The sequence below is a fragment of the Stenotrophomonas sp. Ker107b genome (genome assembly GCF_053847245.1).
Genome location: NZ_JBSPHX010000002.1, coordinates 760,399 through 818,069, shown reverse-complemented (window position 1 = coordinate 818,069; position 57,671 = coordinate 760,399). Strand labels below are relative to the sequence as shown.

At 63.8% G+C, this 57,671-nt stretch carries 35 protein-coding genes (2 of these 35 only partly in view); 19 read left to right on the top strand and 16 right to left on the bottom strand.

Annotated elements, in window-relative coordinates:
* Positions 1-452, top strand: partial view of a putative quinol monooxygenase gene (locus ACWV8V_RS13485; protein WP_455899960.1) — the 3' portion only. The gene continues 280 nt to the left of window position 1, outside the view; only the last 452 of its 732 coding nucleotides appear in the window; the start codon falls outside the window, past its left edge; its stop codon occupies positions 450-452.
* 51 nt (positions 453-503) lie between these two features.
* On the opposite strand, the gene ACWV8V_RS13480 is transcribed toward ACWV8V_RS13485, so the two are convergent.
* Positions 504-6,299 (bottom strand): autotransporter domain-containing protein, encoded by a 5,796-nt coding sequence (locus ACWV8V_RS13480; RefSeq protein ID WP_455899959.1) that lies wholly within the window; start codon positions 6,297-6,299, stop codon positions 504-506.
* A 1,155-nt stretch (positions 6,300-7,454) separates the two neighbouring features.
* Between ACWV8V_RS13480 and ACWV8V_RS13475 the strand changes: the two genes are divergently transcribed.
* From ACWV8V_RS13475 to ACWV8V_RS13465, 3 genes are read left to right on the top strand one after another with little or no spacing between them, the layout of a single operon-like run.
* The gene (locus ACWV8V_RS13475) at positions 7,455-9,842 is read left to right on the top strand and encodes a TnsA endonuclease N-terminal domain-containing protein (protein ID WP_455899958.1); all 2,388 of its coding nucleotides are present in this window, start codon (positions 7,455-7,457) and stop codon (positions 9,840-9,842) included.
* A complete protein-coding gene (locus ACWV8V_RS13470) occupies positions 9,842-10,882 on the top strand; it encodes an ATP-binding protein (RefSeq protein ID WP_455899957.1) in 1,041 nt (346 codons plus the stop codon). The genes ACWV8V_RS13475 and ACWV8V_RS13470 overlap by 1 nt, the downstream gene beginning before the upstream one ends.
* Entirely contained in the window at positions 10,872-11,789 is a 918-nt protein-coding gene (locus tag ACWV8V_RS13465; protein ID WP_455899956.1) for a TniQ family protein, read from the top strand. The genes ACWV8V_RS13470 and ACWV8V_RS13465 overlap by 11 nt, the downstream gene beginning before the upstream one ends.
* A gap of 985 nt (positions 11,790-12,774) precedes the next feature.
* On the opposite strand, the gene ACWV8V_RS13460 is transcribed toward ACWV8V_RS13465, so the two are convergent.
* From ACWV8V_RS13460 to ACWV8V_RS13450, 3 genes are all read right to left on the bottom strand, one after another.
* The gene (locus ACWV8V_RS13460) at positions 12,775-12,894 is read right to left on the bottom strand and encodes a TetR family transcriptional regulator (RefSeq protein WP_455900125.1); all 120 of its coding nucleotides are present in this window, start codon (positions 12,892-12,894) and stop codon (positions 12,775-12,777) included.
* Positions 12,895-13,301: 407 nt separating this feature from the next.
* The gene (locus ACWV8V_RS13455; protein ID WP_455899955.1) at positions 13,302-13,829 is read right to left on the bottom strand and encodes a hypothetical protein; all 528 of its coding nucleotides are present in this window, start codon (positions 13,827-13,829) and stop codon (positions 13,302-13,304) included.
* 49 nt (positions 13,830-13,878) lie between these two features.
* Positions 13,879-14,547, bottom strand: coding sequence for a helix-turn-helix domain-containing protein (locus ACWV8V_RS13450; protein WP_455899954.1), 669 nt, complete (start codon positions 14,545-14,547; stop codon positions 13,879-13,881).
* A 701-nt stretch (positions 14,548-15,248) separates the two neighbouring features.
* Here ACWV8V_RS13450 and ACWV8V_RS13445 point away from each other — a divergent pair.
* Positions 15,249-17,597, top strand: coding sequence for a hypothetical protein (locus ACWV8V_RS13445; RefSeq protein WP_455899953.1), 2,349 nt, complete (start codon positions 15,249-15,251; stop codon positions 17,595-17,597).
* Positions 17,598-17,610: 13 nt separating this feature from the next.
* Here ACWV8V_RS13445 and ACWV8V_RS13440 read toward each other — a convergent pair whose 3' ends face one another.
* Positions 17,611-18,627, bottom strand: coding sequence for an IS30 family transposase (locus ACWV8V_RS13440; protein WP_455899952.1), 1,017 nt, complete (start codon positions 18,625-18,627; stop codon positions 17,611-17,613).
* A 280-nt stretch (positions 18,628-18,907) separates the two neighbouring features.
* Between ACWV8V_RS13440 and ACWV8V_RS13435 the strand changes: the two genes are divergently transcribed.
* Entirely contained in the window at positions 18,908-20,023 is a 1,116-nt protein-coding gene (locus ACWV8V_RS13435) for a hypothetical protein (protein WP_455899951.1), read from the top strand.
* A 590-nt stretch (positions 20,024-20,613) separates the two neighbouring features.
* Here ACWV8V_RS13435 and ACWV8V_RS13430 read toward each other — a convergent pair.
* Entirely contained in the window at positions 20,614-21,720 is a 1,107-nt protein-coding gene (locus ACWV8V_RS13430) for an SAVED domain-containing protein (protein WP_455899950.1), read from the bottom strand.
* A gap of 193 nt (positions 21,721-21,913) precedes the next feature.
* On the opposite strand from ACWV8V_RS13430, the gene ACWV8V_RS13425 reads away from it, so the two are divergent.
* A complete protein-coding gene (locus ACWV8V_RS13425) occupies positions 21,914-22,126 on the top strand; it encodes a hypothetical protein (RefSeq protein WP_455899949.1) in 213 nt (70 codons plus the stop codon).
* A gap of 371 nt (positions 22,127-22,497) precedes the next feature.
* On the opposite strand, the gene ACWV8V_RS13420 is transcribed toward ACWV8V_RS13425, so the two are convergent.
* Positions 22,498-23,661, bottom strand: a complete 1,164-nt coding sequence (locus tag ACWV8V_RS13420) for a nucleotidyltransferase domain-containing protein (RefSeq protein WP_455899948.1) — start codon at positions 23,659-23,661, stop codon at positions 22,498-22,500.
* An 885-nt stretch (positions 23,662-24,546) separates the two neighbouring features.
* Here ACWV8V_RS13420 and aroQ point away from each other — a divergent pair.
* From aroQ to accC, 4 genes are read left to right on the top strand one after another with little or no spacing between them, the layout of a single operon-like run.
* Positions 24,547-24,996: a type II 3-dehydroquinate dehydratase gene (aroQ, locus tag ACWV8V_RS13415; protein WP_346467727.1), complete on the top strand. Its 450-nt coding sequence runs from the start codon at positions 24,547-24,549 to the stop codon at positions 24,994-24,996.
* Positions 24,996-25,418 (top strand): lysozyme inhibitor LprI family protein, encoded by a 423-nt coding sequence (locus ACWV8V_RS13410; RefSeq protein ID WP_455899947.1) that lies wholly within the window; start codon positions 24,996-24,998, stop codon positions 25,416-25,418. Before aroQ ends, ACWV8V_RS13410 begins: the two co-directional genes overlap by 1 nt.
* A 54-nt stretch (positions 25,419-25,472) precedes the next feature.
* A complete protein-coding gene (gene accB / locus ACWV8V_RS13405; protein ID WP_455899946.1) occupies positions 25,473-25,961 on the top strand; it encodes an acetyl-CoA carboxylase biotin carboxyl carrier protein in 489 nt (162 codons plus the stop codon).
* Positions 25,962-25,971: 10 nt separating this feature from the next.
* On the top strand, positions 25,972-27,339 hold the full coding sequence (accC, locus tag ACWV8V_RS13400; RefSeq protein WP_455899945.1) for an acetyl-CoA carboxylase biotin carboxylase subunit: 1,368 nt from the start codon (positions 25,972-25,974) through the stop codon (positions 27,337-27,339).
* A gap of 179 nt (positions 27,340-27,518) precedes the next feature.
* Here the strand turns inward: accC and ACWV8V_RS13395 are convergent, their stop codons facing one another.
* Together ACWV8V_RS13395 and ACWV8V_RS13390 are read right to left on the bottom strand one after the other, a co-directional pair.
* A complete protein-coding gene (locus ACWV8V_RS13395) occupies positions 27,519-27,893 on the bottom strand; it encodes a hypothetical protein (RefSeq protein ID WP_259258890.1) in 375 nt (124 codons plus the stop codon).
* Positions 27,890-28,852 carry a hypothetical protein gene (locus tag ACWV8V_RS13390; protein ID WP_455899944.1) on the bottom strand — a complete coding sequence of 321 codons (963 nt, stop codon included), beginning with the start codon at positions 28,850-28,852 and terminating at the stop codon, positions 27,890-27,892. Before ACWV8V_RS13390 ends, ACWV8V_RS13395 begins: the two co-directional genes overlap by 4 nt.
* A 187-nt stretch (positions 28,853-29,039) precedes the next feature.
* Here ACWV8V_RS13390 and prmA point away from each other — a divergent pair, with 187 nt between their 5' ends.
* The 7 genes from prmA to purD all read left to right on the top strand — a co-directional run bounded on the left by prmA (position 29,040) and on the right by purD (position 36,169).
* Entirely contained in the window at positions 29,040-29,960 is a 921-nt protein-coding gene (gene prmA, locus ACWV8V_RS13385; RefSeq protein ID WP_455899943.1) for a 50S ribosomal protein L11 methyltransferase, read from the top strand.
* A gap of 30 nt (positions 29,961-29,990) precedes the next feature.
* Complete coding sequence (locus tag ACWV8V_RS13380) at positions 29,991-30,890, top strand: DUF3426 domain-containing protein (RefSeq protein WP_455899942.1); 900 nt, start codon at positions 29,991-29,993, stop codon at positions 30,888-30,890.
* 114 nt (positions 30,891-31,004) lie between these two features.
* Positions 31,005-31,280, top strand: coding sequence for a DNA-binding transcriptional regulator Fis (fis, locus tag ACWV8V_RS13375; protein WP_038685853.1), 276 nt, complete (start codon positions 31,005-31,007; stop codon positions 31,278-31,280).
* A 140-nt stretch (positions 31,281-31,420) separates the two neighbouring features.
* Complete coding sequence (gene purH, locus ACWV8V_RS13370; RefSeq protein ID WP_455899941.1) at positions 31,421-33,004, top strand: bifunctional phosphoribosylaminoimidazolecarboxamide formyltransferase/IMP cyclohydrolase; 1,584 nt, start codon at positions 31,421-31,423, stop codon at positions 33,002-33,004.
* 17 nt (positions 33,005-33,021) lie between these two features.
* Complete coding sequence (locus ACWV8V_RS13365) at positions 33,022-33,882, top strand: hypothetical protein (protein ID WP_455899940.1); 861 nt, start codon at positions 33,022-33,024, stop codon at positions 33,880-33,882.
* A complete protein-coding gene (locus ACWV8V_RS13360) occupies positions 33,879-34,790 on the top strand; it encodes a hypothetical protein (protein ID WP_455899939.1) in 912 nt (303 codons plus the stop codon). Before ACWV8V_RS13365 ends, ACWV8V_RS13360 begins: the two co-directional genes overlap by 4 nt.
* 92 nt (positions 34,791-34,882) lie before the next feature.
* Complete coding sequence (gene purD / locus ACWV8V_RS13355; protein WP_455899938.1) at positions 34,883-36,169, top strand: phosphoribosylamine--glycine ligase; 1,287 nt, start codon at positions 34,883-34,885, stop codon at positions 36,167-36,169.
* Positions 36,170-36,233: 64 nt separating this feature from the next.
* Here the strand turns inward: purD and ACWV8V_RS13350 are convergent, their stop codons facing one another.
* The 6 genes from ACWV8V_RS13350 to ACWV8V_RS13325 form a co-directional block, all read right to left on the bottom strand.
* A complete protein-coding gene (locus tag ACWV8V_RS13350) occupies positions 36,234-36,566 on the bottom strand; it encodes a helix-turn-helix domain-containing protein (protein WP_123729996.1) in 333 nt (110 codons plus the stop codon).
* Positions 36,550-36,933 (bottom strand): type II toxin-antitoxin system RelE/ParE family toxin, encoded by a 384-nt coding sequence (locus tag ACWV8V_RS13345; RefSeq protein ID WP_310443172.1) that lies wholly within the window; start codon positions 36,931-36,933, stop codon positions 36,550-36,552. The genes ACWV8V_RS13350 and ACWV8V_RS13345 overlap by 17 nt, the downstream gene beginning before the upstream one ends.
* A gap of 155 nt (positions 36,934-37,088) precedes the next feature.
* Positions 37,089-37,964: an RNA polymerase sigma factor RpoH gene (rpoH, locus tag ACWV8V_RS13340; protein WP_019183519.1), complete on the bottom strand. Its 876-nt coding sequence runs from the start codon at positions 37,962-37,964 to the stop codon at positions 37,089-37,091.
* Between the two features lie 402 nt (positions 37,965-38,366).
* Positions 38,367-42,047 (bottom strand): hypothetical protein, encoded by a 3,681-nt coding sequence (locus ACWV8V_RS13335; RefSeq protein ID WP_455899937.1) that lies wholly within the window; start codon positions 42,045-42,047, stop codon positions 38,367-38,369.
* Position 42,048: 1 nt separating this feature from the next.
* Complete coding sequence (locus ACWV8V_RS13330; RefSeq protein ID WP_455899936.1) at positions 42,049-54,384, bottom strand: Ig-like domain-containing protein; 12,336 nt, start codon at positions 54,382-54,384, stop codon at positions 42,049-42,051.
* 113 nt (positions 54,385-54,497) lie between these two features.
* The gene (locus tag ACWV8V_RS13325) at positions 54,498-56,477 is read right to left on the bottom strand and encodes a hypothetical protein (protein WP_455899935.1); all 1,980 of its coding nucleotides are present in this window, start codon (positions 56,475-56,477) and stop codon (positions 54,498-54,500) included.
* Positions 56,478-56,993: 516 nt separating this feature from the next.
* Between ACWV8V_RS13325 and ACWV8V_RS13320 the strand changes: the two genes are divergently transcribed.
* The gene (locus ACWV8V_RS13320) at positions 56,994-57,353 is read left to right on the top strand and encodes a helix-turn-helix domain-containing protein (protein ID WP_259258876.1); all 360 of its coding nucleotides are present in this window, start codon (positions 56,994-56,996) and stop codon (positions 57,351-57,353) included.
* 17 nt (positions 57,354-57,370) lie between these two features.
* On the opposite strand, the gene ung is transcribed toward ACWV8V_RS13320, so the two are convergent.
* A protein-coding gene (gene ung / locus ACWV8V_RS13315; RefSeq protein WP_455899934.1) for a uracil-DNA glycosylase crosses the window boundary here: on the bottom strand, positions 57,371-57,671 show its 3' end. 419 nt of this gene lie beyond the right edge of the window; 301 of the gene's 720 nt are visible here — the last part of the coding sequence; its start codon lies beyond the right edge, outside the window; it ends in the stop codon at positions 57,371-57,373.

The window sequence follows — 57,671 nt, the reverse complement described above, 5'->3', positions numbered from 1 at the left end:
ACGCCGATTTTCTGCGCGCCACGCAGCCGCTCGTTGCCGACAAGAAGCTGACCGAAACAACACCGGTGTTTCTTGCCGAAAAGCCGGACCGTCTCTCGGTCATGCAGCGCGGCAACACGCCGGAAGTCCGGATGGTCGATGTGACGGTCAAACCCGCGGATATACCGGCATTCACCCGGATCGTCACGGCGGAGATGCGCGAGTCCATGCGGATCGAACCCGGCGTCCTGGCGATGTATGCCGTTACACGACGGGATCACCCGGAGCAGTGGATCTTCTTTGAGATCTACGCCGATGCCGCTGCCTATGACACCCACCGGCAAACGCCCCACTTCAAGGACTATCTGCAGCGGACCGCGCAGATGCTGGTGGACAAGGGGCACAGCGAGGTGAGCACCATCGCACTGAAAAGCCGTGGTGGCATGTTGTTCGATGCGACCGACATGCCCTGAAGCGGGCACGCTGTCATACGTGCCCGGAAACTCAATGGCCCGCCGGAAGGATCAACGCTCTCCGCGCACCCCAGCCAGGGGATCGCCACAATGCGAGGTGGCGTCGCGATGACGCTGCTGCGCGCACTCACGCGCCCCCCTGCCATCGGCATCCACCTGCGACACTCCGCCGCCGCCTTGCCCGCCAAACCGCACCTGCACGCCGATGCTGTTGCTGCGCAGGCTGTTGCGACCCTGCTCGTGACCGAGCAGCAGCGAGAACATCCAGCCGCTGTCCAGCTGCAGATCCACGCCAGCACCGATCGACAAGGCATCGTCGTTGTAGCTGCGCATCGCCAGGACGTAATCGCTCGCGTTCGGGCGCTGCACATAGTTCATCGTGGCTTCGCTGCGGTTCTCCAGCGCCTTGCGATACTCCACGTTCCAATGCGGACGCCAGCTGACGCGCTTGCCCTGGAAGGCATGGTTGCCCTCGATGCCCAGCGCGACACTGCTGTTGTCGATGTCCTGACGACCGTAGCTCAGATCGAACGCATCCAGACCATGCTCGCGATAGCCATCCAGTCTCGCGCGGTGCCCATCGTAGCGGCCATAGCTGGTCAGCGTGGTGCCGCGGGCACTGCGATGTTCGTAACCAAACGTAAGTGAGCCGAACCACTGGTCGCCCTGGCGTGAGCCATGCGCCGACGCGCCGACCAACTCATTCCAGCGATTGACATCGAAATCCAGCCGACCGCTGGCCAGCATGCCGTCGAAGAACACGTGTTGGCCCGCGCGCCACAGGCCGTAGACGGCCAGCGAACGCTGGTCCGCATCGGTGCTGGACGGACTCTTGTTGAAGTCGGTGTCCTGTCGCCCCCAGCTGCCTGCAAGTCCCAGCAGCACGTTCTCGCCGATGGCCCGATCCGCACCAACCGTGATTCCGCCGGTGTTGAAGTCGAATCCACCGCTGCCGCGCCCGGCCTTGCCGAAGGTCGCCGTACCGGCTGCCCATGCACCCCAGCCCTCGGGCAGGCGCGGAAGACCGTTGACCATGCTGTCGGCTGCTCGGTTCAGCGGTACCGAGATACCCGGCACACCAAGGCCGCCTGCGTAGGCCAGGGCGATGTTGAAGCTGGAGGCATTGCTGCCGACCCGCACCTGGCGCAGGCGGTCGCGGATGTTGCCCTGCTGCACCTGGGCAAAGCGGATGCTGGCATCGGCCTGCGCCTGCAGGGTGCCGACAACCTGCGCATCGGCAGTCGGATCAGGACGCGCCGCCACGACCAGCCGGAGCTCGATCGACGCCGCTGCGTAACTGCCGCTTGCCGCCTGTGTCGCGGTCAGCACTGTACTGCCCTCACCCATCACGGTCACCCTGCGGCCGTTGACCGTGGCGACGGCGGTGTTGGAGCTGCTGAAGGTGAACACACCGGGGCTGGTGCTCTGCGGCGCGGCCAGCTCGAAGTCCGATTCGCCATACACCTTGTTCAGATCGTCCTGCCAGGTGATCACCGGGGTGGCCATGCTGATGTTCACCTCCAGCTGCAGCTGGGTTGCGGCGGCACGCAATGCGTCGCCGGCCTGATTGGCGGTCAGCACGCAGCGACCGGCCGATACCATCGTCACCGTGTCGCTCTGCACAGCGCACACCGAAGGGGTCGTGCTGGCAAACACGATGGGATTGCCGGAGTCACCGCCGGTGGCGGCGACACGGAAGCTGCCGCCCACGCTATAGACGGGATCTGCCGGTGTTGCGGTGAAGCCGGTGATGGTCTGTACGGCCGCCGCCACCACGAACCGGTAACTCCGCTGACCGCTGAAGCCATTGGCGTCGGTCACTTCCACGTCGAAATCGAAGGTACCGGCGGACGTAGCTTCACCGGAGATGTCCCCGGATTCGGCGAGCAGCAGCCCTGGCGGCAGGCTGCCAGACCGCAGCGCAAAGCGGTAGGGTGCTGTCCCGCCACTGGCGGTCAGGCGCTGCCGATAGTCCTGCCCGCCATCGGCGGGCGGCAGCTGCGGCTGGTCCAGCATCAGGGTCGGCGCATCCACCACTAGGGTATAGCTGCGGCTCGCGGTGAACGGACCCGTGCCGGTGCTGCTGTCCGTCACCAACACCGTAAAGCTGAAGGAGCCTGCTCCGTTGGGGGTACCGAACAGCTCGCCGCCGGGCGACAACTGCACGCCGGCCGGCAACGCGCCACCGGAAACCGCATAAACGTACGGACCGGTACCGCCGCTGGCCGACAGGACGTGACGGTAGGCATTGCTGGCCGTGATGGACGCCAGCGAAGCAGGGTCCAGCGACAGCGTCGGTGCGGACACCGTGATATCTACCGCAGCCGCTGCGGAGGTGGTGTAGGCATCGCTGGCGCGGTAGGTGAAGCTGTCCGGACCTGCATAGCCCATGGCCGGCACGTACTCGATATCCATGCCGTTGACCGTCGCCGTGCCATGGCTGGGGGCGGTGACCACCGCGACAGCGGTCGGTGTACCTGTGATCGGCAGCGTGATCGTGGTTGCCACCGCACCGTAGGCAACGGTGGCCGTGGCAGGACCTGCAACCAGGGCCGGGGCCGGTGTAACTGCATTGGAGGCCGCTGAAGCCGAACCCGTACCGGTGCTGTTGGTGGCGGTCACGGTGAAGGTGTAAGTGACACCCGGCGTCAGGCCGTTGAAACTCAGCGGCGAGCCGCTCCCCGCGACGGTGGCACCGCCAGGCATCGCGGTGGCGGTGTATCCACTGACCGGCGCGCCTCCAGTGTTGCCGGGTGCGGTGAATGTCACGCTTACCTGGCCGGCGCCGATGACCGTCGCGGTGCCGATGTCCGGCGCGGAGGGGACAACTGCATTGACCGTAAACGTTCGGGTGACCTGGGCCGCCGGCAGATAGCTGCCATTGCCGGCCTGGTCGGCATGCAGGGTGCAGGTACCTGCACCCACGAAGGTCAGCATGCCGCCGGTAGTAATCGTGCACACCCCGGTCGTGGACGAAGTGAACGTCGGGGTCAGTCCGGAATCCGCCGTGGCGGTCAAGGTCGGCGTTGTGCCGAAGTTCTGCGTTCCCGGGTTGTTGAACGTGATGAGCTGCGCGGCCTTGGGGGTTAGCGCGCTGGACGCCGTCGAGGACGGACCCGCGCCGGCGGCATTGTCTGCCGTGACCGTAAAGGTATACGCGACCCCGTTGGTCAACCCGGTAACCACCATTGGCGAGCTCGCTCCATTCACAGGGGCGACATCGGCCGGACTGACGGTGACCGTGTAGCCGGTGATGCTGGCGCCGCCGGTGAACACAGGCGGCACGAACGCGATGCTGACCTGGGTATCACCGGCAGTGGCCGACGGAGCGGGAGGGGCGCCCGGCACAACCGGAGCGACAGTGAATGACTGACCTGCCTGGGGCGCAGCCAGATAGCGGCCATCGCCGCCTTGGTCGGCGTTGATGGTGCAGGTGCCTGCGGAAAGGAACGTCAGCGCGCCGCCGGACGTGATCGTACAAACTCCGGTGGTGGCGGATACGAAGCTGACCGGATAGCCGGCGCCAGCGCTGGAGGTGGCGGTCAGCGTCGGCGTGGTGCCGAAGTTCTGCGTGCCGGGGTTGTTGAAGGTGATGGTCTGCGGCGATGCAGGCATCACACTGTTGGACGCCGCCGATGCGTCACCTGTTCCCGCTGCGTTGCTCGCGGTGACGGTGAAGGTGTACGCCACGCCGTTGGTCAAGCCGGTCAAGGTGACTGGTGAGCCGGCGCCGGTCGCAGTGACCCCGCCCGGGTTGGCTGTCACCGTGTACACGGTGATGGCGCTGCCACCCGTAAAGGACGGTGACGTGAACGTGACCGTGGCCTGGGTGTTGCCGGCGGTGGCCGTGCCGATGGTCGGCGCACCTGGCACCACCGCATTGACGGTGAAGGTCTGCGTCACCGTGGTAGCCGCATTCCATGCGGGACTACCCGCCTGATCGGCATCGATCGTGCACACGCCGGCACTGACGAAGGTCAGCGTGCCCCCCGAGCTGACCGTGCACACCCCGCCAGTGGACGAACTGAACACAGGAACGAGTCCCGAAGTTGCCGTCGCCGAGAGCGATGGCGAGGTGCCCATGGTCTGAGTGCCCGGATTGCCGAACGTGATGGACTGGTTGCCCTTCGGTGTCACCGCGTTGGTCGCGCCGGAGGCTGCGCCAGTGCCAGTTGCGTTGATCGCCTTCACGTCGAACGTGTAGGTGGTGCCGTTGGTGAGGCCTGTGACCACGATCGGTGACGTGGTGGATCCGTTGCCACCGGCGGTGGTACCGCCCGGGCTCGCGGTCACCAGATAGCCGGTGATCGCCGAGCCGCCATCATCGGCCGGCGCGGTGAATGCCACGGATACCTGGGCATCGCCAGGCGTTGCTGCGCCGATGACCGGAGCACCGGGTGCGGCAGGCATTGCCACGGTGTGGGTCACACCCGAAGAATAAGCAGCAACACCGGTGTTGCCCGCTGCATCGGCAATGTCCGTCGCGCCGTTGAGATTCACCTTGAGCGTGCCCGAGCCGGTGATGCTGCCAACATTGACGTTGACCGATGTTCCGGAACTTGCCGACACACTCACGATAGTGCCGCTGGCACTGCCCGTGCCGACGAGTGTGAAATCGTCCGTGGACACATTCGATACCGTTTCATCGAAGGTCACCGTGAATGCCATCGCCGCGTCGCTTGCGGCAGGGGAACCCATCGGTGCGCTGCTGTTGACCGAAGCAATGCGGTTGTCGACCGTCGCGTTGCTGGTATCGGCCGTGGTAGTGGTGTTGCCGGCATTGTCCGTCGCGGTTACGGTGACATTCCGGTTGATCACACCATTGATGGCGCCACCGACGATCGTATAGGTTGCCATCCAGACGCCGCTGCTGTTGACGGCGGTGACAGCGGCGCCGCCACCGAACTGGCTGAAGTTCACGCTGACCGTGCTGATCGTATCGCTGTTGTTATCCCCGCCCGCCATGTTGTTCCAGACGGCAGTGACGGTGTCGCCGAGTTTGTAGGCACCACCAGTTCCCGACGCACCGCTGATGTTGATGTTCGCATTGGTCAACGTCGGGGCGATGGTGTCCACCGTGGCATTGGTGGTGTCGGCACGGGTGGTGCTGCCACCGCCATTGGTCGCGGTCACGCTGACGTTGCGGTTGGCGGCATCGATGAAACCGGCCGTGAGGGTGTACGTCGCCGTCCAGATGCCGGCGCTGTTGATGGCTACGATGGCCGAACCACCGCCGAACTGGCTGAAGTCGACGGTCACCGCGCTCACGCCGGCATTGTTGTCGCCGCTCGCGCTGTTGTTCCACGTCGCGGTGAGGATATCGCCGATCTTGTATGCGCCGCCGGTACCGGTCCCGCCACTGATGCTGATGCGTGCGTCGCTGATGGTCGGGGGTGCCGGCGCCTGGCAGGTCACCGTTGCGGTGAAAGTGCCGCCGCCCGTGCCCGACCACAGGTACACCTGGTAGTCGCTGAAATCGGCTGGCACGGTGTGCGTGGCGTTGAGATTCAACTCATTGTTCTGCGCCGCGTAGTTTTCACCCACGTCGGTAACATTGTTTCCCTGCCATAGGGTGAAGCCACCGCCTCCCGCTCCAGCGGTCGCATTGGTACTGCCCGAGGACGTCACTGTGTAGTGGATTCGCTCGCCTTGGGCGACCTGATAGTCCGCTTGATAATCGTCAATACCGCCGCTGACCGTGATGCCGTTCCCCCAGTAGTTTTGAATCGCCTGGCAGCCACTGGACAGCGCCGCCATCGCAGGCGCGGTTGCAGCAAAGCCGCAGAACGCTGCGGCGAACAGGGTGAGGCGACGCAGAGTGCGACGCTGTTGGGATTTGGGACACACACCAGCGGCCCGGCAGGCAGACACGATCAACGACACACGACACCCCTTGTTGCCTTGTAGTGCCTTTCCGCGGAAAGGCCGAAAACAGCACAACCGCCCCGGGAGTCCCCCAAGAGCGATTGCCCGCCTGGATAGTTGTGATCCTTCCCCTACCGCTGCCCGGTTCCTTCCAGGCAGGTCACGCGCTGCAATCTTTGTTCCACCCGTGACCGCCACGAACTACACAGCGGTCGCCGAGCCGGCCATCCCACCGGCCGATCGGGCACGCGCTTTGCGCGCCATGCGGAGATATCGGCCACGTTGCCTGAACCTGTAGCGTCGTGCCGATGCTGTCTGGGGGAATGCGTGGCTAACCAGCCCCACGTGTCTGCGCAGCGGCGCCCGAGGCCGCGCAGGCTGCTGTGCGGCTCAGCATAGTTGGTGGCAGACCGGCCATCATAGATGGTGGCCGGTCTTTACCTAGGACCAACTCGAAGGGCCTCGAAGGTGCCGGGCGCCTAAGTCAGAGCGCCTGTGAGCATCCCAACCGAATCAATTAAACCGGATCGTGCATCAAAACCAACCAGCTGCAATCCTTCCAATTTGCCCGGACAATTGATTATTTTTTTTCTTTAATATCAGCTGCTTGCGAACAGAAAGCGCGCGCCTTACTGTAGGCCTACCTGACCCAAGCCCTACGCCTCCCATGGCCGCTATTTCGGCGCTACGACAAGACCTTCTCACACGCTACGGCGCTCTTCTTACCTCAGAAGAAGTCGCGCGCGTGCTCAGGTTTAAGAGCAAAGATGCGCTGATGAAGGCACGCAGAAGGGATGCGTTACCAATAGCACTCTTCAGCATTCCGGGTCGAAAGGGTCTCTTCGCCACCTCGGCTGACGTTGCGTCATGGGTGGAGAGTCTTGGCGCCAGTCATCCCGCAGCAGAGGAGACAGCGACCGAGGAGACCAAGCAATGACATAGCCACTGAAAAATCATTGGCTAAAAAAGGAAATGCCCCGGCAGCAACCGAGGCATTTCTGGGAACAGCACTTCTCGCGAAGCTGGTCCAACTTTAGCCCCCAACGCATCAGGCCGCAAGTCTCGTCTCCCACGGGCCTGCTTCACCGTGCCTGATCCCAAGAACCCTTACAGCTAGCTGCTGTGGGCGGGGGTGTTATGAAGTTCACTGAAGAAGACCGGAAGGCTTATGCAGCTAATCATCAGCTGACATCTGCCGCGGCCGAGTATGTCGAGAGATCGAGCATCGGAGTAGGCCGGAACATTGGTACCGCCCCGAATCGGCCATCCTTTCTCGTGGAGTTTCCGTCGTTCAAGATGGGCTGCACGATGAATCTGGAGAGTGGCCATGAATACGGTTACGCCGTAGAGCTAGAGCGCGACAAAGACGTCATAGCCTATTACGAGCAGCCTCCAAGGGTGGAGCTCCTGCGTGATACCCCGAAGGGGAAACGCCCGTATCCCTACACGCCTGACTTCATTGTGCTGGGCAAGACAGGGCTACTCATCGTACAGGTCAAGGAAAGCTCCAAGCTGGAAGAGTTGGTGAAGACCAGCCTTTCCTGGACGAAATGTGACAACAACTATGTTGACCTGGCCGCTCGAGACCTCTTCGCGTCGATCGGCATCCGCCATGTAGTCATCCCATCCAGCAGGATTTGCAAGCAATTTACCCAGAATCTTCTCACGCTCCGTATGGTCGAGTTGGCAGAGGCAGATCCCGCAACAGAGCGGGCTGCCCTCGCCCACGTTCTTCAGAGAAGAGTGGTGACGATGTCCGAGGTCTTGCAGAAGATGAACACTCAAGATTGCACATCACTATTGCGACTTGTTGCGGATGGAAGGATCTTTGCCGATCTCTCCAAACACTCGCTAAGCAGTCCCTCCACTTGTTTGCTCGCAGCGTCACCAGAGCTTTTGAGCACTGAGCTAGTCGAGGAGATCGAGCGCTCAAGGCACGTAGTTCCTTCTAGCGAAGATACGGTGAGCAGAGACCTTGTACCAAGCAGCTCGCACCTAGTGAGGGGACTCGCAAATCTGAACTTCCTTAAGGGCGAGATCCGCACACGAAGTGAGAAGGAGCACGCAAGACGGCTCCGACTTCGACGTGCAGATGGCGAATCACAGGGAAAATCTGCAATCGCGGCGTTGACACCCCGTTACGCATCAAGCGGAAACAGGACACTCAAGCGGCCAGCGTCAGTTCTGCAGTTTGCTCGCGAGGAACTCAAGCGTTGCCTAGAAGGAGATAGTAACCCTGGTCCGCTTTCGGTGTACCGCCGCTACCAGGTTCACGCGGAACTTCACCATCCGGCTTACCGTCCTGTCGGAAAGACAACGGCCCGGAAGATCATTGCCGAGCTTGAACAGGAAACGGCTGAATCCAGAGGTGGCAAACGCCTAGCGAATTCAACGTCATCGCCATCCTCGGTAGAAGTGAGAGCGCTGAAAGCCATGCGCCCCTTCGAGCTCGCTCAATGTGACCACTATCTAGCAGACATCGAAGTGGTAGTCGGGAGAGCCAACGGCAAGACTTACACCGCGCGTCCGTGGATCACGGTCCTCATCGACTGCCACACCCAATGTGTCCTCGCATTCGGGATGTCACTACGAGCACCCAATAAAGGCACTAGCTCACAAGTGCTGCGCGACTGTGCACGCAGGCACGGACGTCTTCCCGAAACCATCATCAGCGACAACGGATCAGACTTCACATCTGTTCACTACTCGATAATGGCGGCGCAGCTGAACATCACGATCATGTTTCGGCCACCTGGAAACGGAAGGTACGGGGGTGAGGTCGAGCGGTTCTTCGGCAAAGCGAAAACGTTCTGGCTAGACCTCCTTCCAGGAAGCATCAAGACGATACGCTTCTCTCGATCCATATCCTCACACCAACAACCGTCGGCCAAGGCAGAGCTTAGTTTGGTAGATCTTTGGCACGAGATGGAAGCATTCAGTGAGTGGGTCGGGAGGCGTCCAGCAGGCGACAGCAGCGAATGCCCTGAGGCAAAGATGCTAAGTGGGCTACGACAATTTCCGTTTAGCGGGATAAAAGCTCAGGTCGATCTCACTTTCTTGGTAAAGACTGCATTGAATCAGAAGCCCTTGAAGGTCTCGGGAAACACCGGAATCCATGCTGGCGACCTTCACATGTGGCACGACGCCCTCGCAGCTTTTGCGGGGAGAAGCGTGCCTACTCGGATCGACGGCCAGGACCCACGAATCCTCTATGCACTGCTCGACAATCAGTGGGTTGTTTGCAAAGCATACGCTGCGCTCCAAGCAGGGCAGCAATCACATGCCGAAGCGATGGCGTATGCGGTGTGGGCGAGAGATGGTTCATCACTGAGAGAGTTGATGAAGGCTGACTCCGATAGGCAGCTCATTACCGAGATTGAAAGACGCGAGATGTCTCGTAAAGCACCCCCTGCGAGAGAGCCCAAAGAACCTCAACTGGCGACAGATCGTCCGACTAGCTGTCCCCCACCTCTTGGAAGCTTCAAGGCGATTAGCACTGAGCCAATGTCCGTCGAGGATTGGTAGTGGCTGAGCAAGAGAAATCTCTGGCCGAGCAGATTGACCTCGTCATCGCGAAGCGTCTTGGACACAGAATCTACGATGAGACACGACGCTATCTGGAAGCAGCTCGGACCGCAGTGTTGACCGAGGAGGTAGTGATTCTTGTCGGACCGCCCAGGGTTGGCAAGTCTAGTGTTAGCCGACAAGTCTTTGGAGCCCACTCCAAGCAGACCCCTGATGAGCAGGATCATATGCACTCTGTTTACGTCCCGGCTGGAAACGATTCAACAGCAGGGGCCTTCTCAACGAAGGCTTTCCTAAGCGCTTGCCTGAACTCGATCCGCCATCCGCTGTTGAGCACCGACGTCGCTGCACGTGAGGGTCGACTCGGCGACTCTTTTCTTAGCCGAACCACAGAGGGTGCGATGCGTTCGGCGTTCGAGAGATGCCTCGTGGCGAGGCGTACGCAGTTCCTGGTCATAGACGAAGCCCACCATGTGATGAACGCGAAAGGTGGGGAGAGGTCCGCCGGTGCCATCTTGGATTCATTCAAGGTGCTGGCCGCCAGGACAGGAGTTCGCCTTGTTCTCGTGGGTTCCTACGATCTTCTGACCGCGGTCAACTTGGCTCCTCATCTGATCGGCCGATCTCAAACCATCGAATTCCCCCGCTACCGGGAGTCAGAGAGGGACATGGTCGAATGGTCAAGGATAGTGCGCCACTACTCGAGCCTCATCCATGAAGACGCGCATGCAATGGACGAGTACATCGAGGAACTTCATGACGGCTCATGGGGCTGCATAGGTGCGCTTTCACGATGGATCCGGAATGCCCTAGCTTCCTGCCGATCTGAAGGCCGCTCGATACCCGGACAGGGTGATTGGGCTCGGACCAGGCAGCTTAGCTCAGCGCTTGCCGCCGTTAACTCTGAGATTCGGCGTGGCGAACTCCACTTTTCAACAAATAGGGAGATCGCCATGCCCGAAGCAGCGCCGACATTAGCAGTGCGAGCGAGCAAGAAACCAGCTCCATTCAAGAGGAAAACACGCCGCAATGAGATCTGATGACGAGACCACTCCACGCCTACTTCCTTTGGAAATCATCGGAAAGAACACTGGCGATGTCGAGGCACTGCACTCATACGTGCTCCGGCTTGCACGTCTACACAGTGTCACTCCTTCCTACCTCTTCGAGGTGATTGCAAGAAGGGCAGGCCGACACTCGGAGCTTCGTCCTGGAGACAGGATAACGGCAGTGGTAGGCCCGCAGCTGGACAGACCGCGCCCAGTGGAACACTCGGTCGTTCCGCTTCTCACAACAATGGCATCGGAGTGCGAGATTTCTCTGAAGAACTCAACCTTCATGTTCCTATCCAAAGCGCTAAGTCGGACCGTGAATTGCTATTCCCGGTTCAGCAAATGGTGTCCTGGGTGCGTCGCCGATCAGTCTTTAGAGGGCGTCCCGGTTCACCACAAGCTTGTGTGGTCCTTCTCAGCCGTCAAAGCCTGCCACGTCCACCGAATGGGGCTCACCAGTCGGTGCTTAGAGTGCAGCGCGAGGCCGCTTGGGGGCCCAGCGTATGCTGATTCATGTCGCGCCTGCGGGACACGCTTTGATCAGGTTCATCCTTCTGCGCGCGTAGCAGTTGCCCATGAGGAGTACGCGCTGGATCTAGTCGAACTAGTCGATAGCTCAATGTTCCGGACTGGTGACTATCAAGTGGGAGCGATCAAGAGCTTCATCCATCGACTCGTCTGCTACGTCTGGCTTGAGAAAAGAGAGCGCTACCGGTTCGAAGGGCTGCCACGTCATGAGTTCATGACATACCTACGTCGAGAGCAGCCGCCAACCCTCTCCATGGTCAGACGAACGTCAGCTCGCCTCGGACTCCCGATCGATAGCCTCCTACATCCATGGAGTCCTCACACGAGAGACTTCTTTCTCCCCGAGCGTGCTCTGCCTTCGTTCTGATTCAACCTCATGCTCAACCTGGGTGAGTGACCCAAGGTTGTGTAGGCAATCATCTTCGCGTGCTCGCAGTAGTCTTCCCAGAACTCACGCGACAGATAGCACCCTGGCAATGCAGCCATGCGGCCCGCAACTTGCAGCCACACCAGCTGCAACGTTGCGTCTTTGAGACGTCCAACGGTAGACTTTCAACTAAGGAAAATACGTGATTTTCGCGCTAGTAACATCCCTTAGAGCAGTGTCAATCGCTGCCTCACTCCGACATCGCGTCATGTTTCCCACTACCCATTCAGGCGACCAGATGATGAACAACCTGACGCTCTTTCAACAGATGAGCATCGTTGCCGGCGTAATCGTGCTCTTAATTGTCTCGCTTACGGCGGCAGCGGTTTGGCTTGCTCATCGCCAGAACAACAGGGACTGATGCTCTCTCCAGACATCATGGGTGTAGCACCCTTCGCATAGCAGCCGCTCCCCCGCCACTCAGCCACTCACTGACTGCTTCGCGCCAAGGGCTGCTTTCGGCCAAGAGCTGATATCTGGCCGACCGATCATTAGAAGCCGTTACATGGAATGCTTCATTGGCCTGCGATTGCCCCCAGTAGCTGGTGCCTTCAACCCTACGGTGGTGGTCAGATAAGACTACCTTTTGACTGAGTGATACTCGTCCCCATCCGGCTGCCCCGATCAGGGCTCGCTTAGTGCGACAAGCTTGCGGAAGCGGTCCTACAGGAACTCGATGAACTGCGGGGTCTCCGCCAGTAGCAGGCGTGTTTCGGTCATCGCATAGATTGTGATGAGCCAGGTCAGTCCCTCAGTACTGGCACCAACGTTCCATCGTTGACCTCTGCCTCCACGATCAGAGGCGGGACCAGAAGCAGGCGCGCGCCCAGTGTTGCCATCCGACGAATCTTACTCACGCTGTTCATCGCGAACCTGCTGCATACGGTCTGGAGCCGCGCTCCTGCCGGTGCAGCTCAAAGGAGGCTTAGAACAACTCGCGCTTGCCGCCAAAGGTGTCATACAGGCTGCTCGTGCTCAGCCCGATAGCAAGCAGCGGATCCGCCATGGAGCTGGGCTCATACCCCTTGCTCCAGAAGGCCTGCATAGCCTGCGGAAGCGCTAGTTGGGCACGAAACTCCCGGGGGCGGGTCATTGGCAGCCAGGCAGTGGAGACAGACCGTCCGAGTGCCTATTCTGGTCCATTCGGTCCAGAGCAGTCCAAGCCTCCCTTCGGGCGGGCCCTTGGTCGCAATGCCTTGCTGGCCGGTAATTTTGCTATAATCGGCCCCAATGAGAGGCTTGGCAGCCATTTACCACCACTGGTGGAACAATGTGTTGATGATGAATTAACACATGCCACCTTCATGGGGATTAGGATATGCCTCACGGATGTCCCGAACCGGTTAGAGGGGCATTGGCCGCCACGAAAGTGGTCCCACCCAGAGTGGTTAAGAGATTCCGGCCCGCTTCATCGCTCTGACAAATGCCCGCCTCAAGCGGGCATTTTGTTTTCTAGGACTTGATCAGGATGTCGATGATGCTGGTCTTCTCTGCCTTGGCGATGGTCGCGTCCAGATCCTCGCGGTGATAAGCGCTCTCGACGAAGAGTCTCACATCGGCACCGCCAGTGAATCGCCGCTCTGCCCGGAAGTACATCACGTAGTGCCCAGACGGATAATCCCGTTTGACGGCAAAGTAGTTCTCCCTGCGCGTCGGGTAGCAGTTGCGCTCGTCCAAGTGTTGGATCAGCCGCGGCAGCTCCTTGCTGGCCTGCCAGCGTAACGGACAGAACACGCGAGGATCTTTGGGCCGAGCCGCCCAGTGATAAAGGTGCTGTGGATCGAAACCCTCCACCTTATCGGGGTCTTGGGAAAAGCAATGATGGGAGTACTCCACCCGGACCACGATGCTTAGCGCCGGCCGATCCTCACGGGCGTCGGCCTTGAAAGTGGTGTAAGCGGGGTGCAGGTGCTTCATCGAGTAGGTGATGCCGTCCTGGGCATGGTCAACCCACACCACGTTTTTGCTATGAGTTGCCATACGCGCGCTCTCTAATCCTTTGCCATATGCTGAGATGGACTGGGCTGGCTCATGCCTTGCCTTTGATTGCCTTGGTGGACTTCGTAGCTCTGTCAGACTTCGCGACTTTCTTGCTGCTTGTAGGTCTGGTGGACTTGGCGCCTGTAGAGGTCGTAGTGCCCTTGAGAGCGACGCTGGCCTTCTCCGCATTCGGCCCGCCCCTCCTCTGCAGAGCATCATTGCGCTCCCTGTTGTCCTTACGCGCCTTGGTGTACTCAGGCTCCAGCGCACGCACCTTGGTGATTAGCCCGTCCAAGTTGTAGATGTTGCTGGTGTGGTCACCGGCGCCCGTCTTGCGCATTACGCGCTGGATGTACCCAAACCTCTCCAATGCCGCAATATTCGTCTGAATAGTTTTTTCTGACAGATTCATCCTCTCGGCCAATTCCCTCTTGGCAGGAAACGGCCGGCGATCCTTAAAGTGCCAGTACCCCAACAGCTGGATGCAGATCATTGCCTGGGTACAGTTCAAGCCCAGTCGCTTCTGCGACTGCAGGAAGATCGACGGGATTGCGGCATAACCATAGCCAATCACCGCTTTCCCCCAAATCGCTTCATGCGACGGGATGTTCTTCTTTTCTTTGGCATCGGCCGATGGGGCCAGGCTAGCCGCCTTCTTCTTGTTCGTCGATTCAGGCGCAGCCAGCGCCTTCTTGGTCTTTTTCTTCGGAGTGGTCATATCAGTCACCGTTTGCGTGGAGCAACGTTAGGCCACAGCCACAGCCGGATCAATGGTATTCGCCATGAGGGGTGGGGAGATCCCTCTACCCACCAGAATATAGGTGATTGGTCTGCTTCCCGGATTGGGGTGATTCGATTTATCGGTACTTCTGTGGATGGTTTTGACATCCACGTGGGTCGACATTCCTACCCACAGGTGAGGCCGTTAAACTACCCACCTTCACGCACCTCAAGACACTCGTCCCCTGCGCCTGCCTAGGTCTTGGGTAGATTGACCCAGCCGCACTGATGCTGCTGCCCCAACGGCGGCGCCATGAGTCTTCCTATTGCCGCATTGCGCCAGTACTGGAACTGTGCCTCGCCACGAACGGCCAAATCCTGGCCAGATCAGGGCCCAAAACTCGACTGCAGCTCCGCCGGGTCAGTGCATTCAAGTCTATCCCGTGGCATCACTAATCCAGCTGCAGCCGTCTTTGGCTCATGGGGTTTGAGATGATGGATCGAGCCAAAGCCCCCCGGCGATCCACACGCGCGCTACTGCGTCCACCTGTTCTGCAAAGGCTGACTTGTCTTATGCTCCGTTCACTGCAAACAGCGTCGCAGATAGTGGCCCAGATGTCAGACCGTTCGAAAAGATCGTGCTCACCCCCTCTACTATCAGAGCTTCTGGCTGCGCGAACAGCCACAGAAAGCCCTGCGTTGGAATTGAATCAGGCAGATCGTGCGTTGCTCTGCGAGGACTACACGCTGGCGATCGCCTTGTACACAGAAGTAGCCAGCAGCAGCCCCTCTGAGCGTGCGAAACTTGGATTCTGCCTAGGGATGCAAGGCCAGGACGACGCAGCGGAAGCATTGCTGAACGAGTCAAATGTAGGTGACCATCCCGAGGCTAAGGCGCTACTTGCCTGGGTACTCGGTGGCAACTCTGGTCAACGCATGCGCGGACTCGGTGACGAGCCCCGCATGCGAAGCATGGCTGCTCGCCGGTCTCGCGTTGAGGCGTTGCTGAGATCGGCGCTTTTGGACGATCGGCCTCCCAGGCTTGCCTTCAACGCATTCTTCAGCGTTCTTGGCATTTACCACGACGATGCCTTGTCGCAAGCTTCCAGGGCCCGTCTGATCTACCCCAATTGGTCTTGGCCACACGCTATCGTCGCAGGCAAGCAGCGCGTCCTTGCACACGTCGACCCGCATGTCCTCCAGGACATGATGCGAACCTTGTCAGGGGCCCGTCACGAAGAAGTTTTCCACGAAGCATTCGTCCACGCGATGCGCCTAGAGCACTGGGATGATGCAGACCTTGTTATTGAAGAGCTATCGCGTCTTGTGGGGCGGGACGAACAACCCGGCGAAGCAAACTTAGGCAGCTTGGCAGAGATGCGCGCCATGGTCCTGCTGTACAGGGCGCGCGCAGGCCAAAACGATGCCTACCAGAAGGCCATCGACTGTCTCGCGTCATTTCAGCGCGCCGTACCCCGGGTCCCCGGCGGCCGTGATGCAACAATGACTTCCAGATTTGAGCTGCAGATTGCGCTTGAGACGGCGCAGATCGATCAACTGAAATGCGCTGCAACCACATTGATGGATAAAGCATGGGATGCGCACGGGCATGATGGGGAGGGTCTCGATGCTTGGAGCCCTTGGATATCCACACCGTCTTTGATCGGCATCTTACGATTTGGACACTTCGGCTTTGATTTCATGTCCCGCTGGAGAGATGTCCAAATTCGCCTCAGCAATGAGGAAAGCAAGCGCTGGGCTCTGATTGCCGCAGCCGACTCGGTGCTACATGGCTCCCCTGAGCCATGTCAGGTTGAACTGCTTTGTGTTACTTCAACTACAGAAATGCCGTGGTGGATATGCCGGGCAATCTTTGACGCTCATGCTCACCTTGCATCTGATTCTCACCAAGCCGGAGCCGTGCTTGCCCAGCTCGCTGAGCGTGCCGCAGACACCAAGGCTGCCCAAAGTCCTGATCCTCCCGGCTTTCTGGACTTTCTGAGTGTCGACGTTGAGAGCCTAGAGCAGCCACTGGCAGTCTTTGGCGGAGCTCTCGCTTGGCTGCGCGATAACCCCATCGCTAGTGGGCAGGCCTTGCTGGAACAATGGGGCTCAGGCCTCGCAGACGTGGAAGGTGCCGAGAGCCTGCTGGCGGACTTGGCAACGCTGTCGCTGGAACGCGCAGATTCGGAGATTGCGCGCCAGATGCTGGAGCTTGTTCAGGACGCGGATTCACTTGAGAGCCGGGTGGCCAGAGTGCTCGTGCGCTATCCACAGCCGGAGTCAACTCGGGTCTCGCCCGAGGAACTCAGTCTGCTTGAGGCCGCAACATTGATTGCGCTGCTGCGGGCCTGCCCCCTCGATCACGTGAATTGGACGCTGACACCGTTGTCCGCCTCTGCACAGAGCTTTGAGCCGACCAACAAGTTCATTGGGACATTGTTCGGACTTCTGAAGAAAGGAGTCGTCGCGATTGACCCGTCCACTCCTGCGGGCACGGTGAAGCTGACAGCCGATGGGCAGCTGACGGCGTACCTCACGCACGTTGTCTGGCGCATATCATCGAATACCCTGGCGCTGCAGCGATCAATACGCGACCTCCCCATCGAAAAGTGGCCGCATTCCTGGCGGGACCATGCGCCAGTGCTTGCTCGAGACCTAGGGGTGGAAGAGTTGGTGACATACCTCGAATATCTCGTCGTCAATCGAGATCTTCCCGCCCCGAATATGGACGAAGCACGGAGCCTGTTCCGGGTGCAACTCGAGCAGCTTGCAATTGCACAGTGCTACTACCTCGCGCATAAGACGATGCGAGAGACCTTGGATTATCAGGCGCTCTATAGACCAGGTCGAACCCAGGTCGCCACTAGGATAATTAATCTACTCCGTGGCAATGGTGAGCGGGCGATCGCTCAGGGGTGGGACACACGATTCGCACGAATCCGACAGCTGCCACCGAGCTTGCTGTGGGAGGCGCTCAACGATGTCCTCACCGGCTGGGGCAGCGCTGCGTTTGAGAAGCCTGTAACGAAGTTGACTCTGGAGTAGTCACATGGCGGTCTCAAGAAGCAAGCGCAACACGTGATCTGAATTCTGCGATCTCTTTGTCCATCACTTCGGCAGGTGTCTTCCAGCCCAGCGTCTGACGTGGTCGTGTGTTCATGAGCATCGCAACGTGGCTGAGATATTCCTGGCTTGCGCTCGAAAGATCGATGCCCTTGGGCAGGAACTGCCGAAGCAATCCGTTGGTGTTTTCGTTGCTGCCGCGCTGCCACGGCGCGTGTGGATCAGCAAACCACACGTCGATATCCAGGCGGTCCATCAGCTCTGGGTAGCACGTCAGCTCCGTGCCTCGGTCGTAGGTCAAACTAGTGCGCATGGATTCGGGCAGCTTCTTTAGTTGGCGACTGAAGCCCTCCAGTGCCGCTTCAGCCGTGCAGCCGTCCATCTTGCAGATGATCACAAAACGCGTCTTTCTTTCGACCAGCGTCCCTACGCAGGAGCGGTTGAAGGCGCCCTTGATCAAGTCGCCTTCCCAGTGGCCCGGAACCAGTCGCTGCTGCACTTCTTCCGGGCGATGCACGATACGCAGCTGCTCAGGAACCCACGTCCGCTTGGCTGCTGTCGTGCGGCGTAGACCTCGCTTCGGCTTACTCCGCCGAAGCGCTTCCACCAGCTCTTTCTTCAGCCCTCCGCGCGGGTAGGCATAGATGCTGGCGTAAATAGTCTCGTGGCTGACGCGATGGCTGGAATCGTCCGGGTGCATGTCGCGAAGCTTGGCAGCAATCTGCTGGGGCGACCAGCGATACAGCACCAAGTGATCACGAACGAACTGAGACAGCTCGCTGCCCTCGACAAGCCTTCGACGCCGAACAGAGCGTAGTCGGCGCGTGCGATAGGCTTTGCCGGCCTCGGCGGCGCTGTACGTCGCCGCACCTTGCCGGGCCACCTCGCGGCTCAGGGTCGAGGGACTGCGGCCCAAGCGCCTGGCGATGGATCGCATGCTCTTGCCATCCTGGATCTCGATCTGGACAACGGCGCGTTCTTCCGCGCTCAAATGGCTGTAATGCCTGGACATGCTGACACCCTACTGGTTAGCGGGTGTTGCACTTGGAAAATGAGTCTAAGCCCTCCCAATTCTCTCAAATCAATTAATCAATTAATTGCATTTTCCCGGCAAGTTGGCGAAAAAACATTGACAGGCCGAGGAAATCCCGCTCATCCTTTCTGTCGACATGGAGCAACGGGCACCCACTTGGTAGTCGTGGACGTTCGGCTCGTCGCCCCCCGGGCAGCGTTGGCGGGCAAGCACTTCTGCGCAGGCGTAAAAATAATTGACAAGCGAAAGAGGACTTCCAGTGAGCGAGGGCCAAGCGAACCGCTTCGACTACATCACCGCAGAACCATACCGTGTGCTCTTGGAAGCTGATTTCGCCGAGATGCAGGCTTGCTTGGAAGCCCGGGCATGGAAGGCGTCAATGGTGCTTGCCGGAAGCCTCATTGAAGCAGTCCTCGTTGAACACTTGGAATGGCTGTCACCTGAGACTGAAGCAGCGCGAATCAGGAAACTCATGCTTCAGCAGGTCATCTCTGAGTGCGAAGCCCAGCACGAAATTACCGAGACCACTGCCAAGCTCTGCAGCGCTGTCAAGGATTACAGGAACCTTATTCACCCGGGGAAAGTAGTGCGCGATAGCGTCGCAGCGCCGGACCAGAGCAACGCCTTGATTGTCACAGCACTGGTGGGGAGGATAGTCTTAGAGGTCGCGGCATCGCGCAAAGCAAAGGTGGGACTGACAGCCGAGCAGCTGCTGCGAAAGATCCAACGGGACGGCGGCTCAATCGCCATTCTTCCGCATCTTCTTCGCGACATTGCGGATAAGGAAAAGCAACGCTTGATGCTTGATGTGCTTCCGAAGGCATATGCGGAAAGCCTCATATATGATGACTTCGAGTGGGACGCCGCACTTCCTGGCAGAATTTCTGCTGCCTATCGGCTCGCTATCAAGGAAAGTCCGGAGCTCGCCGGCGTGACGACGCTCCAGTTCTATACCCTAATTCGTAACGGCGAAGCGACAGAGATCGCCCGTCATCGCACTGCATTCTTCCGCCCTACTGATCTAGAGCACCTCGACGACCACATGCGGCCAGTCGTAGTCGACTACCTGATCGGCTTCCTGGCTGAGCAAGGAGATAGCATTCCCTTCGGCGAGCTGGCGGGAATCGGTCCATTTCTCACTGTTGAAACGCTCCCTAAGTTCCTTAGCCCTATGCTTCGATACATACGAGCGGCGACAGCTCCCGCGCTGGCGGTGCGATATGTCGCAAATGAGCTTGCCAAGCTTCCAGAGGATGTGAAGCCCTCCGCTCGCGAGCAGATCTCCAAGTTGATCGGCGTGCACAAGAATCGAGGAAACAGCAAGCATGCTGCTGAACTTGAAGAGCTCGTAGAGTGGATCGATTTTCCCTTCTGACCTGTCTATACAGGTGTTTCGCTGGCCCGCGATAAAGGGCACTTGGACATCTTCCTCGTGCCTGTGATGTGTGAGCGGCCAACGAGCTATGGCCAACCCCGTTAGCAGGCAGCGACATGCAAGGCGTAGGGCGGAGGCAGTGAGAATAGACCCTTCCTTCGCACCCTTTAAGAATTTTTAAGTTCCCATCGGAAACAGGTGAATCGCCAAGATTTCCTAGACGACAACTAGCTCGCGTTAGTCCGCTATCGGCCAAGGGGGACATTCGCAGTGCCAAAGTTAAGGCGCGTCGCGAAGCGGGTTCGCCTTGAAAGAAGTCTTGGGCCGCAATGGGACTATCCGATCCGAAGTGCCTAAGGACCGTAGAGATCCGAGAACTCCATGTATGACGCAATTTTCGTCTTTTAAGTCTAGCCAGTACAAAGAGCGTGAGATTTCAAACTCCCCTTGCCCTCACTCAGTGATGGGGTGCCGGAGTTGAGGCAACTCTCCGCGTACAGCTACCCTAGGCAGGTTCAGTAGATATATTGCAAATCTATGGATGGCACCGACTCGCGCCTCCTAGCTCAATGCGCCCTCGCTGCAGCCTATCAGGAGGTCACATCTTCTGACGTGGTGGGGATGAGTTCCACATCGCTTGGTCCAATCAGAACCGACCAAGGATATGCTGGCGTAAGTTCACGCTCGTATTGATAGCAGGCGATCTCCGGCATGTTCCTGCGATCGTAGGCACGCCCCACTCGAAGCGCCAGAGTACTAGACGCGGCCAGAACCAACGAGATCCTTTTGACCCCTTTGTTGCCAAGAGTTGCAACTGTAGCCGTAAACTGCGCTGCCAGTGCATCCTGTTTTGCACCCGACCAGAGCGTACCAGGCAGTGGGTTTGCCAGCGACAGCGACACCACAGGCACTTCGCCAAAAGAATCTTTGATGGCGAAGGCGTCGCTCAGATAGGACGCGGAAATAGCGAGTACTACGTGGGGCGTTCCGCTTAGCAACTCGTCCATTCCAGAAATTGTAAAACGCTCACCATCATCAGGCTCATCGAGCGGCTTCCAGACTTCTGATACTCGGTCCCAGTCGAATGGTAGAACCCTGCCTTCGTCGTCGAGCATGGCACCGGCAAGGAATAGGAGCGGCACATGCAGCACTCCTCCGACCACCACTTGCACATCGGATTTCGCGCGGGATCCGCGAAGGAGCCTGATCAGGTCCGGCATCGCGACGACCTTTTGCATCGCATGCTTAATCGCACCTGCCACTGCCAGTTCCCGAACATCAATGAGCGCATCGAGCCTCTGGCCGATCAGGCCACGGGGTACAGATTTCAGGAGCGAACTGTCCGAGGTATCGATGAGGCCTCTAAGCTCCACGACGACGACCGCGCTACGTTCCGCGGCTTTTCTGAAGGATTTCCAGTCAAACAGTAGTACGCCGGCGCCAGTCAAGACTAGTAACAAGCCAAAGAACAGCACAACCACCAGCAGAGATTTTGGAAGACCATCGCTGGTCGAGGCGAAGCCCGCCAAGTGAAGGGCGCCGGAGGAGCCGCGCACACCAAAAGTCCAACCTCCGGCCAAGCTCGCCGCGACCATACCTACACCCGCTTGCAGCATGAACCTGCTTGGGTGGCGACGACGGGTGATCCAGTGAACCAAGAGGGATACCCAGTCCTGTAGCTTTGAATTCCAGCTCATTGAAGCCTCAAGATAGTCAGTTCGCCAGACCAATCAACAACGGATGTTGCGTACGGACCGATCGCACCTTTAGTGGGGACGGAGCTGCTCGCCTAGAGAGATTCTTCGGCGGACTGCCTGCTTGAAATACAACCCGCGCTTGACGTCGGTAGAAGGATCTTGGCGCAAGGCGTCGAAAGACCACCAATGAAGCATGGATCTTGCACTTTGCCAGCCGAAGCCCGCAGCCGCATGGGCAGAACATTTTGTTGGCTACTCGCTTCCGCTTTGCAAGCAGATGCAAAGTGTAGGCAACGCGTTCCAGGCCCTTGATCGAGAAGATTCGCTCATAGTCGTCGACAAGTCCCGCAGCGCCATGTGCAAGTTCATCGAACGGGAATCCTGGCAGGCCTTGCTCTCGCCATGACGCTGCGTACAGGAATGGCACGAGACACTTCTCGACAAATGCGATCAGAGTCGGCCTGGAGCCCAGAACGGCCAGCACTCTAAGGGGAGACCCTAAGCATAGATCACCATCAGGATTCACGTGGCTATCTGCGGCACGCGGAATCCGTCCACCCAGTTCGTAAGCTTTGGGCGGTTCCGACGACGAGAGCAGCGGAACTTCGATACGAACTCGATACTCGTCGATGATCGTAGGCTTTCCAGGTGGTGACGCCTCGAAAGAAATAAATCCTTCAAGAAGAGCAATCCCTGGCTGATGGACAGGGCGCCGACGCAGTCGCGGGAATGCATCGAGCAACCTGCAGATCTCCGTCTCGGCGAAATCCATCCCCTTTATCCGCGCCAAGGCGCCGGGGGCGCATCAATCGCGACCTGACGCGCAGTCGGAGCCAGCGTCACGCCCCCGGATAGGGCCCGTGCGGCATCTGCGCCGAGAGACACCTCGAAATCATCCTTGGCAACCTCAATGAGCCGCTGGGGAACATTGATTGTCCGCCAAGCGGCGAACGCGACCAGCGCCGAGTCAATCCATTGGTAGAAGTTGCGTCGAAGTGGGCAGTTAGGGCCCGTCCATCGATCTGCGAAATTCTCGTGCGGGTTGATCGGATTGAGAATCTGCGTAGCTTGGCGATCACGCACTTCTTTCAGCCCGTGAAGAGCCCGACCCAACGTGGCGTCAAGAGACTCTCCTGGCACGCAAGCCAATCCCGCGATCGTGGTTATTAGAATGGACGCCGGCTTCAAGTCCAGTTGCTCTGCAAACATCACGTCCCGGTGACGCTTTAGTAGCTGTACCGTCTGCTGCAAAGGCTGACGAGCGCGATACACCGGGACGGGATCGACCCGCGCCTCAGCCAATGCGCGGAAGCCTGTAGGCTCCATGCGGGAGGTGAACCATTTCTGATAGCCGCCAGGGTTACTTGATGGCCAGTCTTCCGTCAGCTCCTTGAAGTTGTCACGCTGGTCGTCAGTGATCCAGAGCGCTCTACGCGCGACTTCTTCAGCCAAAGACCGGTTCACGCCAGCGTGCACCATGCGTTCCGTGAGCACAGAGCGGCGCTTGTCATCTGCGCGGAGGCCTGGGACGACATCCATGTGGAAGGCGAGCTCATCTTGGTAGCTCAGGCGCCAGCACCGATGCTTCGATTCGAGCTGGCTTTGAATTCCCCTTGATTTACGATAGCCCTCCAACTCGAAGCGAATCATCTCCTTAAGGTCCGCCTGGGAGTGCGACTCTCGGGAGATGCCTTTACGCAACTTGCAACTAAAGTCCAGGTCGTATTCCTCTTCAGGATTGACTGGTCTAATTGCCGTCCCCAGAGCAAACGAGCCTTGGACGAAGATGTGCGCGTCATAGGATGCGAGAGTAGAGCCATCCCTAGAAATCCAGCTTGCGAGGTCGTGGTATCGACCCTCCGCTCGCTTATAGGCTCCTTCGGGCAAATCAATGTCCTTCAACAGCACTTCCAACCGCGACTTTGGTGCCGAGCTATCCATAGAACACTCCCTTGATTGAGTCATACGGCGTTGCACATAAATGAGCTACTTCCCGGTATCCGCATCGATTCAATTACGGCGGACCACCCGACGAGGGGTCAGCCCGCCGGTACGTCTAAATGCAGAAGTGCGGGCTACGTCTCACTTTCACAAGGGCATAATGTGGGTTTGTTGTCTCACCGGCTGAGAACCTAGAGGACAAGTCGTAAATCGCCCGAATCGACTAGGAAGTTGAGACCTAAAGGTGCCCTTACGGAGGGGCTCGGCATGGCCCGGGGTACGCATAGTCCGCTTGAGCCCCTTGGGGTCCTTGGGGTCTATTGGCCCGCCATTGAAGGCCGGTGGGGTCTCTCAGACCTTCGCACTTAGGGCTCTAGAACCTCAGGACCTCGGGCCACTGAAGTCTCTGTGCCTTGGGGCCTTGGGGTCTTGGGCACCCATGGGGCAGGCTCCTCCGGGCAACGTTCCAGTAATACAGCGGGGTGGCGCCGGCTGGTCTTATCCCGGTACTGAGTAGGTCAGGCTGTCCCAACCCCGTGTATGCACTTGCCGCATGCGCTGCTTCGCAAAGCCTACGGTAAGGATCTCTGCTCTTGGTCGAAAGCGTCCATCCCCTGCCACTGGCGAAACATCACTCATCCATTGCTCACCTCTATGTCCGCTTCCGGTCACTAGCGGCCCTATCTCCACTAACTATGGTGAGCGCGCGTCATAGTTGGTGGGAATTCCCACCAACTATGCTGGGCCGCACAGCTGCGGACACCGTGCAACCGCAACGGTCCCGCACAACTTTCAAACATCCGCTTGAAACGCGCGTAACTTCGTCGAACTGGACACGATCCACCAGTTCCGCCAGACTCCGCCCTTTCCTGTTGTTCGGCACCCATGGCGAAACTGCTGGTCCTGCATGGCCCCAACCTCAACCTGCTCGGCACGCGCGAGCCGGGGGTCTATGGGCACACCACGCTGGCGCAGATCGACCAGGCCCTGCTGGCCCAGGCGCAGGCCGCCGGCCATGCCCTGGAGAGCCTGCAGTCCAATGCCGAGCACGTGCTGGTCGATCGGGTGCAGGCCGCCCGCGTTGACGGCACGGCCTTCATCCTGATCAACCCGGCGGCCTTCACCCACACTTCGGTGGCCCTGCGCGATGCGCTGGCCGCGGTGGACGTGCCGTTCATCGAGATCCACCTGTCCAATCCGCATGCGCGCGAGCCCTTCCGCCAGCACAGCTATTTCAGCGACAAGGCGGTCGGGGTGATCTGTGGGTTCGGAGCGGACAGCTATCGCTATGCGATGGATGCGGCGCTGACCCGGCTGGCGGCGACCTCCGCGTGATGACGCTGCCGCGTGTCCTCGCCAGCGTCGCGCTGTGGGGCTGCCTGTGCGGCGCCGCCATCGCCGCGGATCGCAGCGCGGAAGGCATCGACTGCGCGCAGCCGAGCGGCACCATGGAATCGGACCTGTGCGCCTCGGATGTGGCCAGCGAGGCCGATACCGAATTGAACGCGGTGTACGCCCAGGCGCGCCAGCAGTTACGCAGCCAGGCGGCCGAAGGCGCCTGCACGCACTGCGCCGATGCGGAAAAGCAGCTGATCCTGGCCCAGCGCGCGTGGATGCAGCTGCGCGATCACGATTGCGATGCGGTCTACGCCTTCAACGCCGATGGCACCTCGCGCAATGGCGCGCAGATGCGCTGCCTCACCACCCTTGCGCGCGACCGTACGCGGCAGCTGCGCGATTTCTACGAATTGCTTTGACCCGAGCGCATCGCGCTTCCCACCACACTGACACCACGAGCTAAAGAGGCCCCTATGGATCTCCGCAAAATCAAGAAACTGATCGACCTGCTGGAAGAGTCGAACCTCGCCGAAATCGAAATCAAGGAAGGCGAAGAGTCCGTGCGCCTGTCGCGCGCGCCCGTCTCCGGCTACGGCATGGTCCAGGCCCAGCCGCAGATGATGATGGCCCCGGCACCGGCCCAGGCCGCTGCACCGGCAATGCCGATGCAGTCGCCGACCGAGGCGTCCACCGGTGGCACCGCCAAGGCCGGCAATGCCCTGCCCGATGGCCACGTGCTGCGCGCGCCGATGGTCGGCACCTTCTATTCGTCGTCCTCGCCGGACAAGCCGGCCTTCGTGTCGGTCGGCCAGGCGGTCAAGGTCGGTGAAACGCTGGCGATCATCGAAGCGATGAAGATGTTCAACCCGATCGAAGCCGATGTCTCCGGCACCATCGTCGCCATCCTGGGCGAAAACGGCCAGCCGGTCGAATTCGACCAGCCGCTGTTCGTGATCGGCTAAGGATTAGTCCATGCTCGACAAAGTCGTTATTGCCAACCGAGGGGAGATCGCGCTGCGCATCCTGCGCGCGTGCCATACCCTTGGCATCCGCACGGTGGCTGTGCATTCCACGGTCGACCGCAACCTCAAGCACGTGGCCATGGCCGACGAGTCGGTCTGCATCGGTCCGGCACCGTCCTCGGAGAGCTACCTCAACATCCCGGCCCTGATCGCCGCGGCGGAAGTCACCGACGCCCAGGCCATCCACCCGGGCTACGGCTTCCTGTCGGAAAACGCCGACTTCGCCGAGCGCGTGGAAGAATCCGGTTTCATCTTCATCGGCCCCAAAGCCGACACCATCCGCCTGATGGGCGACAAGGTGGAAGCGATCCGTGCGATGAAGGCCGCCGGCGTGCCGTGCGTGCCCGGCTCGGGCGGCCCGCTGACCGACGACATCGTGGCCAACACCAAGATCGCCCGTGAGATCGGCTACCCGGTCATCATCAAGGCCTCCGGTGGCGGTGGCGGCCGTGGCATGCGCGTGGTGCACGCCGAAGCCTCGTTGAAGGCGGCGATCGAGACCACCAAGTCCGAAGCCAAGGCCGCTTTCAGCAACGATCAGGTCTACATGGAGAAGTTCCTGGAGAATCCGCGCCACGTGGAAATCCAGGTGCTTGCCGATGGCCAGGGCAATGCCATCCACCTCGGTGAACGCGACTGCTCGATGCAGCGCCGCCACCAGAAAGTGGTGGAAGAAGCGCCGGCACCGGGCATCACCACCGAGCTGCGCGAAGAGATCGGCAAGGTCTGCGTGGAAGCCTGCATCCGCATCGGCTACCGCGGCGCGGGCACCTTCGAGTTCCTGTTCGAAGGCGGCCGCTTCTACTTCATCGAAATGAACACCCGCGTGCAGGTGGAGCATCCGGTGACGGAGATGGTGACCGGCATCGACCTGGTCTGCGAGCAGCTGCGCATCGCCGCCGGCCAGAAGCTGTCGATCAAGCAGAGCGACGTGGTGCTGACCGGTCATGCGATCGAGTGCCGCATCAACGCCGAAGACGCCGAGACCTTCGTGCCGAGCCCGGGCCAGATCACCGCGTTCCATCCGCCGGGTGGCCCCGGTGTGCGTGTGGATACCCACATCTACAGTGGTTACCGCGTGCCGCCGAACTATGACTCGATGATCGGCAAGCTGATCGTGCACGGCCCGGATCGCGAGACGGCGATCGCGCGCATGCGCGTGGCGCTGAGCGAGCTGGTCGTGGACGGCATCAAGACCAACGTCGCGCTGCAGCAGCGCATCATGCGCGACAAGGGCTTCCAGGCCGGTGGGCAGAACATCCACTACCTGGAAAAGCGCTTGGCCGAACGCAAGAACAAGTCGATCGCGTTGACCTGATCGCTTGCTCTGCGCGGTATGCCGGACAGCAGAAAGGCGGGGATCTCCCCGCCTTTTTGTTTGCGCGAACCGCGCTGCCAGAGGACACAAACGCGGTAGGGCCAACCCGTGGTTGGCGTACGCGTGACAGGCCGCCTGCATACCGCAGCCACGCATGGCGTGGCCCTACAGACGCGTGCTTACGGCTTGGCGGTATCCGCCGCAGTGACCTGCGAGTTCTTCACCGGCTCCACGCCCAGCGACGAGGTCGGATCCACGATCACCATCGTTTCGGTGGAGCCATCGGGCCACACCACCTGGAAGGTACTGCCGCTGGGCAGCGAAGCGAACGGCATGCCACTCTGCGCGCGGTACACCGCAGCGACCTGGCTGGCACCGGCACGACGCACTTCGGCATCGGCCTTGACCGAGGTCAGCTGCACTTTGGACAGGCTGCGGTAACGATCGTCGTAGGTGTCGATCATCACCAGACCCACCGCTCCGGCCGAGTACGCCACGAACAACGCAACCCAGAACCAGAATTTGGCACCGTGCAGAATTCGACGGTAATTCATCGCCCATTCCTCTGCTTGACCAGCTCTTCGACCAACACGTTCATTTTCCCCGCACCTTGCCGCGATACCGCGGCGTCATACACAAAAGTGGCAAAGTCCTGCCCACCGTCCTGCGAACAGATCCCTCCGTTCGCGCAGAAATTGTTCATCAGCACGCTGTCCGGCCCGCAGGCCATGCCCAGCTCGCACGCTGCCAGCCGCCACGCCAGTTCGCTGAACTGATCGCCGGCCACCAGGCCACTCATCGCGTTGTCACCGCTGGCGCGCTGGCCCATGCCCGGTGCCAGCGCCATGAAGGCTTCCGGATCCCGCGAGTCCATCACCCGCTCGACCAGCCCGCGACGATAGTCCGGTGCGTTTTCCAGCGGATGACCTTCGGCGAACAGCGAGGCCTCGGCGGCGAGGTTGCCGGCCTTGGCCGATTCCAGCCGCTGCGCCAGGATCAACGGCCGGCCCAGGTTGTCGCTGCTGACAAAGCCCGCGCAACGGCGCGAGACGCGTTCGCGCGCGGCGACCATCGGTGCCGACGCGCTCATGCCCAGCCCGGTCAACAGCGTGTTGTCGAGCTGGTAGCCACCCGGGTCCATCGCGTACATGGCGCAGTAGTCGTAGACGCGGCTGACCATCCACCCGGCCTCGGCGTTGCCGTTGGCGGCCTGCAGCTGCAGGCGCTGTGCATAGGCGAACAGATCGGTATCGCCTTCGATATCGGCGCGCAGGTCCAGTGGCAGGCCCGATGCCACAGCGGTGCCGCGCTCGCTGCCGAGCAGCCGGCGGGCCAGTTGCCGCGCTTCGGTCGGGACCGCCGTCGGCGCGTTGCCGGCCTGCGGCTCATCCATGTGCGCAGCGGCCTGATCGGCATGCAATACCCGATCGCCCGCGCGGTAGCCCACCACCCCCAGCAACGCCAGGGCCGGTACGACCAGCAACCAGGTTTTCAGGGTCGGCACGAGCGCCATGGGCAAACGTTCACAGGCTGTCGGTGATGGACAGCAGAAATTCAAGTTTAGCAAGCGGCCGCAGCGGTGTCTGAACCGGCTGTCCGGCCGATCTTACCGGCCAACGAGACGCCCGCACCTGAGCGGCGCCGGGACCATCGGCCCGCACTGGTCTAACATGCACGGTTTTCCGCCGGTCCCTGCCCCCATGCCCTTCCTGGAACTCACCCTGCACTGCACCGAAGCCACCCAGCCGCGCTATGAGAATGCGCTGGACGACGTGGGCGCGCTGGCGGTGACCCTGCTCGATGCCGATGCCGACACCAGCAACGAGCGCGCGATCCTGGAACCGGGCGTGGGCGAGACCCCGCTGTGGAACGATCTGGTACTGACCGCGCTGTTCCCGGGCGACACCAACGCGCTGGCCCTGCTGGCCGCGCTGGATGCCTTCGACCCGGGCCTGGACTGGGCCAATGCCAGCTTCCGCGCCGTGGCCGACGAAGACTGGGAACGCGCCTGGATCGACCAGTTCCAGCCGATGGCCTTCGGTGAGCGCACCTGGATCGTGCCGTGGAACCATGAACTTCCAGAGGCCGCGCAGGCCGAGGATGCCGCCGTGGTCCGTCTGGATCCGGGTCTGGCGTTCGGTTCGGGCACCCATCCGACCACGGCCCTGTGCCTGCGCTGGCTGGACGGCCTCGCCGCCGAGGGTGCGCTGGCCGGCAACACCGTGCTCGATTTCGGCTGCGGCTCGGGCATCCTCGCCCTTGCGGCGCTGAAGCTGGGTGCCGCGCGCGCGGTCGGCGTGGACAACGACCCGCAGGCGGTGCTCGCCACCGGTGACAACGCCGAGCGCAATGGGCTGCAGGACCGTGTGCAGGTCTATCTGCCGGACGACGAGCCGCAGGCGACGTATCCGGTGGTGGTGGCCAACATCCTCGCCTCGGCGCTGGATGCACTGGCCGACGTGCTGGCCGCGCGCGTGGCACCGGGCGGTCGCATCGCGCTGTCGGGCATCCTGCATGGGCAGGAAGGCGAACTGCTGGAGCGCTATGCCCCGGCCTTCGAGCAGCTGGCGGTGGCGCAGGACGGCGATTGGATGCGCATCACCGGCGTCCGCCGTGCTTGAATAGCCCGTCTCCTGCCCGGTCCCGTGCCCATGTCCGAGCCTCCGATGCCGCCGCGACGCCCGATCGCCACGTTCCTGCGTCCGTCGCCGGAGGCGCCGACCGATCCGGCTGAGTCGACTTCGCTGTCCCACGACGAGGCGTCGGCGTTGCCGACGTCGCCCGTGGACGATGGCATCGCACCGCTGGCGGTGGAACAGGTGATCGATGCACAGCCGGTGCACGCGCCGCAGCGCCCGGCACCGGCGTTCGAACTCGACCTGCCACCTCCATCCGAACGCGCGCCCGTGGCCGACGCCGGGTCAGCGGCCACGTCGCCTGCTGACACGGCAGCGCCATCGATAGCGCCGCCGGAGGATGCCGACGCCCTCACTGAGCAGGCGCGCAGCAGCGCCACCGCGGCCATGCCGCCAGCCGACGCCATCACCACGCCGAGTTTCCTGCGCCTGCCCGGTGCGCGCCTGCGCACGCCGCGCTGGCAGTGGGGCATGGTCGCCGGGCTGGCCGCCGTGCTGCTGGTGCAGATCGCCGTGGCCGACCGCGATCGGCTTGCTGCCGATGCCGGCACCCGCCCGTGGATTGCCGGGCTGTGCGGCGTGCTGCGCTGTTCATTGCCGGCCTGGCGTGAGCCGGCGGCCTTCAGCATGCTCAGCCGCGATGTGCGCCCGGTTCCGGGCCAGGCCGGCGCGCTGCAGGTGCAGGCGAGCATCCGCAACGACGCCCGCTGGGCACAGGCCTGGCCGTCGCTGCGGCTGTCGCTGTCCGATGCCGATGGCCGCGTGATCGGCACCAATGTGTTCGGCCCGGCCGACTATCTGGACCGCGCCACGGACCCGGCCGCTACGCTGGAACCGGGGCAAAGCGCGCAGATCGCCTTCCGCGTGCGCGAGCCTGCGGCCTCTACCGTCGCATTCACCTTTGAGTTCCTCTGAGGCGTCTTCGGCGCCGCCGGAGCGTGGCAGGCAGCCGACGCACGCGCTAGACTGGCCCCATCACCCTTCCGCCGTGGGCTGTTGTCCGCCCCGGCTCTTGCACCGGGAAACTCCTTGAACGCTGTCCTTTCTCGTCCTGACAACAGTCGTGGCGCGCCCAAGCCACCCCTGCGCGAACACGTGGCCCAGTCGGTCCGGCGCTATCTGCGGGACCTGGATGGCTGCGATGCGGACGATGTCTACGAAATCGTGCTGCGCGAGATGGAGATTCCGCTGTTCGTGGAAGTGCTCAACCACTGCGAAGGCAACCAGAGCCGCGCCGCGGCGATGCTGGGCATCCACCGCGCCACCCTGCGCAAGAAGCTCAAGGAATACGGCATCGCGACCTGATGCCAGCGGGGCACGCGCGTCGTGCCTGGCGGGAGAAGGCCGGATCGAGCAGCCCTCGGTACCGGCCTTCGTCGTTTCTGGGGCCATGCCAGCGCCACTGGCCTACACTATGCCCCCGCTCCGCTTCGATCTCCTGCCCCATGAGTTCCGATCTGCTGCCCGTGCGCCGGGCCCTGCTGTCCGTTTCCGACAAAACCGGTCTGATCGACCTGGCCCGCGCCCTGGCGGCGCGCAACGTGGAGCTGCTGTCCACCGGCGGTACCGCCAAGGCGATCCGCGAGGCCGGCCTGGCAGTGAAGGACGTGGCCGACGTCACCGGCTTCCCGGAAATGATGGACGGCCGGGTCAAGACCCTGCACCCGATGGTGCACGGCGGCCTGCTCGGCCGTGCCGGACTGGATGACGCGGTGATGGCCGACCACGGCATCGGCGCGATCGACCTGCTGGTGCTGAACCTGTATCCGTTCGAGTCGGTCACTGCCAAGGCGGACTGCGCGCTTGAAGATGCCGTGGAGAACATCGACATCGGTGGCCCGGCGATGCTGCGCTCGGCGGCGAAGAACTTCGCCCGCGTGGCCGTGGCGACCGACCCGTCGCAGTACGCCGAGCTGCTGGCCGAGCTGGATGCCAACGACGGCAAGCTCTCGGCCGCCAAGCGCTTCGCCTTCTCGGTGGCCGCGTTCAACCGCGTGGCCCAGTACGACGCGGCGATCAGCAATTACCTCTCCGCCGTGACCACCACTGACACCGCCGTGCCGGTGCGTGCGGAGTTCCCGGCGCAGATGAATTCGAACTTCGTGAAGGTGATGGATCTGCGCTACGGCGAGAACCCGCACCAGAGCGGTGCGTTCTATCGCGACCTGTACCCGGTGCCGGGCACGCTGGCCACGTTCCATCAGCTGCAGGGCAAGGAACTGAGCTACAACAATCTGGCCGATGCCGATGCCGCGTGGGAATGCGTGCGTCAATTCGACGTACCGGCCTGCGTGATCGTCAAGCACGCCAACCCGTGCGGCGTGGCCGTGGGCGCCGGCAACGGCGATGCCTACGAGCTGGCCTACGCGACCGACCCGACCAGCGCCTTCGGCGGCATCATCGCCTTCAACCAGCCGCTGGACCTGGCCACCACGCAGGTGATCCTGGACCGTCAGTTCGTTGAAGTGCTGATCGCCCCGGACTACGAGCCGGCCGCCTTGGAATACGCCACGAAGAAGGCCAATGTGCGCGTGCTGCGCATTCCGCACGGGCAGGGCCGCAACAACTACGACACCAAGCGGATCGGTTCGGGCCTGCTGATGCAGAGCGCCGACAACCGCGGCATGAGCCGCGACGAACTGACCGTGGTGAGCAAGCTGGCGCCGACCGACAAGCAGTTCGCCGATCTGCTGTTCGCCTGGAAGGTGGCCAAGTTCGTCAAATCCAACGCCATCGTCTACGCCAAGGACAACCGCACCATCGGTGTCGGCGCCGGCCAGATGAGCCGCGTCTACTCGGCGCGCATCGCGGGCATCAAGGCCGCCGATGCGAACCTGGTGGTGGAAGGCTCGGTGATGGCCTCCGATGCGTTCTTCCCGTTCCGCGACGGCATCGATGCCGCTGCTGCGGCCGGCATCAAGGCGGTGATCCAGCCGGGTGGCTCGATGCGCGACAACGAAGTGATCGCCGCGGCCGACGAGCATGGCCTGGCGATGGTGTTCACCGGCGTGCGTCACTTCCGCCACTGATGCCCGGATCGACACGGATGTCTCCACGGCAGCGCACCCGCCTCGCAGCAGTGGTGATCGCCACCGCTGCAGGGTTGACCGGCTGTACGCCGGCCAGTGAACCGGCACCGCCCCCGGCAGTGCCCGATGCGGCCGCGGCCAAGGCCGCCCCGCTCGCCCACGTCAGCCGCACGGAGCGCCTGCTGGCCTTCCTGACCGAGCGCTACGGCAAGGCCGCCAGGCTCTCAGGAAAATGGCGTGGCAGCTGGACCCAGGACGGCGACACCCGCCTCACCGATTGGCATGTGTGTGCCGAGCAACCGGTGGTGACCGGCGACAGTTGGCAGCAGCTGTTGGCTGTCTGCGGCTCACCCCTCGAGAATGCCCACCCGGACCCGGGCGCGATCGACTTCTTCGTGCTGCGCCCCGAGGCGGACCGCTTTACCGTGGCCGCCGAGCTGACCGGGCAGAACTTCGGCAGCCAGGGTGAACCCGGCACGGTGCAGATTCTCCGCGCCGGCAGCGACTTCTACGGTTTCCGCATCGAGCATGGCTGGTTCGGCCAGGGCTATTCGCTGATCACGCAGACGCTGGTGCTGCCTGGCCCGAATGGGCTGGTGGAGGCCGGCGGGATGCGCAGCCATATCGACAACAACGCGGCCTACGACTGCGACGATGCCGATGCGGAACCGGAGTGCCAGGCGCGGCTGTTCAATCTCGATTTCACCTTGTCCTTCGACAGCCGCGATCCGGCGGCGCGACAGTGGCCGCTGGTGATCGAAGAGACCGGCCTGGGGTGTGGCGGGCAGCCGGTGCAGCGCGAACATCGCTTCACCCTGGACCCGAAGTCGTGGACGTATGCCTTCCCCGAAGCGCTCCAGCGCGAAGGGTGCGAGTGATCCGTTCGTGGGCACTGGCAGGTGTGGCGCTCGCGCTGCTGGCCGGCTGCGAGCGCACACCTGCGTCTTCCGAACCCGCCAAACCACAGCGTGTGCTCATCACCACGCCGCAGCCGGAAGACATCGTCCGGGTCAGGGGCGATCACACCCAGCGCCTGCTGGCCTTCCTTCGCACGCGCTATGGCGACAAGGCCGTCCTGGATGCGCCGTGGAAGGATGCGTGGGAGGACACCGAGGTCGAGGCACTACGCCCGGTCACCCGCAGCGTGTGCGCGCGTGACACGGTCACGGCCGACGGTCATGAGCAGACCCTGCTGGCGGTGTGCCAGACCCTGGACGACGCAGCCACGGTCGAGCCGGGCCGGGTCGATCTGTATGTGCTGCGCGTGGGCAAGGACGACGAAGAGGCCAACCGCGGCGGCATGTTCGCCCCACTGCCGGCCAAAGATCCGCTGCTGGTGATGGCCCAGCGCCTGCAGGGCCCCTACGGGCGTCACGGCGCACCGGGCACGGTCCAGATCGCGCAGCTCGGCCCGCAGCGCCATGCCTTCCAGATCACCCACGAGGAACACCGGCGGGGCCATCGGCGCGTCTGGCGCAGTTACATCGCCGAGCACAACCATCGCCTGCGCGATGTCGCCCAGTACCGCGACCACCTCGACAATCTCGCCCTGCACGGCTGTGATGGCAATCCGGCCGACTGCGGCGCGGGCGTGTTCGCGGTCGACTTCAGCACGACGGTGGGCGACAGCAACGCCGTGGATGGCTACTGGCCGCTGACGGTGCGTGCCAGCGGCCACGACTGCACGGGCCCGGCGACCGAGTTCTACCACCTCATCTTCGATGCCCGGCAGCGCGCGTATCCGGTGCCGGATGACCTCCTGCGCGACGGCTGCGCCGACAGCTGAGGCCGTGGTTGCCACGGCAACCGACCGCCCGAATGCACCCGCCGCCCGCACCGCGTAAAATCACGTTCCTGCCCTCTTACGCGAGAACTGCATTGAAGATCCTGGTCATCGGCGCTGGCGGCCGCGAACACGCCCTGGCCTGGAAGCTGGCCCAGTCCGCGAAGGTCCGTGAGGTCATCGTCGCCCCCGGCAATGCAGGCACCGCCACCGAGCCCAAGTGCCGCAACGTGGACGTCAAGGTCACCGATCTGGACGGCCTGCTGGCACTGGTCGGCAGCGAAGGCATCGGCCTGACCGTGGTCGGCCCGGAAGTGCCGCTGGTGGCCGGTGTGGTTGATCGCTTCCGCGCCGCCGGGCACCGCATCTTCGGGCCCACCGCCGCCGCCGCGCAGCTGGAAGGCAGCAAGGCATACGCGAAGGACTTCCTGGCCCGCCACAAGATCCCGACCGCGTTCTATGCCGTGCATACCGACATCGAACCGGCGCTGGCCTACCTGCGTGAGAAAGGCGCACCGATCGTGGTCAAGGCCGATGGTCTGGCCGCCGGCAAGGGCGTGATCGTGGCGATGACCTTGGCCGAGGCCGAGGACGCGGTGCGCGACATGCTCTCCGGCAATGCGTTCGGCGATGCTGGCGCACGCGTGGTGATCGAAGAATTCCTGGACGGCGAAGAAGCCAGCTTCATCTCGATGGTAGACGGTAAGACGGCACTGCCGATGGCGACCTCGCAGGACCACAAGCGCGTCGGCGACGGCGACACCGGGCCGAACACCGGCGGCATGGGCGCGTACTCGCCGGCCCCGGTGGTGACCGATGAAGTGCATGCGCGCGTGATGCGCGAGGTGGTCAACCCGACCGTGCAGGGCATGATCGCCGACGGCATTCCGTTCACCGGCTTCCTCTATGCGGGCCTGATGATCGATGCCAGCGGCGCGCCGAAGGTGATCGAGTTCAACGTGCGCTTTGGCGACCCGGAAACCCAGCCGGTGATGCTGCGCCTGCAGTCGGACCTGGTGGATCTGGTCGAAGCGGCGATCGATGAGCGCCTGGACACCGTGGAGGCGCTGTGGGATCCGCGCCCGTCCCTCGGCGTGGTGATGGCCGCCTCGCCCTATCCGGAAACCCCGATCACCGGCGATGTGATCCACGGCCTGGACGCGGTCGCCGCGACGGCCAAGGTGTTCCATGCCGGCACCACGCTGGACGCGCAGGGCCAGGTGCTCAGCGCCGGCGGCCGCGTGCTGTGCGTGGCGGCATTGGGCAGCACGGTGGGCGAGGCACAGCGCAACGCCTACGCCGGCGTCGGTGCGATCCATTGGGCCCATGAGTTCCACCGCCGCGATATCGGCTGGCGGGCGATTGCGCGCGAACAGGGCTGAGGCGGGTCACGGGCAGCAACGGCTGCCGTGCAGCGCAAAGGCCCGGCATTGCCGGGCCTTTGTTCTAGAGAACGGCGTCGAGCCCTTTCCGGTCGATCAGGTTCAACAGTTTCAGCGATGGCCCACTGGGCTTCTTGTCGCCCTGCTCCCAACTGCGCACTGTTGAAACACTGGTGTTCAGCACGCCTGCGAATACCGGCTGGCTGAGCGCAAGCGATGTGCGAAGTGCACGGATCTGGGCGCTGCTGTACGTGGGCACCGGCTCCAGGCACAGGGCGTCGTAGCAGATCAATCGACGCTTATCGATGACGCCATGCGCATGCAGGTGGACCGCAGCATCGTGCACGGCCTCCAGAAGCCGGCTCTTCGGGCGCCGCGGCTCAAGTGTCTTTGTCATGACATATCTCCTGCAGGTCGCCGCACTTCACGGCGCGATCCAATTGTGTCGAGCTCATTCCCAGAAATTCCGAGGCATACAACTGGAGCGCATCCCGTTCCGTACCGCTGATTGTCGCGCGCTCGTTCTTCTCATAGCCGAAAAGGAAGAACCAACTGCTGCCCCGCGGGGCAGCGATGATGGTCCGGACACTCCCGCGCTTCCCGCGGCCGGGCAACCTAACCCGCTTCTTGAAGATGCCACCGCCGAGGTCAGCATCCACCAGGCCTCGCCGCATCTCTTCCACCGCGCGGCACAGGGCTTCGTCGCCGAGCGCGGACCTTCGCAGGCTGCGGTTGAAACCCCGGGTTCGGAAGACACGTTGCATGATCATACCGTGCCACTGAGTGGTACGGCGTGAACATCAGCAGGTGGCGTGCCCCGCTGTCGGAAAGATCAGCGGACAGACACCGGTGTAGCCCTGCCGGAAAAGAAAAGGCCCGGCAGTGCCGGGCCTCATCATCCTTCCAGCGCATCACTGCATCACGCAGTAAACAACGCCTTCATCTTCTTCAGGGCGTTCGCCTCGACCTGGCGGATGCGTTCGGCGGACACGCCGTACTCATCGGCCAGCTCCTGCAGCGTCACCTTGCTGTCCGCGTCCAACCAGCGACGGCGGATGATGTCGCGCGAACGCGCATCCAATTCGGCCATGCCTTCGCGCAGCAGCTGCAGCTGATTGTCTTCGCTGTCCATCCGCTCATACGCCATCGAAGGATCTTCTTCGTTGGCCCGCAGATAGGCCGCCGGCGACGGCGGCGCATGATCGTCATCGTCATCGCTGGAGAGATCGAAACCGATATCGCGACCGGACAGGCGCGACTCCATCTCGAGCACTTCGCGCTCGGACACGTTCAGGTCCTTGGCCACCGCGCTGACTTCGGCCGCGTTCATCCAGCCCAGACGGGTCTTGGACTTGCGCAGGTTGAAGAACAGCTTGCGCTGCGCCTTGGTCGTGGCGACCTTGACGATGCGCCAGTTCTTGAGGATGAACTCGTGCATTTCCGCACGGATCCAGTGCACCGCGAACGACACCAGGCGAACGCCCATGTCCGGGTCGAAGCGCTTCACCGCCTTCATCAGGCCGATGTTGCCTTCCTGGATCAGGTCGCCCAGCGCCAGGCCGTAGCCGTTGTAGCCGCGGGCGACATGCACCACGAAGCGCAGGTGGGAATGGACCAGTTCGCGCGCGGCGTCCAGATCCAGCTCGTCGCGGAAGCGGCGGGCCAGATCCTGCTCGTCATCGACCGACAGCACCGGGATCTGGTGCACGGCACCGATGTAGGCGTCCAGCGAACCGAGCGCACTGGGAATCGGGAGATTGTTTGCCACAAGGGCAGTAGAGGTGTTCTGGCTCATAGCACTCATCTTAGCAGTCCCGGAATTGGACTGCTAAAGGGGAAAGAAGTTCCAGCGTTCTGTTCATGGGACGCTGGCACCGAAGACACCCCTAACGTACCGCGAAATGATGACAGTGGCGAGAGGCTGAAAACAAACCATCAAACCCCATGAAATCAACAGGATAGACGGATGAATTGGGCGCTGGCGCGTGTTTTCTGGCTGAACAGGCTGCCGGAAGCGCCCATTCATCCCGGAAAGGTTGTCGGCAGTTCAGCCAGGCATGGCCTGGCTCTACCCTCATGCCCCACCGAAGACGACAGCCAACACCGCCATCCCCGGTAGTGCCACGCCATGCGTGGCAGCGCGAACTCACCGGAGCCCATTCCACGCCATGCGTGGCAGGCCGGAGCCCACCGAAACCTAGTAATACCCTGCCATGTTCAAGAAGAACCCCTTCTGGTCGTACTTCAGCTCGGTCATGTCATCGCTGAACTCAGTGAAGTTGTAGCCCACCCCGACCTTGAAGTTCTCCCCCACCCGGCGGTCCACGCCCACCAGCCAACCTTTGCGCACGCCGCCGTCGCGCACCTTCAACCACCGGTGCTCGGCCAGGCCTTCCCACTTCGCGAACAGGCGATAGCGCAGCTGCAAGGCAGCGAAGTCGGCACGGCTGTCCAACCAGGCCCCCTCACCGCGCCCGGTGCGGTAGTCACCCCAGCGCGAGGCCAGCTTGCCGGCCACTTCCCAGCGCGCGCCCAGCTGGCGGATGCCTTCAAGCGAAAGGATCTGCGAACGCTGGTCGTACAGGTTGCCGCCCTCCTGCCCAAGCGAGGCCACGTCGTAGAGGTAGGTGAACTTGCCGAAGCCGGCCCAGCGCGTGTTGTCGTGCGGGCGCCAGGCGAAGCCCATGTTGGTCTCCACCAGCTTGGCGTCGGCCAGGCGATCGATGCGGTCTTCGGTATCGGCGTAGTTGGCGCGCAACGCGAAACGCCAGTCATCGTTGAGCTTGTACAGCAGACGGTTGGTGGTCACCCACTGCTCGCGCTGCTCGGCGCCACTGTCGCGGCGGTACTCCAGCTTGCTGTTCCACTGCGCCACCGCATCGGTGCGCCCGCCGCTCACGCTGTAGGCACGGCGGTCGACGCGGCCCACGGTGGAATCCAGCTCGCCGTCCATGATCGTGAAGCCCAGGTTCCAGCCCTGCGCGGGATAGAAATCCATGCCGAAGGTATGCACGAGGCCGGCGCTGTCCTGGCGGCGATCCTTCAGATACTGGCTCTCGTTGTAGACGTTGACCTGGTTGCTCAGCTGCCAGCGCTGGCCCAGCGTCCAGCCACTCTGCAGGCCGGTATCGAACAGCGGATCGGTGCCGGTGCGGTCGGTGCTGTAGCTGTAACTGCCGTAGAGGCTGTGATCCGGTGCCATGCGGTACTCACCGTCGACCTTGGCACCATGACCGCGGCTGCCACCACTGACTTCCGCACCGACACTGCTGCGATCACCGAACAGGTACCGCGCGCCGAGGGTCAGCAGGTCATTCTTCTCATAGGCACCGCCATCATCGTCCAGCGTGACCTGGCCGGTGCCGTACACCTCCCACGACGCGCCGAAGCGCTGGCGGTAGCCGATCGCAGCGAGCAGCGCATCCACGCTCTGCAGTTCCTGCTCCTCGCGCACGCGGCGCAGTTCACCGGTCAGCTGGCCGTCGTTGCCCAGCCGCCATTCGGCGGTCAGCTGGCTCTGCTCCAGGGCAAGTTCGCCCTGTTCGGTGCGGGTGTGTCGGCCATACAGACTGAAATCGTCGTTGAGATAGCCAAGGAACTCCGCACCGTATTCCTGGATCGGCAGGCCGGTGTCCTGGCGCGCGACCGAGAAGCCGGCGTCCACGTCGCGCCACCATGCGCCCAGGCTCCAGTCCTGCGTGGTCCAGCCCAGCTCACGCAGGTTGGCCCGCGCTTCCACGGCGCTGGCAGTGCCCGAACGCCGGCCTTCGTATGGGTTGCGGCGGATGAAACTCAGGCCGCCGTTGTCCGAATAGAACACCGGGGCGGCGGTGGCTTCGGTGCGGGTCTGTTCCATCTTCAGATAGGTGCCACGCCCGGCCTGCAACGTGAGGTCAGCGCCTTTCAGGCTGTAGTTCTCGCCGCTGCGGTTCTCGTCGATCCAGGTGCCGCCGATCGCCACGTGGTCGCCAATCCACTGCCGGCCACGCGCGCCGTAGGTCACGTCATTGCTGCTGAAGCCCAGCGGCACGTATTCGTAATCCACCAGCAGCAGCTGGTCGTAGCCATCGAGCGGCATGTCACGGGTGATGCTGCGGACGTTCTCGCGGGTCAGCTGCGCCAGCGGACGGGTCAGGATCAGCCGGCCCTGAAGATTGTCGATCTCGTAGTCCACGCCTTCCTGCAGCGTGGCGCGCGTTTCGGTGCGGCCGGTGGTGCGATCGCGCACTTCCAGCACCACCTGCTCCGAGCCGGGCAACACGTCGGTATGGCGCAGGTAATACAGGCTGCCGCCGGTGCCGAGGAATTCACTGTGGCCCGGCGCGGACTGCGCCTCGGAGCCGAACACCTTCACCTGCGAACGCGCCTCGCCCAGCGGCGTGGCCTCCAGCGAGCGCCAGTTCAACGCACCGCCGTAGAGCGAGCGCACGTACTGGCCGTACTCGGTGCCGGTGATGCCGGTGGCGTAGTTGCCCCACACGGCCTGGCTCTGGTCCCAGTCCACGCGCAGGTACAACCGCCCCTGCGTATCCACGTCGCGATACGTGGTGGAGTCATCGCCATACACCGGGTAATACAGGTCCGGATCCAGGCGGCGGAACACGTCCTGCGCGTCGGCCTGGGTGAAATCGCGGAACAGATACTTCAGCTCGCGGTCCTGGGTGTCGGCCTGTGCAGTGACCAGGTACTTTCCGCGCAGCTTGCCCTTCAGGTAGAACGCCAGCCGGCCTTCGCTGAGGAAACTGTCATCGTCACGATCATCGGCGGCGAGCGGCTGCAGATTGCCGCTGGCGCTGTTCTTGGAGACGGTGACATCGGCGATGGCGACCAGGAACAGGTAGCGGCCGGTGACATCCACCTCCAGCTGACGCTGGGCGGAGGGCGCATCGCGTGATTCGACACTGACGTCGTAACGATGCTCGCCCACCGGCTCGAGGAACTCGGCGGCGAACTTCTGCTCCAGATCGACCGGGAAATCCTGGCCGTTGATGCGCACGCGGCTGTTGGGTTCCAGATTGCGGCCATACAGGCGCACGCGCGACCCGTGGATGGGGATGTTCTGCAGGCGGAGCATGCTCTGCCCATAGATGCTGTTGCTGAGCTGCAGGTCCTGCGCGCTGTCGCCATCCAACGCCTGGCCAAGTGTCTTCTGCACGCTCTCGCGGGTGATCTGCAGGCCACGGTCGAAATCGGCCGGGGTCACCAGTTGGATGCGCTGGAGGCGGGTTTCATCGAACGCACCGCCGGCGCCGTAGGCGCGCGCCACGTAGATCAGCTCATCGCCGGTACGCAGCTTGATCTGCGGCGGCAACTCACCACTCCACTCCGCGTCGCCGACATAGTCGGCCGGCAGCTCGATGCGGGCCAGCGGCGTGACCAGATCCGTGTCGGTGCCGCGATACAACGTCACCTCCAGTGTCTGGATGAACGAGGCGTAGTTGTTGTAGCTGTGGAAGCGCAGCGGGCGGATCACCCGGCCGTTCTCGAACGGCACCGTGGCGGCCGCCTGCACGCTCAGGCTGGGCGGCACCATGGTCGGGTCTTCGGTGGCCCACACCACGCCGCCGTTGGGCAGCTCGGCCATGAACTGGCCCCCACGCGCGGCGACATCCGGGGTGACTGCCGGCGATGCGGGCACCGCACCGGCCGTGGGAAGATCCGCGCGGCCGGGTAGCGGCAGCGCCGGCTCGCTGTCATCGAGGATGCGCAGCAGCAGCCCGTCATCGTTGCGGCAGCTGTCGGCCTCGCAGCGGATCGGCGTGGGGGACGGCGCCGGTGTGACCGGCTGGGCGGCGGCCGGCAGTGCCAGCAGCAGCGCGCTGGCCAGGCCGACGATGAGGCGGCGGGAGATCAGGCTGGGAATGAGGGTCATATCCATGTCAGCGCCCCTCCCCGATCGTGCGACCGGGACTGTCAGGCTCGGGGGGATCGTCGAGACGCAGGCGATGCAGTACGCGCCCGTCGGTGCCCAGCACTTCGATCGTGGTTGCCGCGGCAACCGGGTCCGGCAGCTGCGGTCGTAGTGCCTCACGCAGCACCCGCGCACGCTGCAGGGCGAGCGGTGCCTGCCCGGTGGCGGCGCTGAGCTGCAGGCGCCCGCCACCGCGCGACACCAGTGCTTGAGCCGCCGTTGTGATCACCGGCGCGCGGTCAGCATCCAACCGTGCCGTGCCGGGGGCGAACAATGCCTCGCCGAGTTCGATCCGCGCCGGGCGCGATGCCGCAGCGGCAGTCGGCGCGGTCGGATTCGATGCGGTCGTACTCAGTGCACCCTCGGGCATCCGCACGCCGAAGTCGAAGCGCGCCGGCAGCCCAGGCGTGATGCGGCGGACCAGCGGATTGGGCGTGGTGAAGCGCGCACCGGCCGGCAGCGTGGACGGATCCACCTTGAGGATGAAGTTGCGCCCGCGTGCCTCGCCACCAGGGATCCCGACCAGGTGGTAGCGGCCGAAGGCGTCGGTTTCCATCAGCAGGCCTTCCACCGCTGCGATGCGCACGCCGGGAATGCCGCGCTCACCGTCATCCTGGATGCCGTTGCCGTTGCGGTCGTCGAACACGCTGCCCACGATCAGGCTTTCATCGAGCAGCGGATCGGTGGTGATCTCCACCTCGGCCGAGGCGACGTTGCCGATCGTGCGGTTCTCGCCGTCGATGGCGGTGATGCGGTTGGTATGCACGCCCGTACCAGTACCCGCACCGACACGCAGGTAGTAAACCACCGTCGCCCGCTCACCCGCCGCCACATCGATGCCATCGATGCGCAGCGGCTGCACGCCACTGGTACGCGCGTCGTTGTCGGCATCGATCACCGCGAAGCCACCGCGCACGAAGGTGAAGCCCGGCGGCAGCGTATCCAGCAGCGTGGCGCCGTTGGCATCCACCTCGCCGACGTTGTCGATGGTGACGGTGTAGCGCACCAGGTCACCGATCTGCGCGCTGCGCTTGGCGGCCACCTTGGTCAGGCGCAGCACGGCCTGCTGGCCGGCCACCGTCACCGCGACATTGGCCTCGGCGCACATCGGGGTCGGGATGGATACATCGCAGACCCGGTAGCGGAAGCTGTCGGTGCCGGCGAAGTTCGCCGCCGGCGTGTAGGTGCACAGGCCGTTGCCGCATTCCACGGTGCCGTGTACCGGTGCCACCGCAACCTGCAGCGAGGCCGGATCCAGCGGCGCAGTGCGGGCGCTGTCATTGGCCAGCACATCGATCACCTGCAGCCCGGCGGTGTCGGCGGTCATGGCATCGTCGGCCAAGGTCAGCACGTTCGGGTCGACCATGACCGTGACCGTCGCACCGGCACACATCGCCGGATCGACCACGTCGCAGACCTGGTAATCGAAACTCTGTTCGCCGGAGAAATTGGCCAGCGCGGCAAACCGGATGCGGGCACGCGGCATCACCGTCGCGGTGCCGTAGGGCGGCGCTGCGGTGATGGTCACGCTGACCGTGTCCGGATCGACCGGCGTGCCGTTGACGCGGTCGTTGCCGAGCACGTCGATTTCGATCACGCCGTCCTGCGGGATCTCAACGCGATCATCCGTGGCATCCACGCCCGGCTCACCCGCGATGACGGTGACGGTCACGTTGCCGGTGTCGCAGACGGTGGGCTGGTTGAGCAGGCAGATCGTATAGGTCGTGCTGTAGCTGCCCGGGGCCAGCCCGGCGGCGACATCCACCCAGCCGTCGGCGCTGAAGCTCAGTGCGTTGGTGGCCACCGGCGCGAAACTCACCTGGGTGGGATCCAGCGATGCGGAATTGAACGTGTCATTGGTGAACACGTTGAGCAGCCGCACGCCGCCGGTCGGACCGACCGGGCCGCCGCTGTCGTCCACCGCCAGCAGGGCACCGACCGGGCCTTGTATCCGCACGGTGGCGATCGCGGTGGTGCAGTTGGCCGGCACGCCGTTCTCGCACAGCTGGTACGCCAGCTGCACCTGGCCGGGCTGCACACCGGCCGCGACCATGATCTGGCCCTGGTTGTTCATCGTGTAACCGGGCGTGCTGCCGGTCAGGCTTGCGACCACGCTGCCGACCGGCGGCGGGGAGACGTTGTTGAAGCTGTCGTTCTCCAGCACCGAGCGGGCGATGGTGCCGCCCACCGCCGGGTCCACCGGCGTGCCGGTGAAGTCATCGTTGACCGCCAGCACCACGTTGACCGATGCGGTCAGGGTGAGCGTCACGGTGGCATCGCCACACTGCGCGCTGTACGGCGCGGGCAGACAGACGCGGTAGGTGAAGCTCTGTGGACCGGTGACGCCTGCCGGCGCGGTGTAGGTGAACGTGCCATCGGCGTTGAACACCAGGCCCGGCAGAGCACCGCTGGTCAGGGTATGGACCGCACCAGGCGCGACGTTGTCATTGAGGCTGACATTGCCCGAGAGCGGCACACCGGCAGGCACGGTGAAGCTGTCGTTCTGCGGGACCGGTGTAACGGCCACGATGACGGTGGCGGTCGTGCAGTTCGTCGGCGCGGCGGCCTCGCAGATCTGGTAGGTGATCGTGCTGGCACCGGAGAGGGCGCCAACGGCCACCGCGATCGTGCCATCCGGATTGATGCTGAAGCCGGCCGGTGCACCGATCAGGCTGAGCTGCACCGCGCTGCCCGGCGGTGGGCTGACACCGTTGAGCTGATCGTTGTCGAGCACGCTGAGCGATGACGAGGTGCCCGGGACAACATTGGTGAGCACGTCATCACCGGCCACCAGGGTGCCGTTGTTGATGTTGATGGTGACCGAGGCGATGCCGCAGAGCGTGGCATACGGCGCCGGCAGGCAGGTCTGGTAGCTGAAGCTGACCGGGCTGACCGTGCCCGCCGGAGGCGTATAGGTGAAGCCACCATTGGCGACCAGGGTCAGGCCCGCCGGCGACGCGCCCTGCACCGTATGGACAGCACCCGGCGGCATGGCGTCGTTGCCGGCCACGGTGTTGCTGAGCGTCTGCCCGACCTGGACCGAGAACGCGTCGTTCTGCGGGGCGGGGCTGACCACGACGGTCACGCTGGCGGTATCGCAGTTGGCCGGGGCCGCTGCTTCGCAGATCTGATACGTGATCGTGGTGACGCCGGACGTGGTGCCACTGGCCACCGTGATGGTACCCGCCGCGGTGATGCCGAAGCCGGCCGGTGCACCGACCAGACTCAGCACCACGTCCGCCGGTGCGGGCGGTGAAACACCGTTGAGACTGTCGTTGCTCAGCACGCTGCCGCTGGACGTGCTGCCCGGCACCACGCCGGTGAGCGTGTCATCGCCGGCCACCAGCAGACCGTTGTTGACGTTGAAAGTGACGATCGCAGTGCCGCACAGGCTGCCGTTCGGTGCGGGCAGGCACACCTGGTAGGTGACGCTGACCGGACCGATCACACCGGTGGCCGGGGTATAGGTGAACGTGCCATCGGGCGCGAAGACCAGGCCCGCCGGCGGCGTGCCCTGCAGGCTGAACAACGCGCCAGGCGGTGTGCCGTCATTGACCGCGACCGTATTGCTCAGCGTCTGCCCGGCCTGCACGGCGAATGCATCGTTCTGCGGTGCGGGCGTGACCACCACCGTGACACTGGCGGTAGCGCAGTTGGCTGGCGCGGCCGCTTCGCAGATCTGATAGGTGATGCTGGTAGACCCGGACATCACGCCAGTACCGACACTGATCGTGCCATCGGGATTGAGGGTGAAGCCGCCAGGCGCGCCGACCAGGCTCAACACCACATCGGCCGGCAACGGTGGCGAGACGCCGTTGAGGCTGTCGTTGGCCAGCACGCTGCCGACCGTGGTCGCCCCCGGCACGACGCCGGTGAGCGTGTCATCGCCTGCGGTGAGTGTGCCGTTGTTGACGTTGAGGGTGACCGTGGCCGTGCTGCACAGGCTGTTGTTGGGCGCCGGCAGGCACGCACGGTAGATGAAGGTCACCGGGCTTGGCGTGCCCATCGGTGGCGTATAGGTGAAGCTGCCATCCTGGTTGAACGCGAGCCCTGCCGGCGGCATGCCCTGGACGGCCCAGTTGGACCCCGGCGGCAAGCTGTCGTTGGTCGCCACACTGTTGCTCAGCGACTGCCCGGCCTGCACGGAGAAAGCATCGTTCTGCGGTGCCGGGCTGACGATCACCGTCACCGTGGCGGTGGCGCAGTTGCCCGGCGCGGCGGCTTCGCAGATCTGATAGGTCAGCGTGGTCGGGCCGGCCATGGTGCCGGTCGCAACGCTGATCGTGCCGCTGGGTGTGATCGCGAAACCGGCAGGCGCGCCGACCAGGCTCAGCACCACGCTGGCTGCCGCCGGCGGGGAGACACCGTTGAGGCTGTCGTTGGCCAGCACGCTCGCCGCCGAGGTAGTGCCCGGCGCCACGCCACTCAGCGTGTCGTTGCCGGCGAGCAGCGTGCCGTTGGCGATGTTGAGGGTGACAGTGGCCGTGGCACACAGCGACGTCGGAGCCGGCAGGCAGGCCTGGTAGGTGAAGGTGACCGGACTCGGCGTGCCGGCCGCCGGTGTGTAGGTGAACGAACCGTCCGCAGTGAAGACCAGGCCGGCAGGCAGCGGGCCCTGCACCACGAACGTCGCGCCGGCCGGCATGCTGTCATTGCTGGCCACGCTGTTGCTCAGCGACTGCCCGGCCTGCACGGTGAACGCATCGTCCTGCGGCGTCGGGGTCACGATGACGGTGACGGTGGCGGTGTCGCAGTTGCTCGGCGCCGCTGCTTCGCAGATCTGGTAGGTCAGCGTGGTGCTGCCCGATAGCACGCCGGTCGCCACGCTGATGGTGCCTGCCGTGGTGATGGCAAAGCCGGCCGGTGCGCCCACCAGGCTCAGCTGTACGTCGCCCGGAGCGGGCGGGCTGACCGCATTGAGGGCGTCGTTGGCCAGCACGCTGGTACTGGACGTGCCGCCGGCGACGATCCCGCCGAGGGTGTCGTCGACGGCGACCAAGGTGCCGGTGTTGACGTTGAGCGTGACGGTGGCGGTGTTGCACAGCGCGGCATCCGGCGCGGGCAGGCAGGCCTGGTAGGTGAACGTCACCGGGCTGGCGGTGCCGAGCGGCGGCGTATAGGTGAACGTGCCGTCCGCATTGAAGGTCAGGCCGGCCGGTGCGGTGCCCTGCACCGCCCACGTGGACCCGGTGGGCAGGCTGTCATTGGCGCCGACATTGCCGTTGCTGATCGTGCCGCCGACCTGCACCGCGTAGGCATCGTCCTGCGGCGCAGGTGCGATCACCAGCGAGACCGTGGCGGTATCACAGTTGGACGGCGCAGCGTTTTCGCAGATCTGGTAGGTCAGCGTGGCCGGGCCGGAGGTGACGCCCACCGGTACGGTGATCGTGCCGTCGGTGGCGATGCCGTACCCGGCAGGTGCACCGACCAGGCTCAGCTGCACGCTGCCCGGTGCGGGCGGGCTCACCGTGTTGAGTGCATCGTTGGCCAGTACGCTGGGCGTGGCTGCCCCCGGCGCAATGCCGACGAAACTGTCGTCGCCAGCAACCAGCGTGCCGAGGTTGACGTTGACGGTCGCCGTGGCGAGACCGCATACCCCGCCATTGGGTGCGGGCAGGCAGGCCTGGTAGGTGAAGGTGACCGCACCGGCGGTCCCCACCGGTGGGGTGTAACTGAAGCTGCCGTCGGTGTTGAACACCAGCCCGTTCGGCGGCGTGCCCTGCACGGCCCAGCTCGAGCCGGCCGGCATGCTGTCATTGGTGGCAACGCTGCCGCTGGTGATCGTGTCGCCTGCCTGCACGGCGAAGGCGTCGTTCTGCGGCATCGGCGTGATCACGAAGCGGATCGCGGCGGTGTCGCAGTTGGTCGGCGAGGCGGCCTCGCACACCTGGTAGGTCAGCAGCGTGGCGCCGGCGGTGACGCCGGCCGGTACCTGCACGGTGCCGTCGTTGTTGATCACAAAGCCGGCCGGCGCACCGACCAGCAGCAGCTGCACGGTGGCAGACGCCGGCGGGGTGACGCCGTTGAGCGAATCGTTGGTCAACACGCTGGGCGTGGCGGAGCCGACACTGACCGGAGCGGCGAAGGTATCGTCGTTGGCCACCACCGCATTGACGCTGATGTTCAAGGTCGCCGTGGCGGTACCGCATACGGCTGCGTCAGGTGCCGGCAGGCAGGCCTGGTAGTCGAAGGTGACCGGGCCGATGGTGCCGGCCGGCGACGTGTAGGTGAAGCTGCCGTTGCTGTTGAATACCAGGCCCTGCGGCGGCGATGCCACGCTCCAGCTGGAACCGGCCGGCATGTTGTCGTTGCCCGACACGTTGCCGGTGCTGGGCTGGCCGGACTGCACCGCGATCAGGTCATCGAGCGGCACCGGACGCACCACCACGGCGATGTTGGCGGTGGCGCAGTTGTTGGCGGCCGCCACTTCGCAGATCTGGTAGAGCAGCGCGATGGCGCCGGTGGGCGCGTTCGCGGCCACCGCCAGTGTGCCGTCGGCATTGAGCGTGAACCCGGTGGGCGCGCCGACCAGCGACAGCGTCACGCTGGCGGCGGCCGGCGGGGTCACCCCGTTGAGCGCGTCATTGATCAGCACGCTCAGCGTGCTGGCGCCCGGCGCGATCGCACCGAAATTGTCGTCGGCGGGCACCAGCAGTCCGTTGTTGATGTTCAAGGTGGTTGTGGCCGTGCCGCATACGGCGCTGTTCGGCGCGGGCAGGCAGGCCTGGTAGACGAAGCTGGCCGGGCTGGTGGTGCCGGCCGGCGGCGCATAGGTGAAGCTGCCATCGGCGGCGAACGTCACGCCTGCCGGCGGCGTGCCCTGCAGCGTATAGAGCGTACCGATCGGCATGTTGTCGTTGCCCGCCACGTTGGCGCTGAGCGTCTGCCCGGCCTGCACGGTGAAGGCATCGTTGGCCGGCGCCGGGGCGACCACCAGCGCGATGTTGGCGGTGGCGCAGTTGGTCGACGCGGCCGCTTCGCAGATCTGGTAGGTCAGCGTAGTGACACCGGCCGGCGCACCCGCGGCCACGGTGACCGCGCCATCGGCGGCGATCGCAAAACCGGTCGGTGCGCCGATCAGCGACAGCACCACCTCGGCGGGCAGCGGCGTGGCGGCATTGAGGGTGTCGTTGGTCAACACGGACGGCGACGCGACACCCGGCGCGAGCGGAGTGGTGAAGCTGTCGTCGATCGCCACCAGGGTGCCGCTGTTGACGTTGATCGTCGCGGTCGCGGTGGCGCATGCCGCGGCATCCGGCGCGGGCAGGCAGACGCGATAGTCGAAGGTGATGGCCCCGGTGAAACCGGCCGACGGCGTGTAGCTGAACGTACCATCGGCCGCCAGCACCAGGTTGTCCGGCGGGATGTTGAGCACCGTGAACTGTGCCCCTGCCGGCGCATTGTCGTTGCTGGCCACCGAGCCATTCAGTACCTGCCCGGCGGGGGTGGACAGCGCATCGTCCACTGCCGATGGCGCAACCACCAGGCGTACCGAGGCGATGGCGCAGTTGGCCGGTGCCGCCGCTTCGCACAGCTGATACGTCAGGTTTTTCACGCCCGCAGGCGTTCCCGGCGCCACCGTCACCGCCCCCTCTGCGGTGATCGCCAGCCCGGCCGGCGTACCCACCAGCGCGACCTGCACATCGGCCACGGCCGGCGGTGTCGCACCGTTGAGCGCGTCGTTGGCCAGCACCGAGGGGGTGCTGCCACCGGTGACCGGATTGATCGGCGTGGCGCTGAAATCGTCGCCGTTGGCGGCCAGGGTGCCCACGGTGATGGCGATGCTGGCGCTGGCAGTGGCACACAGGGCCGCGTTCGGCGCCGGTAGACACACCTGGTAGTCGAAGTTCACCGGCGTGGCGACGCCGACCGGGGGCACGTAGCTGAAGCTGCCCGAGGGGGTGAACGACAGCCCGGTCGGCACCGTGCCGGTGACGCTGAACACCGCGCCCGCCGGCACGTTGTCGTTGTCACCCACGTTGCCGTTGAGCGCCTGCCCGGCCGCCGTGGAGAACGTGTCATTGGTGGCCGACGGGGTTACCACCAGGCGGATGGTCGCGCTCGCGCAGTTGCCGGGGAGCACCGCCTCGCACACCTGATAGGTCAGTACTGTGGCGCCGCCGGTGGCGCCGACGGGCACCTGCAGCAGGCCGTTGGCATCGAGGGTGTAACCGGCCGGCGCACCGACCAGGCTGAGCAGCACGCTGCCCGCCGTCGGCGGCGTGGTGCCATTGAGGCTGTCGTTGAGCAGCACGCTCGTCGCGCTGCCGCTGCCGGGGGCCAGCGGGGTGGCGCTGAAGTCGTCGTCCAACGCGACCAGGGTGCCGGCGTTGACGTTGATGGTGGCACTGGCGTTGCTGCACTGCGCGCTGTCCGGTGCCGGCAGGCAGACCGTGTAGGTGAACGCGACCGGCCCGGTGACGCCCACCGGCGGGGTGTAGAGGAAGGTGCCGTCCGTCCCGAACTGCAGTCCGTCCGGCACGGTGCCGGTGAGTCGGAATACTGCGCCGGGGGGCACGTTGTCGTTGCTGCCGACGGTGCCTGCCAGCAACTGTCCCACCGGGGTGGAGAAGACATCGGCGGCGGCGAGCGGGGACACCACCAGGCTGATCTGCGCCGAGTCGCAGTTGCTGGGCAGCGCTGCTTCGCACAGCTGATAGGTGAGCGTCACCGCACCGGCCGGCACGCCACTGCCGATCGTCAGTGTGCCGTCGGCCAACAGCGTGTACCCCGCCGGCGCACCGACCAGGCTGAGCAGCACATCGGCCGCGGCCGGCGGTACCGTACCGTTGAGGCCATCATTGCCCAGCACCGATCCGGTGCTGCTACCCGTGGCGGGATCGATCGGCGTTGCGCGGAAATCATCGTCGTTGGCGACCAGCGTACCGGCGTTGACATTGATCGTCGCAGTCCCACCCGAGCACACGGCAGTATGCGGTGCAGGCAGGCACGTCAGGTAGGCGAACGTCACCGCGCCCTGGGTTGCCACCGGCGGGGTGTAGGTGAAGCTGCCATCGGGGTTGAACACCAGCCCTGCCGGTGCCGTGCCGCTGAGGCTGAAGCCGGCGTTCGCCGGGACGTTGTCATTACCGGCCACGCTGGCACTCAGCGCCACGCCGACCTGTGTACTGAAGGTGTCGTTGACCGCCACCGGCGCCAGCAGCAGCTGCACCGCACCGGTATCGCAATTGCTGGGCAATGCCGCTTCGCACAGCTGGTAGCTGACGTTCACCGCGCCGGCAGCAGCGCCGCCGGGAATCGAAAGGGTGCCGTTGCTGTTGATCACGTAACCGGCCGGCGCACCGATCAGACTCAGGATCACCTGTGCCGGTGCCGGCGGAATCGCACCGTTGATGGTGTCGTTGCCCAGCACGCTGTTGGTGGTGCCGCCGGTGGCGGGATTGAGGATCGCGCTGCGGAAATCATCGTCGTTGGCGACCAGCGTGCCGGCGTTGACGTTGAGGGTGACCGTGGCGGTATCGCACACGCCCGCCAACGGTGCCGCCAGGCAGGCCTGGTAAGTGAAGGTGGTGGTGCCGGTGTACTGGGCCGGCGGGGTGTAGATGAAGCTTCCATCGCCGTTGAACACCAGCCCGGCCGGGCTCGCACCGGATACCGCATAGGTGGTGCCGATGGCGACGTTGTCGTTCACTGCCACGTTGCCGCTGAGCGGCGTGGCGACCTGCGTGGTGTAGGCGTCGGCTACGGCATCGGGCGCGATCACCACCGCGATGGAGGCGTCGTCGCAGTTGCTCGTCCCGGCCTGGCAGAGCTGATAGGTCAGGCTGACCGGGCCGGCGGGCGCGCCGGCAGGCACCTGCAACTGACCATTGGTCTCGAGCGTATACCCGGCCGGCGCGTTGATCAGCGACAGCGCGGCCTGGGCCGGCAGGATCGCCACGCCATTGAACGTGTCATTGCCCAGCACGCTGGCGGTCAGGCCGCCAGCACCGGTCAACGGCGTGCCACTGAAATCATCGTTATTCGCGGCGATCGCACCGGGACTGACGTTGATGGTCGCGGTGGCCGCATCGCAGACACCGGCATTCGGTGCGGGCAGGCACGCCTGGTAACGGAAGGTGTCCGGCCCGGTATAGGCCGACTGCGCGGTGTAGCTGAAGCTGCCATCTGCATCGAGCGTCACCGTGCCGTGCGCGGCCACGGCCAGCAGGCTGAACTGCGCACCCACGCCCACGTTGTCGTTGCCGGCCACATTGCCGGTCAGCGCGATGCCCGCCGTGGCCGAAAACGCGTCGTCGACCGCATCGGGTGCGATCAACAACTGCACATTGGCAGTGGCACAGTTGGTCGGCGCGGCCAGCTCGCAGACCTGGTAGCTGAAGCTCACCGCGCCGGCCGCCGCACCTACCGGAACCGATACCTGCCCTGCCGTGTTGACGGCGTAGTTGGCCGGCGCGCCGGTAAGAGTCAGGGTGACCGCGGCGGGCACCACTGGCGCACCGTTGAGGGAGTCGTTGCCGAGCAGGCTGATCGTGGTGGTGGTCCCCGGCTGCAACGGCGTGGCGAACACGTCATTGACCGCAGCGATCTGGTTGGCCTGCACGTTCACGCTGACCGTCGCGGTATCGCACACGCCGATGTTCGGCGCCGGCAAGCACACCTGGTAGGTGAAGGAATCCGGTCCGGTGTTGGCGTTGGTCGGCGTGTAACTGAAGGTGCCATCGGCATTGACCACCGCGGTGCCACGGGTGGGTGCGGTGCCCAGCGTGTAGGCCGACCCGCTGGCGATGTTGTCATTGCCGGCCAGGCTTCCGGTGGCCGGTTGTCCGCCACCGGGCGTGGTCACCGTGTCGTTGACCGCGTCGGGGCTGACCACCAGGTTGGCCGTGGCCGTTGCACAGTTGGCCGGCAGTGTGTTTTCGCAGAAACGGTAGGTCAGGGCCAGCGGGCCGGCTGCCGCAGTAGCGGGCACCTGGATGGCCCCGTTGCCGGTGATGGCAAACCCGGCCGGCGCACCCACCAGGCTCATCGTCACCTGGGCCTGCGGCACTGCGCCACCGTTGAAGGTGTCATTGGTCAGCACGCTCGGGGTGAGCCCGCCTGCACCGGACGGCAGGGGCGTGGTAAAGGTGTCGTCAGCGGCCACCAGAGCATTGGCATTGACCACGATCGAGGCGGTCGCGGTGGCGCACACGGCGCCATTCGGTGCCGGCAGGCAGACCTGGTACTGGAACGAGGTGGGCGCAGCGATGCCACCGGCCGGCGCGTAGGTGAAGTTGCCGTTGCTGTTGATGGTGAGGCCGGCCGGCGGCGTGCCGATGGCGCTGAAGGTTGCACCGGCCGGCGCATTGTCGTTGCTGGCCACGTTGCCGTTGATCGACGCCGCGCCACCGATGGCGTTGAAGCTGTCGTTCACCGCGGTCGGGCTGATGATCAGGCTGGCCGTGGCGGTGGCGCAGTTGGTCGGCGAGGCGTTTTCGCAGATCTGATAGGTCAACGTGGTCGCGCCTGCGGTCGCACCGGCAGGCACCGTGATCACGCCTGCGCTGTTGATGGTGAAGCCAGCCGGTGCGTTCTGCAGCGCGATGATCAGATTGGCGCCATTGACCGGCGTGCCGTTGAGGGTGTCGTTGGTCAGCACCGTCGGCGTGCTGCCACCGGTCGCCGAGGAGATCACGGTAGCGAACGTATCGTTGGTGGCGACCAGCGCGTTGGCCTGTACCGGCACGGCCGGCGTGGAGGCGCTGTTGTCGCCGGGAGTCGGGTCGGTGGTGCCGGAGGGCAGCACCAGCGACACGGTGTTGGCCGGTACCGTGGCCGGGGTGCTGGTGGGTGCAGTCCCGTTGACCAGCAGCACCACGCTGTCGCCCACGGCCACGTTGACCTGCACATTGATCGCATTGCCGGTGCCGCTGGCCTGCGCGCACGCGGACGCGCCGGTGCTGCCCTGGCAGCTCCAGGTCACGTTGGTCAGCGACGGCGAGACGTTGTCGACCACGGCCACGGCCGAGGCCACCGACGGGCCCGCGTTGCCGACCTGGATGCGGTACTGAACCGCACCGCCCGCGGCCACCGGCGTAGCGCTGAGCAGCGTCTTGGTCACACTGAGCTGTGCCTGCACTGCCAACGCATTGGTATCGGTAGCACTGTTGTTGCCGGGCATCGGATCGGCCACGTCGGTCGGCGCCGTGACCGTGGCGGTGTTGTTGAGCGGATTTGGGTAGCTCTGCGCCAGCAGCGGCGGCGGCAGCGGCAGCAGCAGCACCAGCACCAGCAGGGCCACCGCATGCGCGATGCTGGCCGACGCCTTGCCTGCCCTGCGATGCGTGCCGTTAGCTGCCATGCGTTCATCCTCGAAAGCGGCCAACGGCCCTGGTCGGTCCGTTCGGCTGTGGTGGTCCTGTCCATCCCGACGCAGGGCGACTGCCTGCGCTGCCCGCGGTGCTGCTCCGGACGCTAGTACGCGCCGGGACTACTGCTGAAGCTGACCGGCACGCTGATCGTGGCCTGCCCCCCGTTGATGAGATTCACCCCGACGTTCACTGCAGTGCCGCCAACGGCACCACCGCTGGCCGCCGCGCAGGCACTGCCACTGGTGGCACTGCAGGTCCAGGCGCCACGCAGCGTGGTGCCGTTGGGCAAGCTGTCAGTGACCACAGCATTGGTCACCGCGTCCGGGCCGTCATTGCGGACCAGCAGCGTGTAAGTCGCGGTGCCGCCCGGCGTGTAGCTGCCGCTGCCGTCGGTCTTGGTGATCGACAGATCGGCCTGTCGCGTTCGATTGGTGATCCGGCAGACCAGGGTCACCGCCGTGGCGGTCATCGCCGGCGCCTGCAGCGTGAAGCTGCCACCGCTGCCGGAGGACACCACGGTGTTGTCCTGGTCGGTGCACTGCCACGTGCTCGCGTAGCGCGTGAGCGTGGTGCCGGCCGCGGCGGCTTCAGCCAGCGCGTAGCTGCCACCGGGCACGGTGATCACCGCTGCAGTGGCACCGTTGTTGCCCACGTTGCTGGCCGATCCGACGGTGCTGCCGTTGTAGGTGATGGACAGATTGAAACGGCCGGTATCGCTGGTCGGCTGCAGGTCCTTGACCAACTGCAGGGTCGCCGCACAGGCCTGGGTGATGCCTTCCACGGTGAAGACCGCCTGGCCGATGCGGATGCCGAGCAGGCCCAGCACGTTGTCGACCAGCCCACCCAGCAGCGCCGTCAGTACGGGCGTGACCAGCCCATTCACCTGCGTCCGGATCGGCGTGAGCAGGGTATTGACGATGCCGTTGACCAGGTCCGCCACCGGCAACGGCAGCGCGATCCCCCCCAGCAGCGTGACCGTTGGATTGCCGCTGGTGACCTGGATGCTGAGCGAGTTGACCAGGGTGGACACCATGGTCGCCGCACTGACCGTACCGGCGCTCAGCGTGCGGGTCTGTGGATACGGGCCGGTGAAGCTGGCGCTCTGCAGCCCGGGGGTGGCCGTGGCGAAACTGCGGATGCTCACCGTCAGCGGAACGTTGATATCGGCAATCGGCGTCTGCAGGCCGAGAATGTTGGCCGACACCCGCACGCGAACGCTCAGCGAGGTGAGCGTGGCAGCACTCAGCGCGCTATCGGTCAGCACGGTGCTGCGATTGAAGAACGTAGCATCGCTGATCTGGCCGACATACAGGTTCACCAGGCCGGGGCGGGCCTGCAGGGTGACTGCGTTGCCGACCAGGTTGATCGCCGAGATCGTGCCTTCTGCCCGGGCGACGTCGGCATACACCTGCAGGTGCAGCACATCGGCGCTGACACTGGTGTTGGACAGGGTGACGCCGAGCAGATTCAGACCGCTCAGGGCCGCTGACAGCGTGCCGGTATTCAATCCCTGCACGAGATCCAGATCGAGCTTGATCCGGATCGCAGCGCTGTGGAACGCCACACCGGCTGCGCCACAGGTGTAGACGGGCGGCTCGATCACCTGCGCCCACAAGCGCACATTGGCCACGCCATTGAGACCGAGCGCAGCGGTGTTGACGGTGATCGGTGTGGGCGTGGTGAGCACGTTGCGGAAGTTGTAAAGCTGCACACCGCCGGTGAGCAGATCGAGCACATTGAGCCGCACGGTCGCCAGCGAACCAGTGGGCAGTGCGATCTGCAGGATGTCGGCCAGGCGGATGCTGCCCGTGGTACCGGCCACGCCCAACGGCAGTGCGTTGAGGACGTTGGCCGCTGCCGTCTGCCCATCGGCCTGCAGCACCTGCACCATCGCCGCGCGGAGTTGGCCCAAGGTGATGTTGGTGTTGAGCACCTGGCTGGGATCACTGACCACCACGCCGCCGTTGAGCTGGGTCAGCAACGCATTGAGATTCACGTTGGCGCCGGCCAGGTTGTTCCAGTCGACCACGCTCAGATTGAGGCTGGTGCCGGGCAGCAGGGCGCCGAACAGTAGATTGAGCACCGGGCTCTGGGTGGAATCGATCGAGGCCAGCCGCGGGCCCGCGCTGACGCACGCACCCGCAGTGCACGCCGACTGGGCATTGACTGAAGAAATACCGCCACTTAATGCGATCAGCGTCACAAATAACAGGGTTTTGGCAATCAAACTGAATCGCCCTAACGCCAGCTTCACACCAGAGACTTTATCCATCGGCCATCCCCTGCGTCCTGGCCGAAGCCGCCTGTCACCGGGCGGTGGGTACCGACCATGATCGACAGGGCATCGGCCTGCTTCCGATGTTTTGGATATCCCGGCGCGTCATGGCCGGCTTGAGGGATTAACTACGTGCACGGATGGAAACCGTCAAACCGGCCACATCCAATGCAGGGGGAAGTTTCACTGTCGGCTCGCGGTTTCTCGGTGGAGCGCCTAGCGCGACAGTGGCGGCAAGTGATTCTGTACAGAGCAGGAAAAGAATCACTGCCCGGTAAGTATCGATAACCATCCACCGATCAAGGAACGAGAAAGGGGAAGGCCATGTTGGCGATGTCGGATCGAATTCGCGCAGCACGCACCAGTGCAGGGATGTCACAAACGCAATTGGCCGGGGAAACCGGCGTCAAACGCAGTGCGGTCGCGCAATGGGAACGTCGCGGCGGTACGCACCCGAGCGTGTCGCACCTGGCACATATCGCCGTCAGCACGCGCGTTCGTTTTGAGTGGTTGGCCACGGGCCGTGGCGTGTGCAAGGCCAGCGGCGAAGAACTCACCGTGAGCACGCCCACCCAGGACTACGTACGTGATGATCTGGAGGGCAACGTGCTGTCGCTGCTGCGGCGCCTGCCACCCCGCAAGCGGCAGGTCGCGCAATCCATCATCGAGATGCTGGTCGTTTAGGCCACGACCTTGGTGCGTCAGGCCGACAGTTCCAGCGCGGCGCGCGGCGGCAGCGACCAGTCGATGCTGCCGTGGCCGCGGCGTTGAAGGTACTCGTTGGTCATCGAGAAATGCCGGCAGCCCAGGAAGCCGCGATGCGCCGACAGCGGCGACGGATGCGGTGCCTTGAGCACGCGGTGCCGGCCGGTATCGATGACCTTGCCCTTCTGCTGGGCGTAGCTGCCCCACAGCAGGAACACCAGGCCCTCGCGCTCGCGGTTGAGGGTATCCACCACGTGGTCGGTGAAGCCTTCCCAGCCGCGCCGCTGGTGGGCACCG

What these genes read in the sequence shown, in the direction of transcription:
- accB (WP_455899946.1), top strand. Translation starts at nt 25,473, where the DNA reads ATGGATCTCCGCAAAATCAAGAAACTGATCGACCTGCTGGAAGAGTCG.
- ACWV8V_RS13465 (WP_455899956.1), top strand. Translation starts at nt 10,872, where the DNA reads ATGAGATCTGATGACGAGACCACTCCACGCCTACTTCCTTTGGAAATC.
- ACWV8V_RS13365 (WP_455899940.1), top strand. Translation starts at nt 33,022, where the DNA reads ATGTCTCCACGGCAGCGCACCCGCCTCGCAGCAGTGGTGATCGCCACC.
- ACWV8V_RS13380 (WP_455899942.1), top strand. Translation starts at nt 29,991, where the DNA reads ATGTCCGAGCCTCCGATGCCGCCGCGACGCCCGATCGCCACGTTCCTG.
- ACWV8V_RS13335 (WP_455899937.1), bottom strand. Translation starts at nt 42,047, where the DNA reads ATGGATATGACCCTCATTCCCAGCCTGATCTCCCGCCGCCTCATCGTC.
- aroQ (WP_346467727.1), top strand. Translation starts at nt 24,547, where the DNA reads ATGGCGAAACTGCTGGTCCTGCATGGCCCCAACCTCAACCTGCTCGGC.
- ACWV8V_RS13395 (WP_259258890.1), bottom strand. Translation starts at nt 27,893, where the DNA reads ATGAATTACCGTCGAATTCTGCACGGTGCCAAATTCTGGTTCTGGGTT.
- ACWV8V_RS13350 (WP_123729996.1), bottom strand. Translation starts at nt 36,566, where the DNA reads ATGACAAAGACACTTGAGCCGCGGCGCCCGAAGAGCCGGCTTCTGGAG.
- ACWV8V_RS13420 (WP_455899948.1), bottom strand. Translation starts at nt 23,661, where the DNA reads ATGGATAGCTCGGCACCAAAGTCGCGGTTGGAAGTGCTGTTGAAGGAC.
- ACWV8V_RS13460 (WP_455900125.1), bottom strand. Translation starts at nt 12,894, where the DNA reads ATGCAGGCCTTCTGGAGCAAGGGGTATGAGCCCAGCTCCATGGCGGAT.
- ACWV8V_RS13345 (WP_310443172.1), bottom strand. Translation starts at nt 36,933, where the DNA reads ATGCAACGTGTCTTCCGAACCCGGGGTTTCAACCGCAGCCTGCGAAGG.
- accC (WP_455899945.1), top strand. Translation starts at nt 25,972, where the DNA reads ATGCTCGACAAAGTCGTTATTGCCAACCGAGGGGAGATCGCGCTGCGC.
- ACWV8V_RS13320 (WP_259258876.1), top strand. Translation starts at nt 56,994, where the DNA reads ATGTTGGCGATGTCGGATCGAATTCGCGCAGCACGCACCAGTGCAGGG.
- prmA (WP_455899943.1), top strand. Translation starts at nt 29,040, where the DNA reads ATGCCCTTCCTGGAACTCACCCTGCACTGCACCGAAGCCACCCAGCCG.
- rpoH (WP_019183519.1), bottom strand. Translation starts at nt 37,964, where the DNA reads ATGAGCCAGAACACCTCTACTGCCCTTGTGGCAAACAATCTCCCGATT.
- ACWV8V_RS13390 (WP_455899944.1), bottom strand. Translation starts at nt 28,852, where the DNA reads ATGGCGCTCGTGCCGACCCTGAAAACCTGGTTGCTGGTCGTACCGGCC.
- ACWV8V_RS13450 (WP_455899954.1), bottom strand. Translation starts at nt 14,547, where the DNA reads ATGACCACTCCGAAGAAAAAGACCAAGAAGGCGCTGGCTGCGCCTGAA.
- ACWV8V_RS13410 (WP_455899947.1), top strand. Translation starts at nt 24,996, where the DNA reads ATGACGCTGCCGCGTGTCCTCGCCAGCGTCGCGCTGTGGGGCTGCCTG.
- ACWV8V_RS13430 (WP_455899950.1), bottom strand. Translation starts at nt 21,720, where the DNA reads ATGAGCTGGAATTCAAAGCTACAGGACTGGGTATCCCTCTTGGTTCAC.
- ACWV8V_RS13425 (WP_455899949.1), top strand. Translation starts at nt 21,914, where the DNA reads ATGGATCTTGCACTTTGCCAGCCGAAGCCCGCAGCCGCATGGGCAGAA.
- ACWV8V_RS13475 (WP_455899958.1), top strand. Translation starts at nt 7,455, where the DNA reads ATGAAGTTCACTGAAGAAGACCGGAAGGCTTATGCAGCTAATCATCAG.
- ACWV8V_RS13330 (WP_455899936.1), bottom strand. Translation starts at nt 54,384, where the DNA reads ATGGCAGCTAACGGCACGCATCGCAGGGCAGGCAAGGCGTCGGCCAGC.
- purH (WP_455899941.1), top strand. Translation starts at nt 31,421, where the DNA reads ATGAGTTCCGATCTGCTGCCCGTGCGCCGGGCCCTGCTGTCCGTTTCC.
- ACWV8V_RS13455 (WP_455899955.1), bottom strand. Translation starts at nt 13,829, where the DNA reads ATGGCAACTCATAGCAAAAACGTGGTGTGGGTTGACCATGCCCAGGAC.
- ACWV8V_RS13440 (WP_455899952.1), bottom strand. Translation starts at nt 18,627, where the DNA reads ATGTCCAGGCATTACAGCCATTTGAGCGCGGAAGAACGCGCCGTTGTC.